This window comes from Phenylobacterium sp. T106, from assembly GCF_057219735.1.
Genome location: NZ_JBXVWA010000003.1, coordinates 331,409 through 385,138, shown reverse-complemented (window position 1 = coordinate 385,138; position 53,730 = coordinate 331,409). Strand labels below are relative to the sequence as shown.

Here is a 53,730-nt window from a genome sequence, read left to right as displayed (position 1 = left end):
AGCGCCAGCGTCTCGGCGGCCGCGTCCGCGATCGCCCGGACGTCCCGCTCGGCGGCCGGCCACCGGGCGATCAGGTCGATCATCGTCGTGGCGAGCCGGGGCGCCGTGCGCGAGATCGAGGCGACGCGGTCGCCCAGGACGACGCCCAGCTCGGGCGCGCCGCCCGCGGTGAAGGTGGCGAGTTTCATCTTGGCGCCTCCCCTATCGGCCCAGGGTCGCCGGCGGCGGCGGGCCCCACTGCACCGCCAGCAGGTCCTGCAGCGTCGCGGTGTTGGACCCGTCGGCCGCGATGAACAGGTCGCCGTCGGTCCAGTGCTCGAGCGTGTGACCCCACGGGTCGCGCCAGTAGTCGAAGACCTGGCTGCCCAGGACGTGCCGGCCGACGCCCCACTCCGGATGGCGGCCCGCGGCCTTCAGGCGGTCGTGCCCGGCCATCAGGTCGTCGAGGTCGGCGACCTCGTAGGCGGCGTGGTTGAACCCCGGCCCGGCCGGGCTCTGCAGCAGGAACAGCGTGTGGTGGTCGGTGGGCAGCTCGCCGCGGTCGCAGCGCAGGAAGGCGCCCAGGGCGAACTCGGGCGTTACCTGGATCTCGTCCGAGGTGATGAAGCCGAAGCGCGACTTGTACCAGGCCTCCGAGGCGCGGAAGTCCGAGACGTTCAGGACGCAGTGGCCCAGGCGGACGACGTGGGCGGCGCCGGCGCCCGTGCGCTTCACCGCCCGTTGCCGCGGCCGTCCGGCTGCCGAGTTCCACGGCGGCCGGCTGGGCAGATCCAGTTCCGCGACGGGGCCCTGCCCGGCCACGACCTCGACCGCGCGGCCGTCCGGATCCGAGAGCCGCACCACGCGCCCGCCGCCGGGGCCGTCCAGGGCCTCGACCGCGGCGCCTTCCGCGGCGGCGAGGGCTTCCAGGTCGGCCAGGCTCGACGCGCGGAAGCCGACCGCGGCGAAGCCCGCGTCCCCGGGCTCAGTCACATGCAGAAACGGCGCGGGCCCCGTCCCGCGGCCGTACAGCCGGCCGTCGCGCATCTCGGCCGCGATGCCGAAGTCGGCCAGGAACGCCGCCATCTCGGCCAGGTCCGGCGCCCGGAAGCGCACATAGGCGATGTCTTCGACCCGGATCATGAGCGCGCCTCCACATTGACCATTTGGTCATGTAGAAAGCCCAGCCGGCGGGGCGCTGTCAACGGCTAAGTTGACGAAATGGTCATTTCTCTTTCAGGCCGTGCTGGTGCATGCGCCACAGCAGGGTCTCGATGCGGTCCTGGCCGAAGAAGGGCTCGTCCTGGAACACGAAGGTGGGGACCCCCCAGTGGCCCACGCGTTCCAGCCGGTCGTGACTGGCCTGGATCGCCGCCTCCAGGCGCTCGCCCTCCGCGGCGACGGTGCGGTCCAGGTCCGCGAGGTCCAGGCCCGCCCGCGCGGCGGCCTCGGCCAGGTGGTCGCCCTTGTCCCAGCCGTCCACCTCGCCGCTCCAGATCAGGCGGCTCACCTCGCAGATGAACGGCAGGCCCTGGCCGCGCTCCACCGCCGCCTGCCCCAGGTGCGTGAGCCGGCGGATGTAGGGCTGGTCCTTCGGGATCTCCCGGGTCGCCATGTTCATGACGATGGGATCGGGCCGGGGCGGACCGAACGTCATGCCCAGCATCTGGGCCGTCCGGAAGCAGTCGCGCACCACGTACATGGGCCAGCGGGGGTCCTGCCGCTCGAAGAAGCCGTCGACGCGCACCGCCAGCGGGTACACCGGCCGGATCGACAGCTCGACGTCGTAGGTCCGCGCAATCTCGGCCAGCCGCGGCGTGGCGAGGTAGGAGTAGGGGCTGCGGAACGACCAGAAGACTTCGACCTTGAGCGTCATCGAACAGCGCCTCCCCACTTGCGTTTCTGACTGTCTAGTTCAATAGTGACGAACCAGTCAAGAAACGCAGGTTGTCGTTGAACGCCGTCCCGAAGCCCGACCGCCGCCGCGTACGGACACGCGCCGCGCTCCTGCGGGCGGGCCACGAGCTGTTCGCCGTGCGCGCGGTGGAAGCGGTCTCGATCGACGACATCGTGGCCGCCGCGGACGTCGCCAAGGGCAGCTTCTACAACCACTTCCCAGACAAGGAGGCGCTGGCGCGGGCGGTCGCCGACGAGGTGCGCCAGGGCGTGGAAGGGCTGGCCTCGCGCGTGGCGGCCGACGCCGCCGACCCCGCCGAGCGCATCGCCCGCGCGCTCTGCGGCTTCGTCCGGCAGGCGCTGGAGGACCCGTCGGCGGTGCGGGTCGGCCTGCAGCTCTTCCGCGGGGCGCATATCCCGGACTTCCCCAGCAACGCCGGCGTCCGCGCGGACGTCCGCGCCGGGCTCGCCTCGGGCCTGTTCAGCGGCGTCGGCGCCGAGGCCGCCGTGCTGATGGCCGTGGGCGTGGTGCAGATCGCCGTGGCGCGGGTGCTGGAGCCCGAGGGCGGCGAACCGGCGGCGCGGCGGCGCGCCGCCGCGCTCTCCCGCGACCTGGCCGCCGGCCTGCTGCGCGGCCTGGGCCTCGATCCGGCGCAGGCCAGAGCCGTCGCCGCCCGCGCGGCCGCCGACATCCTCGGGCCCGGCGCCGCCGGCTGAGTCTCAGAAGGAACCTCGTCCATGCCCATCACCCGGATCGTCGTCACGGCCTACGGGCTGCTGTTCGCCGCCCTCGGCGTCGGCCTGTGGATCGCGCCCGAGCCGCTGGCCGCGCGCCTGGCCATCGCGCCCATGGGCGTTCCGGGGCTCTCGGCGATCAGGGGCGACCTGGGCGGCATGTTCGTGGTCCTCTCGGCCCTCTGCCTGGTCGGCGTCTGGAGCCGTCGCCGGAGCCTGCTGGTGGTGGCGGCTCTGGCGCTGTGCGCGGTCGTCACGGGTCGCCTGATAAGCCTCGCGGCGACCGGCAGCCCGGCGGGCCTTGCCCTCGCGCTGCCCGTGGAGGTCGGCGCGATCGTCGCCCTGGCCCTGCACGCGCGCGGCATGGGCCGCCCCGCCGATCCGGCGCCGAAGTCCCTGCGCGCGGTGCTGGTCCTGTTCCTCCTCGTGGCCGTCCTCGTCGCGGCCGGGGCCGCGGCGCTGCGCGCGCCGCAGGTCCAGGACCGGCTCTTCGCCTGGGCCGCCCAGACGCTGGTGGCCCAGGACAACGCCGCGCTGCTGGGCGACGACGCGCTGCGGGTCGCCCTCTGCGGCACCTCCTCGCCGCTGCCCAGCAACCGCCGCGCCAAGGCGTGCGTGGCGGTGATGGCCGGCGGCAAGATGTACATCGTGGACTCCGGTCCTGAATCCACCGAGCGGCTGATGCAGTGGGGCGTGCCCCTGGACCGGGTCGCCGGCGTCTTCCTGACGCACTTCCACTCCGATCACATCGGCGACCTGCCCGAGCTGAACCTGCAGACCTGGGTCGCGGGGCGACCCGGGCCGCTCGCGGTCTACGGCGGGCCGGGCGTCGAGCAGGTGGTCGCGGGCTTCAACACGGCCCTCGCCCAGGACCAGGCCTACCGCACTGCCCACCACACCGCCCGGATGCTGCCGCCCCAGACGGCGCCGATGCAGGCGCGACCGGTCGCCATGACGGGACCCCAGCCTCACCGCGCGGTCGTCTACGACGACGGCGCCATGCGGATCACGGCGATCGAGACCAACCACGCGCCGGTCTCGCCGGCCTACGCCTACCGGTTCGACTACCGGGGCCGCTCCGTGGTGATCACCGGCGACACGACGGCCGACCCGCGCCTCGTGGAGGCCGCGCGGGGCGCCGACATCCTGTTCTCGGAGGCGCTCAACCGCGACATGGTCCGGGCGCTCGAAGGCGTCGCGCGCAAGAACGGCCGCGACCGCGTGGCCCACATCATGGCCGACATCCAGAGCTACCACATCTCGCCCGAGGAGGCGGCGGACACGGCCAACCGCGCCGGCGTGAAGCTGCTGGTGCTGTACCACCTGATCCCCGCGCCGGATAACTTCGTCCTGCGCGGGATCTTCACCCGCCGCATGAACGAGGCGCGCAAGGGGGACTGGCGCCTGTCGGACGACGGAAGCCTCTACACCCTGCCCGTGGGATCGAAGGCCTACGAGGCCGGGCGGGTGCCCCACCTCGCGCTCTGAGCGGCCGGAGACGGGGGCTCAGGCGTGATGCGGGCGCAGCGCGTGCGCCACGTGGAAGCTCCCCGAATGGCTCAGCACGATCCAGTCGCCGGCGTGGGCGACCACGGGCCCGTCGGGGGTTCGCACCTGGACGGCGGCGGCCTCGGCGACCGCCTGGGCGTCCTCTCCGAGCCATTGCCAGAGCACGGCCCAGTTCTTCCGATCATGCGCCGGGGGAACCCGAAGCGCCGCTCCGTGGTCGAACGGTTGATGCAACTGGATGACGCGCATGGCCTCGAGAATCACAACGCTCCTGGGCCCGCAGTTCCGCGGTGCTTCGGTTACCAAGACCTTGACCGAGGGCTTCGGGTCGCAAGGCGGCGGTCTGTGACCCGCAGGTTGAACGGGAATCCCCTGACGGCTGAAAAAGCTTTGCAGTTCCGGCACAAACGACCTTTAGTCGCAACTTGGGCTTGCGGTGTCGGACGGGGACACCGCTTCAGGGAGGGTTGAAGGTATGGCGGAGGTGTCTACCAAGGCGCCGGATCCGATGGACATCGCGCTCGGGGCCGCGGTGCGTATTCGTCGGCGGACGATCGGGATGTCGCAGGAGGCTCTGGCAGAGCAATGCGGCGTCAGCTTCCAGCAGATCCAGAAATACGAGAACGGCGCGAACCGGATCTCGTTCTCGCGCCTGGTGCAGATCTCGCGCGCGCTCCGCTGTCGCGTGACCGACCTGATGGATGTCTTCGACGGCGCCGACAAGGAAACCGCCGAGGATCTCGACCTGCTCACCCGCATGCGCACGCCGGGCGCGCTGGAGCTGCTCTCGGCCTACGAGAAGCTGGCGCCGGAAATCCGGGCGTCGCTGGTCAACCTGGTGCGGGCGCTCACGGTGCAGCAGGCGGCGCTCGCCGCCGCCGCCGCGGGCAAGCAGGCCCAGCCGGCCTGACGCCGAGCGCCCCGGCGCAACGGCCACACTTGCAGCCGAGGGGACGGCGGGCGGACGCGCCCGCCGCGCCTTCGCGCGTCAGCTCGCCGCCAGGACCTTGTCGATGAGCGCGCGCGGCTCGGCCGCCGACCAGTCCGCGTCGCCGGCCACCCGCGCGGCCTCGGCGCCGTCCTTGCCGTAGATGATCGTGGTCGGGAAGCCGGGCACGTTCGCCTTGAACGGAAGCTTCGCCGGGCCGTCATGGTAGAAGGCCAGCGGGGCGTTCTGGGCGATGAAGAGCTTCGCCTTCGCGGCCGCCTCGGGCGTGTCGATCGACACCACGACCACCTCGACCGGCTTGCCCTCGTAGGCCTTGGCCAGCTTCGCCAGCGTGGGCATCTCGACCTTGCAGGGGCCGCACCAGGTGGCCCAGATGTTGAGCACCACCACCTTGCCCTTGAAGTCGGCGATCTTCACCGGCTTCCCGGCCGCGTCGTTGAAGGCGTAGTCGGGCGCAGGGGTCGGTGATTCCGGCGTCGAGACCTTGCTCGCGAACGACGCCTCGCCGGGCTTTCCGGCCGTGGCGGACGCGCCGGCCGACGGCGCGCTCGGCGCCGTCTTGGTGGAAGCCTGAGCGATGATGTAGACAACCGCCGCAACGCCCGCGAGGGCGACGATCCATAGGGCCCAGGTCAGGAGCCCACCCTTGGGCTTCGAACCGGCTGGACTCTCGCTCATATGACCTCGTCTTCAAAAAGCCCGCCCGAGCGCCCCGCCCCCGAAGGGCAGGCCATGTGGGGCGGACGGTTCTCCGATAAGCCGGCCGAGCTGATGCAGGCGATCAACGTCTCCATCGGCTTCGACAAGCGTCTGGCGGCCCAGGACCTGGCCGGGTCCCGCGCGCACGCCGCGATGTTGCGCAAGGCGGGCGTGATTACAAGCGAGGACGAGGCCGCGATCCAGGGCGGCCTCGACGCCATCGCCGCCGAGATCGAGGCCGGGGACTTCCCCTTCCGGGAGGAGTTCGAGGACATCCACATGAACGTGGAGGCGCGGCTTCGGGAGCTGATCGGACCGGCGGCCGGGCGGCTGCACACCGCGCGGTCCCGCAACGACCAGGTGGCGCTCGACTTCCGCATGTGGGTTCGCGACGCCTGCGACCGCACCATCGGCCAGCTCCGGGCGCTGCAGACGGCCCTGCTCGCCAAGGCCGAGGCGCACGCCGACACCCTGATGCCCGGCTTCACCCACCTGCAGCCGGCCCAGCCCGTGACCTTCGGCCACCACCTCATGGCCTATGTGGAGATGTTCGGCCGCGACGCGGGCCGCTTCGCCGATGCGCGGGCGCGGATGAACGAGTGCCCGCTGGGCGCCGCGGCGCTCGCCGGCTCGCCCTTCCCCATCGACCGGGAGATGACGGCCCGGGCGCTGGGCTTCGACCGTCCCACGGCCAACTCGCTCGACAGCGTCTCGGACCGCGACTTCGCCCTCGAGGCGCTGGCCGCCGCGTCGCTCTGCGGCGTGCACCTGTCCCGCCTGGCCGAGGAGATCGTGGTCTGGACGACCCCGCAGTTCGGCTTCATCCGGCTGTCGGACGCCTTCACCACCGGCTCGTCGATCATGCCGCAGAAGAAGAACCCCGACGCCGCGGAGCTGGTGCGCGCCAAGGTGGGGCGGCTGCTCGGCTCGTTCACCCAGCTCACCGTGGTGATGAAGGGTCTGCCGCTCGCCTATTCGAAGGACATGCAGGAGGACAAGGTCCCCACCTTCGAGGCCTTCGACGCCCTGGAGCTGAGCCTGCGGGCGATGGCCGGCATGGTGGCCGACCTGGAGCCCGTGCCGCTGCGCATGGCGCAGGCCGCCGGCGCGGGGTTCTCCACGGCCACCGACCTCGCCGACTGGCTGGTGCGCACCCTCGACATGCCGTTCCGCGACGCCCACCACGTCACCGGCGCGGCCGTGAAGCGCGCCGAACAGCTGGGGTGCGACCTCGCGGACCTGCCACTGGACGAGCTGCAGGCGCTGTCCCAGGGCATCGGCCCCGACGTCTACGGGGTCCTCACGCCACAGGCATCCGCGGCCAGCCGGAAGAGTTATGGTGGGACTGCGCCGGACCAGGTCCGGGCGCAGATCAAGCGTTGGAAGGAAGCCCTGGCATGACCCGCGTATTGGCGCTGACGATCCTCCTGGCGGCCGGCCTCGCCGGCTGCGGCAAGGTAGGCCAGCTGGAGCGGCCGGGGCCCCTCTTCGGTTCGGAGCGAAACACCACGGCCGACGCCGACAACCGGCAGCGCCAGCAGGATCCCAGCCGGCCGGTCGACACCGTCGACCCGCGCGACCGCGACACCGATCCGGCGCCGCCGCGGACGCTTCCGATCCCGGGCACCAACCCGAGCCCCGGCGACGTCGCGCCGCCCACCGCCCTGCCCGATCCCTACGCCAACCCCCGCAGATGAACCACTTCGAGCTCGCCACGAGCGGCCCCGCGGCGGGCGAGCTCGCCTGTGAAGACGTTCCCCTCTCGCGCATCGCCGAAGAGGTCGGCACGCCGGTCTATGTGTACTCGTCGGCCACGCTGGAACGGCACTTCACCGTGCTGCGCGACGCCCTGATCGACGCGGGGCTCAAGGATCCGCTGATCGCCTTCGCCGTGAAGGCCAACTCCAACGTGGCGGTCCTGCGGACGCTCGCCCGGCTGGGCGCCGGCGCCGACGTCGTGTCCGAGGGCGAGATCCGCCGCGCCCTGGCGGCCGGGGTCCCGCCCGAGCGGATCGTCTTCTCGGGCGTCGGCAAGACCGAGCCGGAGATTTCCTTCGCCATCGAGACCGGGGTGGCCGAGATCAACCTGGAGTCCGAACCCGAGCTCCACCTGGTGAACCGGGTGGCCCAGCGCCTCGGCCGCCGGGTTCCGGTGGCCATCCGGGTCAATCCCGACGTCTCCGCGGGCGGTCACGCGAAGATCTCCACCGGCAAGGCGGAGAACAAGTTCGGCGTCAGCTTCTCCGAGGCCGAGCGGCTCTACGCCAACGCGTCCAACATGGCCGGCGTCCGGCCCGTCGGGGTCGCGTGCCACATCGGCAGCCAGATCACCGACCTCGCGCCGATGGAAGCCGCGTTCGCCAAGATGCGGGGCCTGGTCGAGCGCATCCGCGCCGAGGGCCTTCACCTGGAGCGCCTCGACCTGGGCGGCGGCCTCGGGGTCCCCTACTTCAACCAGCCCGAACCGCCCTCCCCGGCCGCCTATGCGCAGATGATCGCCCGCGCCACCCAGGGGCTGGACGTCCAGTTCGCCTTCGAACCCGGCCGCATGATCGCCGCCAACGCCGGGGTGCTGCTGGCCCGCGTGACCCACGTGCACGAGCGCCCCGAGGGCCGCCGCTTCCTGGTGCTGGACGCGGCCATGAACGACCTGCTGCGGCCGGCCATGTACGACGCCTTCCACGACATCCGGCCCGTGAAGCCGCGCCCGGGCGACGCCCTCGCGTACGACGTCGTGGGCCCGGTCTGCGAAACCGGCGACACCTTCACCCGCGATCGCATGCTGGCGCCGCTCGAAGCGGGCGACCTGGTGGCCTTCATGACCGCCGGGGCCTACGGCGCGGCCATGGCCAGCGAGTACAACTCCCGCCTGCTGGCGCCCGAGGTGCTGGTCCGGGGAGACCGCTACGCCGTGGTGCGGCCCCGCCCGACCTACGAGGACATGCTGGACCGCGAGCGGATGGCCCCCTGGCTCTGAGGCCGCAGGCCTGGCCGGTCAGAGGTCCAGGTGCATGAACTGGTTGAACGCGCTGGGCGCATAGCCGCCGAAGGCGTCCCCGCTCACGAACCCGCGTCGCCGATAGAGCGCCAGCGCCGGCTCGAACGACGGCCCGCTGCCGGTCTCCAGGCTCAGCCGGCGATATCCCCGCGCCCGGGCCTCGGCGATGATCCGCTCCAGGATCGCCGCGCCGGCGCCCTGCCGCAGGTGATCGGGGTGCGTGCGCATCGACTTCACCTCTCCCGTCCCGTCGCCCAGGGCCCTCAGCGCCCCGATCGCCGCGATCGCCTCGCCACGCCACGCGCTCCACACCGTGACGTCCGGGCTGGCCAGGCCGGAGTCGTCGAGGGCGAAGCAGTGGCCCGGCGGGGAGTTGGCGCTCATCCCCGCCAGATGCAGGGCGACGAGGTCGCGGGTCGGCTGGCCCGACAGGTCGTCCAGGCGGACGTTCAGGACTTCAGCGACGGGCAAGGGCGACGACATAGGAACAGGGCCTTTCCGACCGGTTGGCGATGACGACGGGGCCCGGCGGGCCGAAGCCCAGGCAATCGCCCGGACCGAGGGTGTGGCGCTCGCCGCCCTCGTCGATGGAGAGCTCGCCCGCCGTCACCCAGACGGCCTGGCGGATCATGGCGTAGGACGACGCGGGGAACTCCACGCGCTGGCCCGCGGGCAGTTCGACGGCGACGAGCTCGAGCGGGTGGTCGGGACGGCTGAAGACCTGCCGGCGGACGTAGCCCGTTTCAGGGTCCCGCCACGACGGCTGCTCCCCGGCGCGGCTGAGCCGGCCGCCGCCCTCGGCGCGGAGCAGAAGCCCGGCCAGGGTCAGGTCGAACGCCGCGGCGATCCTGACGAGGACGACCGCGGTCGGGCTCACCTCTTCGCGCTCGATCTTGCTGATGGCGGCCTTGGAGACCCCCGAGCGGTCGGCGAGGTCCGCCAGGGACCACCCCCGCGCGTCCCGCTCCATCCGGACCCGACGGGCGAGCCGGCCCTGCGCGTCGTCCACCAAAGTATCCATGCGTCTATGATACAGGACGACTCAGGCGCCTGCAAACCGGGTTTCCGGCAACGTGCAGATCCTCGCCTCCTGGGAGAGTCCGGTGGCCTTTCCCAGCACGCCTGCGACGGTGGCCGATCAAACGGGGAGATCGACGTGTCCACCAAGCTGCTTGCCGCCACCGCCGCCATCGCCCTCCTGGCCGGAGCCACCTCCGCGAATGCGGTCACGGTGAACTGGGCCGATTGGACGGCCCAGACGTCGTCGACGCACGTGGACGGCGTGATCACGGTCGGCAGCGACGTCATCGATGTCGACTACGATGGGGCCATCTGGTTCACCCAGACGGCCGGCGGGACCGACTACTGGGTGGACAACGGGTACACCCAAGGTGTCGTGAACCGGCCCAGCGGCTCCGACATCATCGCCCTGAACGCTGGCGGGCAGAAGACGATCACCTTCAGCCAGGCCGTGGTGAACCCCTACCTCGCCTTCACGAGCTGGAACGGCAACAACGTCACCTTCAGCTCGCCGCTCACCGTCGTCAGCCAAGGGTGCGGCTTCTGGGGCTGCGGCTCGTTCAGCGTCAACGGCACGAACACCGGCTTCTTCGGCTCGGGAGAGGTGCATGGGGTGCTGCAGTTCCAGGGCACGTTCACCTCGCTCAGCTTCACCGACTCCAGTGAGAACTGGCACGGCTTCACCGTGGGCGTCGGCGGCTTGGCCGGCGCCGTGCCCGAGCCCGGGACCTGGGCGCTGATGATCCTGGGCTTCGGCGGGGCTGGCGCTGCGCTGCGCAGCCGCCGGCGGGTGGCGGCGGCGGCCTAGTCCATCGCGCCGATGTAGGGCAGGCCGCGCATCTGGCCGGCCACGTCCATGCCGTAGCCGACGAGGAAACGGCCCGGCGCCTCCCAGGCGACGTAGTCGGGCTCGATCGCACGCGGGGTCGGCCAGGGCTTGCGGGCGAAGACCGCCGTCAGCACCTCGCTGGCGCCGGAATCGCGCACGAGCCGGGCCGCCTCGGACAGCGACAGCCCCGTGTCGAACACGTCGTCGACCACGAGGGCCTTGCGGCCGGCGATCGGGCGCTGCAGGTCGGCGCGCACTTCGCACCGGCCCGACGACTGGCGTTCGTCCTTGTAGGACGCCAGCCACATCGCATCGAACCGGACCAGCCGCCCGGCGCGCGCCAGCGCCCGGGTGAGGTCGGAGGCGAACCAGAGGCCGCCGGTCAGCAGGCAGACCACCACCGTTTCGTCGTCGATCCGCGGCGCGATCTCCTGCGCCAGCGCCTCGACGCGAGCCAGGACGTCGGTCTCGGAGATCAGGATGGTGGGCTCAGTCATGATGGTCCGCGTCGGGCTTGGGGGCCGGCGGCTGCAGGGCGTCCGGGCTGCCGGGCGGCAGCGGCTGGGCCTCGACCGGCGTCGCCGCGGCCGGCGGGGCGTGCTCCACCGGAGCCGACTGCGTCGCCCCGGCAGGGGCCGTCCGGCCGGCGCCCGGGTCGAAGGCGATCTCCAGTTCGTGCGCTCCGGCCGGCGGATCCGGCAGGTTGACGGCGAAGTAGCGCTTCGCGCCCGGCGGCACCTTGGCGTTGAGGGGCTCGGCCACCAGGCTCGCCAGCGGCTCCCCCGCCTTGTCGAGCAGGCTGATCCGGATCGGCGGCGCCATGGTGGGCGCGTCCGCGGTCGAGCGGATGGCGCCCGTCACCGCCAGCACCGGACGACCGGCGACGAACGTCTCCTTCGCCACCACGCCCTCGATGCCCAGTCCCAGCGTGTTCACGGGCAGTCCGATCGCCGCGAAGATCGGCGCCGTTCCCGGGATCATGCCGGCGACCTGCCCGCGCAGCAGCACCAGCGCGCCGCCGGCCACGATCAGGGCGGTCAGCACGCCCGCGGCGATCAGGGCGGCGGTGGGACGCTTCCTGGGGGCCGGCGGCGGCCTGCGGGCCCGCGTCCTGGCGGGGGCCGCCACGGCCTCGATGTCGTCATCGGTCCCAGCGGGTTCGGACGACGAGGTCGGCTGGGACTCGGACCCGCGCGCCGGCTCCGCCGCCGGGGCGGGCGGCGCCGCCGTCTCCGTCTCCTCGGTCTCGGGGAAGGCCCGCCAGCGCGCGGCGCAGCTGGTGCACTTCACGACCCGGCCTTCCCGCGGGATCTTGAGATCGTCCACGAAATAGCTGGTGGCGCACTCTGGACAGGTCAGTATCATTGGGCCGAATCGGACGCTCCAGCACCCTCCCGACCGAGGTCGCCGATTTCGGCCCACATGTCCAGAAACGCCAGCGCCGCCGCCGATGACCCGACGGCCGACGAAATCCTCCGTTTCGCCGGCGTTTCGATGCGCTATGGCCGCGGCCCGGAGGTGCTGAACGACGTCTCGCTGTCGCTGCCGCGGGGATCGTTCCACTTCGTCACCGGGCCGTCCGGGGCCGGCAAGAGCTCGCTGCTGAAGCTGATCTACCTGGCGGCCCGCCCGTCCTCGGGCTCGGTGCGGCTGTTCGGCGAGGACGTGACGGCGATGCCGGCGCGCGAGATGCCGCGGATCCGCCGGCGGATCGGCGTGGTGTTCCAGGACCTCCTGCTGCTCGACCACCTCTCGGCCTTCGACAACACGGCCCTGCCCCTCCGCATCGCCGGGCACAAGGCGGCGGAGTACCGGAACGACGTGGCCGAGCTCCTGACCTGGGTGGGGCTGGGACAGCGGATGGAGGCCCTGCCCCCGACCCTGGCCGGGGGCGAGAAGCAGCGGCTGGCCATCGCCCGCGCAGTGGTCAACCGGCCCGAGATCCTGCTGGCCGACGAGCCGACGGGGAACGTCGACCACGAGATGGCCCTGCGCATCTACAGGCTCTTCGTGGAGCTGAACCGGCTGGGCACGACGGTCATCATCGCGACCCACGACCAGGACCTCGTGGCCCGCTCCGGCCGTCCGGTCCTGCACCTGGAGCGGGGGCGGCTGCGCCCCATGCCGCCGATGGGGCCGGCCGAATGAGCGCCGCGTTCGACCCGCAGCGCTGGAAGCCTGCGTCCTTCCTGCCCGAAGCCGAGGCGCGCGACCCGGCGCTGATCTTCGTCGTGGCGGTCCTCTGCTTCCTGGCCTGCCTGACCGGCCTGATGGTGATCGCGGGAGACCGGGCCGCGCACGGCTGGCAGAACCAGCTGACCGGAGAGGCGACCGTCATCGTCCGCGCCCGCGGCGGCGAAACGCCCGACGCGGCGGCGGCCCGCGCCGCCGAGGCGCTCGCCGCGGTTCCCGGCGTGACCGAGGCCCGCGCGCTGGAGAAGGAGAAGGCCTACGAGCTGATCCGGCCCTGGCTGGGCGACGTGGCCGACCTCGAGGACCTGCCGGTGCCGCGCCTCGTGGCCGTGGGCCTCGACGACCGCAAGCCCGCGACGGCCGCCGTGCTCGACAAGGCGCTGAAGGCCCAGGGCATCGACGCCGTGGTCGACGACCACTCGGTCTGGATCGAGGACATCCGGGGCGCGGCGGGCGTCGTCCGTTGGACGGCGGCCTCGATCCTCGTGCTCATCGCGGGGGCCGCCGGAGCGGTGGTGGCGTTCGCCACCCGCGCCGGCATCGCCGCCCGGCGCGACGTGGTCGAGGTGCTCCATCTTGCGGGCGCCGAGGACGCCCAGATCGCCAACCTCTTCGAGCTGCGGTTCGCGCGCGTGGCCGCCGTCGCCGGCGCCATCGGGGCCGTCGCGGCCGGCGCACTCGGCGCCATGCTGCGCCTGATCGGCGGCGGCGAGGGGATCACGCCGGCGCTGCCGATCGCCTGGGCCGACCTGCTGGCGGTCCTGCCCTGCCCCGTCCTCGCCGCCCTGGTGGCCGCCGTCGCCGCGCGCATCACGGCGCGGCGGCTGATACAACGGCTCTGATGAAGTCGGTCGCCGTCTTCCTGGTCGTGGCGCTGATCTGGTTCTCGGGGCTCCTGGCGTTCGCCGCCCGCGTCCAGCAGTCGACGCCGCCCTGCGCGCCGACGCCGGCGCAAGGGGTCGTGGCCCTGACCGGCGCGAACTCGAACGACCGGCTCTCGGCCGCCATGGGGCTTCTCGAGGACGGCTACGGCCGGCGGATGCTGGTGTCCGGCGTCGACCGCAAGGCGACGCGCGAGGACATCCGCAACGTCAGCCGCGCGGTCCGGCGCCTGTACGACTGCTGCGTCGACCTCGGGTTCACCGCCGCCGACACCGTGGGCAACGCGCGCGAGACCCTCGCCTGGGCGAAGGCCATGCGCTACCGCGAGCTCATCGTCGTCACGGCGGACTTCCACATGCCCCGGGCCATGCTGGAGCTGAACGCCGTGCTGCGACCCGCCGGCATCGAGACCCAGGCCTACGCCGTGCCGACCCGGTCGCTGAAATCCCGCGACTGGTGGCGCCATCCCGGCGCCGCGCGCTTGATGGTCGTGGAGTACTGCAAGTATCTGGCGATCCTGGCGCGCGAGGCGGTCCTGGGGCTCGGTCCCCGCGATCCGCCCGCCGCGGCCGAAAAGGGGGCCCCAGCTTGAAGGCCAAGCCGTGATCGTCGTCCGCTCGCTGCTCTACGTGGCGCTGTTCTACCTCTGGACCGCGGTGATCGCGATCCTCGCCACCCCGGTGCTGCTGGGTCCGTGGCGCTGGACGCTCGCGCTGTTCCACTTCTGGGGCCGCGGCGTGACCGGCCTGCTCCGCATCTGCGGGATCAAGGTCGAGGTTCGCGGCCGGCAGTACATTCCGACGGGGCCCGCGCTCGTGGCGCCCAAGCACCACTGCATGTTCGACGTCTTCGCCCAGTTCACCTGGCTGCCCGCCTCGGCCTTCGTCATGAAGCAGGAACTGGCGTGGATCCCCTGGTTCGGCTGGTACGCCAAGAAGGCGGGCGCGATCATCATCGACCGGGACGGCGGCTCGAAGACCATGCGCCAGGTGATCCGCGAGGGGGGCGAGCGCTTCAAGCGCGGACAGCAGGTCGTGACCTTCCCGGAAGGCACCCGCAAGGCGCCCGGCGCCGAGCCCGACTACAAGCCCGGCATCGCCGCCCTCTACCGCGAGCTGAACGTGCCGGTCTATCCCGTGGCCACCAACGCCGGCGTGCACTGGCCGGCGCACGGCTTCATCCGCCGACCCGGGACCATCGTGTTCGAGTATCTCGAGCCGATCCCCCCCGGCCTCAAGCGGGCTGAATTCATGCGGATCCTGGAAGAGCGGATCGAGACCAGGTCGAACGAACTGCTCGCCCTCTAGGGACCTCCGCGCCGCGCAGGCCGGGGCGATCGCGCGGAGGCTAGGCCGCCAGCTCCCTCGCCTCGACCATGCCCAGCAGCCGCTCCATGGCCGCGTCGCGCACGTTCATCTCCCGAAGGTGCTCCACCAGGTCGCGCAGGTAGTCCACGTTGCGTCCGGACAGGCCCGTCGCCCCTGCGATCAGCTCGGCCTGCCGCTCCAGGCTGAGCGCGCCGGCCCACTGCGCGTGGCGGACGTCGGACAGGAAACACAGGCTCTCCACCCGCCGCCCGTCGTCCAGCCGGACGTGCCGCCGCGCCTCGACGTAGGTCTCGGTCGGCTGTTCGCGCTCCATCAGATAGTCGTAGACGCCCGGCCAGTCGTCCTCGGCGACGCGGTAGGCCGCGCCCCGGCAGGCGCCGCCGGGCGCCAGGCCCAGCACCAGCCCCGGCCGCGCGTAGGTTCCGCGGTGATGCACCGAATAGATGCAGAAAGCGCGCCGGCGCCCATGTAGCGTAGCGGTCCGGCGCTCTACATAGGGAAACCCCGGCCGCCACATCAGCGAACCGTAGCCGAAGACCCACCGTTCCGACGTCATCCCGCCCCGCAAGCCACGAAGACCATATCCCTGTGCCCGATCCGACCGCGCCCCGCAAACTCAGCCGCTGGCCCCTCTACATCGCCTTCGGGCTGGCCTTCCTCCTGGTGGTCGCGTGGAGCGGCTTCTGGCTGTGGGCCCGCGGACAGGCCGAATCCCGCCTCGAGGCCGGCGTGTCCCAGCTGAAGGCGGCGGGCTACGAGGTGGGCTGGAAATCGCAGGCGATCGGCGGCTACCCGTTCCGCCTCAACGTCACCCTCACCGACCCCCGCATCCGCGACCGGTCCGGCTGGGCGCTGGAGGCGCCGCGCCTCGAGGCGCAGGCGTTCCTGCATGCGCCGACCCACTGGCTCGTGGCGACGCCCGACGGCCTGACGTTCGTTCGCCCCCAGGGCGGTCCGGTGCGCGTGCAGGGCAAGCTGATCCGCGCCAGCCTCAGCCACCTGCAGAACACGCCGCCCAACCTTTCCTTCGAAGGCGTGGACCTGGTCTTCCAGCCGGCGGCCGGCGCCAATCCCTTCGCGCTGGAGCAGGCTCAGCGCGTCGAGTTCCACCTGCGCCAGGCGCCGAGCGCGCTCGACGAAGGCGGCGTGTGGCTGACGGTCAAGGACGGCAAGGCGCGGCTGTCCGGCCTCCTGGGCCGGATCGCGGGCGAGAAACCCATCTCCATCGAGTGGGACGGCCGCCTGACGAAGATGAGCGCCTTCCGCGGCGCCGATTGGCCGACCGCCGTCCGCAACTGGGACCGCGCCGGCGGCCGGATGAGCGTCAAGCGCGCCGGCCTGACCGCCGGCGACGCCCTCATCGGCGCCAACGCCGGCTCGCTGGGCGTCGACTCGGACGGGCGGCTGACGGGCAGCCTCGACGTCTCGCTTCGCCAGGCGCCCCGCGCCATCGGCGCCCTGGGCGACACCGGCACGATCCCGCGCGAGACGGCGGTGGCGGCCGCGGCCGTGGCCGGCGCGCGTGAAACCGGGGACCTCGCCCGAATGACCCTCTACTTCCAGGCCGGGCAGACCACCTTGGGCCCGGTGGCGATCGCCAGGGCGCCCAAGGTCTACGAGACGCGCTAAGCTGCGCCATGGCCTCGCTCTACGACCGCTTCGTCCTGCCCCGCCTGCTGAAGTGCGCCTGCTCGGCGCCGCCGATCGCGAAGCAGCGGCAGAAGGTGGTTCCCAAGGCGGAGGGCCGGGTTCTGGAGCTCGGCATCGGCATGGGCCTCAACCTCGCCTTCTACGATGGGGCGAAGGTGTCGAGCGTCACCGGGGTCGACCCGGCGCCGGAACTGCGCCGCATCGCCGAGGCCGCGCCGCGGGACCCCCGCATCGCCGTGGCGGTCGAGGACGGGACGGCCGAGGCCCTCCCCTTCGAGGACCGGTCGTTCGACTGTGTGGTGTGCACCTTCACCCTGTGCTCGGTCTGCACGCCGTCAGCCGCGCTGGCCGAGGCGCGGCGCGTGCTGAAGCCCGGCGGGCGCTTCCTCTACGCCGAGCACGGGCTTTCGCCCGACGCCGAGGTGGCGAAATGGCAGCGGCGGATCGAGCCCGTCTGGAAACGCATCGCGGGCGGCTGCCACCTGACGCGGCCGGTCACCAGCGCCATCCAGGCGGCGGGCTTCCGCGTCGAGCGTTCCGACAGCATGTACCTGCCGCGGGCGCCCCGGTTCGCCGGCTGGAGCGAGTGGGGCGAAGCGGTCCCCTGACGCGACCCTCAGGCCTCGCCGTGGAACGGCAGGGCGAACGCGCGGAAGCGGCTGGGCAGGCGCAGGGCCGCGCGCGTGGCGTCGCGGACCGTCGTGTAGTGCTGCGCCAGTTCCGACGCATCGGTCCACGCCACGGGAGCGGCGCGGAGAAGGTACTCAAGCCCGTCCGGCTTGGTGCGGGCCACGAGAACTGAAGACGCCATCGGCTTGTCTCCAAGGCCGGCGTGCCGTTTTGGCCCGCCTAACGCGTTACGCAACAATTCGCGTGCCAGACGCATCGCGTTCGCCTCCCAGGGAGAATCGCGGCCAAGCTTCCGCGTTCGGGAGCGGGGCGGCGGACGATGGCCGAGGTCGTGTACACGGTGGACCGGGTGGACGGGGTCTGGACCGTCGGCCTGGGCGAGAAGCGCTTCGGCCCCTACTCCAGCCTCGACACCGCCACCGCCGCCGCCACGGGGGCCGCCCGCAAGGCCGAGGCCGCGGGCCACGTCGCCTGCGTGGTGATCAAGGGCGCGGACGACGAGTCGCCGATCGGCGACGCGCAGTCGGATGCGGCGGCCTGAGAAACCACGTGGTGGAGCGTCGCTGGTAGCTGGGGGCGGGCTCGAACCGCCGACCTGTGGGTTATGAATCCACCGCTCTAACCAGCTGAGCTACCCAGCCACGAGCGACACCCCACCACGGGAGGCGCGGTTTATAGGGGCGATGCCGCCGCGCTTCAAGCGCTTGGGCGCGGACGGCAGGCGCGCTAGGCTCGATGCTGCGATGAGCGTCCTGCACCTCCTGGGAACGGCCGGCGAAGGCGGCGCGGAGACCTACTTCGTTGACCTCCTGAAGGCGCTGAAGCGGGCCGGCGTGGCGGAAGCGGCGGCGATCCGGCGCAATCCGCTGCGCGAGGCGCGCCTGCGCAAGGCCGGCATTCCGGTGAAGGTGCTCCACTTCGGCGGCCCGCTGGACATCATCACCCGGCCGGCCGTCGCAGGCTTCGCGGCGCTCAACGGAACCCGTGTCGCTCTCGCCTGGATGAACCGCGCCGCGCGTCACACGCCGCGGGGGCCCTGGGCCCGCATCGGCCGGCTCGGCGGCTACTACAGCCTGAAGTACTACCGCGGCTTCGATCACCTGGTCGCCAACACCGAGGACATCGCGGATTGGATCGTGGACCAGGGCTGGCCTGCGGGGCGGGTCACCTGCATCCCCAACTTCGCCGCCGCCGCCGCCGAGCGCGCGCCGGTGGATCGCGCGACCCTCGACACGCCCGCGGACGCGCCGCTGCTGCTGGCCATGGGCCGCCTGCACGAGAACAAGGCCCATGACGTCAGCCTGCAGGCCCTGACCCGGCTGCCGGACGCCTATCTGTGGATCGCCGGGGCGGGCCCCCAGGAAGCCAAGCTGAAGGGGCTCGCCGAGGCGCTGGGCGTCGCGCCGCGCGTCCGCTTCCTCGGCTGGCGGGCGGACGCCTCGGCGCTCTACCGGACCGCGGACGTCTGCGTGTTCCCCTCGCGCTACGAGCCGCTGGGCAATGTGGTCATCCAGGCCTGGGCCCACGGACTGCCCGTCGTCGCCGCCGAGAGCCAGGGGCCCAAGGCGCTGATCCAGCACGACCGCGACGGGCTCCTGGTCCCCATCGACGACGCCGAGGCCCTGGCGGCCGGGGTCACGCGCCTGCTGGACGACCCCGGCCTTCGCGCCCGCTTCGCCGCGGCGGGCGTCCAGCGCGTCGCCTCGCAGTTCTCGGAGAGCGCCGTCGTCGCCCAGTGGCAGGCCCTCTTCGCCGATCACGGAGCCGCCTGATGTGCGGCATCGCCGGGCAGCTCGGCGGGGACGACTCCCGCGCCGAGGCGATGATCCGCGCGATCGCCCACCGTGGGCCCGACGGCGTGCGGCTGGAGCAGCTCCCGGGCGCGGCGCTCGCCCACGCGCGGCTGTCGATCATCGACCTGGAAGGCGGATGGCAGCCCCTGCACGCCGCCGGCGGCGCGGTCGTCGGCAACGGCGAGATCTACAACTACGTCGAGCTGACGCGCGACCACCAGCTGGGCCCGCATCTGGCCACCGGGTCCGACTTCGAGCCGCTGCTGCACCTCTACGCGCGCGAGGGCCCCTCCGCCTTCGAGCGCCTGCGCGGCATGTACGCGCTCTGCCTGGTGGGACCCGACGGGCGGACGTTCCTGGCCCGCGATCCATTCGGCATCAAGCCGCTGTACCTGATGGAGCACGCCGGCGGCCTGGCCTTCGCCTCCGAGCCGCGCGCCTTCTTCGCCGCCGGCCTGATGCAGCGGGCGCTGGACGAAACCGCGGCGCGCGAGCTGCTGGAGCTGAACTACGTGCTCGGCGAGCGCACGCCCTTCCAGGGCCTGCGCCGCGTCGCGCCCGGCGAGGTCATCGAGGTTCGCGACGGCCGCATCGTGGCGAACCACCGCCGCGCGCCGCTCCCGCTGAACCCGCAGGTCGAGGCGCGCGCGGCGGATGACCCGATCGCCGCCCTCGACGCCGTGCTCGAGGACAGCGTGCGCGTGCACCAGCGTTCCGACGCGCCCTACGGCCTGTTCCTCTCGGGCGGCGTCGACTCGGCCGCCATCGCCACCCTGATGGCGCGGCTGAACACGCGCCCGGTCACGGCCTTCACCTGCGGCTTCGACGCCCCGGGCGCTGCGGACGAGCGCGCCGCGGCCGAGGCCGTCGCCCGGGCGCTGGACCTGGACTGGCGCGAGACCACCTTCGGCGAGGCGGACTTCTGGCGGATCCTTCCGCAGGTCGCCTGGGCCATGGACGACCCCACCGCCGACTATGCGACGCTGCCCACCTACAAGCTGGCCGAGGCCGCCAGGGACAGCCTCACCGTCGTCCTCACCGGCGAGGGCGGGGACGAGCTCTTCGCCGGATACGGCCGCTACCGGCGCGCGCTGCGGCCCCGGCTGCTCGGCGGGCGCCCCGCAGAACCGCGCGGGACGTCGCCTGAGGTCCTCGCAGCCTGGCGCGACGCGGCGCGCCCACCCCGGGGGCTGAGCGCGCTCCAGCAGGCCCAGTGGGCCGATGTCGTCACCTGGCTGCCCAACGACCTGCTGCTGAAGCTGGACCGTTGCCTGATGGCGCACGGGCTCGAGGGGCGCACACCCTTCCTCGACCCGGCGGTCGCCGCTTTCGCGTGGTCGCTCCCCGACCGGCTGAAGACGCATGGCGGCTACGGCAAGTGGATCCTGCGCAAGTGGCTCGAGCGCGCCTGCCCGGCCGCCCGGCCCTGGGCGAAGAAGCAGGGGTTCACGACGCCGGTGGAGGCCTGGATCGCGCCCCGCGCGGGCGACCTTGCGCCGCGCATCGCCCGGGTCGCCGCCGTCCGCCGGCTCGTCCCGGACGCCGAAGACCGCATGCGGCAGGGAACGGGCCGCTGGCCGCTGCTCTTCCTTGCCGTCTGGTCGCTCATACATCTGGAGGGCGCGCAACCCGACGACGCGCTTCGCACTGTGCTTCCGAGCTGACGGAGATCCCCTTGAAGACGCTGCTGACCGCCGCCTGCGCGACCGCCCTCCTTGCCGCCGCCTGCAACGCGGCCCCCGACCGCGCCCAGGCGCAGGGCGCCTCCGGGGCCCCTGTGGAAACCCGCGCGCCGAACGGGAAGGACCAGACGCCCGCCTTCGCCGGCCAGACCCGCGCGCCGGAGGTCAAGGCCGGCGTCGACTACCAGGTCACCGACCACGTGACCGGACTGGTCAAGCCGTGGGGCCTCGCCTTCACGCCCGACGGCGGCCTGCTGATCACCGAGAAGCCCGGGCGGCTGCGCCTGTTCAAGGACGGTCGCCTCTCCGAGCCGGTGGCCGGCGTCCCTGCCGTGGACGCACGCGACCAGGGCGGCCTGCAGGGGATCGCGCTGGACCCGCAGTTCGCCCGGAACGGCCTCGTCTACCTCCACTACGTGGAGCCCCCGAAGGACGGGAAGAACAACGGCGCCGTGGCCCGCGGCCGGCTGGTGACCACGGGCGGGACGCCGCGCCTCGAGGACGTCCGCGTGATCTATCGCCAGACGCCGTCGCTGGCGTCGACGAAGCACTACGGCGGGCGGCTGGTGTTCGGCCGCGACGGCACGCTCTTCGTGACCGGTGGCGAACGCTCCGTCCTCGAGGGCCGCATGCAGGCCCAGCGCATGGACGGAACCCTGGGCAAGGTGGTCCGCATCAACACCGACGGCTCGATCCCCAAGGACAATCCGTTCGTCGGACGGGCGGGCGCGCGGCCCGAGATCTTCTCGATCGGCCACCGCAACATCCTGGGCGCGGCGCTCCACCCGCGGACCGGCGAGCTCTGGGAGGTCGAGCACGGCGCCCGCGGCGGCGACGAACTGAACATCGTGCGCAAGGGCCGCGACTATGGCTGGCCCACGATCACCTACGGCATCGAGTACGCCGGCGGCCCGGTGGGCGAGGGGATCACCCGGAAGGCCGGCATGGAACAGCCGATCTACTACTGGGACCCGGTGCTCGCGCCCGGCGACATGGCGTTCTACGAGGCCGCCCAGGTCCCCGCCTGGAAGGGCAGCCTGTTCGTCACCGGCATGGGGCCGCGCTACCTCTCGCGCCTGACGCTGGACGGCGACAAGGTGGTGGGCGAGGAGCGCCTCCTGGCCGAGGTGAAGGAGCGCCTGCGCCCGATCGCGGTCGGTCCCGACGGCGCGCTCTACATCGGCGTCGACAGCGACGCCGGCCGCATCATCCGGGTGGCGCCGAAGTAGTCGGCGGCGCGGCCGCGACGCGGAGCGCCATCACGAACAGCACCGTCAGCACCGGCGCCCAGATGAGCCGCTCCATGGCGCTGGGCGTGATCAGGTTCAGCACGAGCCCGACCCCCAGGAACCCGACCACCAGCCAGGCGGGCCACCGGGGCGCCGGACCACGCCCGCGGATCAGCCCGGCGCGCCGCGCGACGATGTAGCCGATGCCCGCCAGCAGGCCGGCCTGCGCCAGGGCGGCGACCCGCATCTCCGGCGGGAAGACGCCGGGAAACGCGCCGCCCATGGCGTACTCGCCCCAGGGCGCGCCGGCCGCCAGCGCGAGCTGGAACAGGATCGCCACCGCCTGCAGGGCGAGGAAGATCCGGGCCGCGACGGCGGGTCCCGGGATCACGCCGGCGCGCCCGCCTTCCCGTACTGCGCGCCCAGGCGTGTCATCACCGCCTCGAACTCGGCGATGGTCTCGGAGATCACCTGCGCCACCGGCTTGACGCTGTCGATGCGGCCGGCGACCTGGCCGGTCAGCGCGATCGCCGCCTCCATGTCGCCGCCGAAATAGAGCTGCAGGGCGTTGGCCATCTCGGCCATGACGTTCGGCGGCGGCTCCAGCTCCAGGCGCGTGGTCTTCTCGGTGCGCAGCGCCCGCAGCGCCGGGCCCGGACCGTGGCGATTCAGGAAGACCGTGTCGGTCTCCTTGGCGTTCACGATCATGTCCTTCCAGTTCTGGTGCACCGGGCTCTCGGCGGCCGAGACCATGCGGGTGCCCATCTGCACGCCCTCGGCCCCCAGCGCGAAGGCTGCGGCCATCGAGCGGCCGTCGGTGATCCCCCCGGCGGCGATGATCGGCAGGTCGGTCTTCGACGCCACCAGCGGCAGGAGGACCATGGTCGCGACCTCGCGGCTGTTCTTGAAGCCGCCGCCCTCGCCGCCCTCGACCACCAGCCCGTCCACGCCGGCCGCGATCGCCTTCTCGGCCGCCGCCAGGGAGGGGACCACGTGGAACACGGTGAGCCCCCGGCCCTTCAGCGCGTCGCAGTAGCGGTTCGGGTCGCCGGCCGAGGTCGTCACGAACCGCACGCCCTGGTCGGCCACGAAGCTCACGATGTCGGGGTCGCGCACGAAGGCCTGGGCCACGTTGATCCCCCACGGCTTGTCCGTGAGGGTCTTCATCTTCTTCACCTCCTCGCGCACCTCGTCGAGGCGGCCGGACGAGGTCTCGATGATCCCGAAGGCGCCGGCGTTGGACACCGCGCTGGCCAGCTGCGCGCGGGCGATCCAGCCCATCGGGGCCTGCACGATCGGATGCGCGACGCCCAGCAGTTCCGTGATGCGGTTCTTCATGCCGTCCTCCCTGACGAAACTATGCGGAGGCCCGACAAAAACTCAAACCCTCCTGCCCTCCCCAGGCGGGGAGAGATTAGAGCCCCAGCCGCGCCGCCACCTCCTCGCCGATGGCCAGCGACGAGGTCAGGCCCGGGCTTTCGATCCCGAACAGCGCGACCAGTCCCGGCAGCCCGTGGACGTCCCGCGCGTCGAGCCGGAAGTCCGGCTGAGGCTCGCCCGGGCCATGGATCTTCGGCCGGATCCCGGCGTAGTCGGGGCTCAGCGCGCCGTCGGGCAACGACGGCCAGAACTTGCGGATGTAGCGGTAGAACCCGTCCGCCGCCGCGGGATCGACAGTGTAGTCCAGCTCGTCGACGAAGTTGAGATCCGGCCCGAAGACCCCCTGGCCGCCCAGGTCGCGGCGGTAGTGGGTCCCCAGAGCGCCCGGGATCGGCGGCGGATAGATCAGGCGCTGGAACGGCGCCTTGCCCGCCAGCCGGAAGTACATGCCCTTGCCGTAGTGGCCTTGCGGGATGAGGGCGGGCGGGAAGCCCTCGATCCGCGCCGCCGCCGCCTGGGCCGACAGGCCGGGCGCCGTCACCAGGTAGCGGCATGTCAGCGTCGTCGGCTCGGCGCCGCCGGCCGCCACGGAGAACCCGCCGCCCTCCAGCGGCGTCGCGGCCTCGAACGGCGTCGCCAGCACCACCGCCCCGCCGGCCGCCTCGATCTCGCCCTGCAGCGCCAGCATGTAGGCGTGGCTTTCGAAGACCCCGCTCTGCGGCGAGAGCAGCGCGCCCTCGCAGGCCAGCTCGGGCTCCATCGCCAGGGCCTGCGCCCGGCTCAGGCGCTCCATGCCTTCGACGTCATTGGCCTGGGCCTGGTCGTAGATCGCCTCCAGCCGCGCCACTTCGTCCGCCGTCGTCGCCACCACCAGCTTGCCGCAGCGGTCGTAGGCCACGTGGTGCGCGTCGCAGAAGGCGTAGAGCCGTCGCCGCCCTTCGACGCAGAGCCGCGCCTTGAGCGACCCGGTGGGATAGTAGAGGCCGCCGTGGATGACCTCGGAGTTGCGCGACGAGACGCCCTGGCCGATGGCGACGTCCTGCTCCAGCACCGCCACCGCCAGCCCGCGGCGGCTCAACGCGTGGCCGCACGCCAGCCCGACGGCGCCCGCGCCCACGACCACCGCGTCGAAATCGAAATCGGCCATGACGCGGGGTTAGCTGTCCGGGCCAGCCGTGTCACGCCCCGAGGAAACGGAGGCCCGCGGCCTCGCGAACATCAGGGTCTGACGTCCCCACGGTCACGGATTGTATAAGGGCCGCAAATCGAACGGCGACCCCGAGCGGGCCACAGGATCCGAGACATGACGGTGAAGGACCACTACGGCCTCGAGTACAGCGGAGCGAACGCGGCGGCGCTGGAGCTCTTCCAGGCCGCCCTGGACGCATACCACCGCTACGCCGGCGCTCCGTTCGACCAGGTGAAGGCGGTGCTGAAGCAGAACCCCGGCTTCGTCATGGCCCATGTGCTGAAGGCCTACATGACGGCGATCGGCAGCAACCCGGCGATCCGCGGCATGGCCGCCGCCGCGGTGTCCGCGGCCCGCGACCTGCCGATGAACGCCCGCGAGGCGGGGCACGTCGCCGCGGCGGAGGCGATGCTCGCAGGCGAGATCCGCAGGGCCGCGCGGATCCTCGAGGATGTCGCGATCGCGTGGCCGCACGACGTCCTGGCGCTCCAGGTGGGGCAGACCATGGACTTCCTGCTGGGCGATTCCCGCATGCTCCGCGACCGGATCGGCCGCGCGCGGGCCCGCTGGACCCCGGACATGCCGGGGTATCACGCCGTCCTCGGCCTGCACGCGTTCGGGCTGGAGGAGACGGCGCTCTACGACCGGGCGGAGGCGGCCGGCCGCGAGGCCTGCGCCCTCGAACCTCGCAACAACTGGGCGCGTCACGCCGTCGCCCATGTGCTGGAGATGCAGGACCGCCGCGCCGAGGGCGTGCGCTTCATGCGCGACGACGCCGCCGCCTGGACCCCCGAGAGCTTCTTCCTCGTGCACAACTGGTGGCACACGGCCCTCTTCCACCTCGGCCTCGACGAGATCGACGCCGTGCTCGAGCTCTACGACGGGCCGGTCTTCGGGGAGCCCTCGGGCCTCGCGTTCGACATGGTGGACGCCTCGGCCCTCCTGTGGCGCCTCCGGCTGCGCGGCGTCGACGTCGGCGGCCGCTGGCAGGCCCTGGCCGACGCCTGGTCGCAGCATCGCCTCGGCCACTACGCCTTCGAGGACGTCCACGCGGTGATGGCCCTGGTCGGCGCGGGCCGCGACGCCGAGGCCGAGGCGGCGGTGGCCGAGATCGCCCGGGCCGTCGAGGGCGCCGGCGACAACGCCGCGTTCTCGCGGGACGTGGGGCTGCCGGTCGCCGAGGCGATGCTCGCACACGGCCGGGGGCGGCATGGCCGCGCCGTCGAGCTGCTGCGCGATGTCCGCAACCGGGCCGGCCGCTTCGGCGGCAGCCATGCGCAGCGCGACCTCCTGGACCTGACCCTGATCGACGCGGCGCGCCGGGCGGGCGAGACGGCGTTGCACGAGGCGCTCGTCGCCGAGCGCCGGGCCGCGATGCCGCGAGCCGCCTAGCCCTCCTGCGCCGCAGCGACTAGGTTCCGCGCCGACACGGCGTGTGGGAGGGATTCCATGTTGCGATCCATCGGTTTGGCCCTGGCGGCCCTGGCGCTTGCCGCCTCCCCGGCCGCCGCGCAGAAGCCGAAGTCGGCCGACACGCCGATGATCCTGGCATGGCCCCCCGAACTCCAGAGCCGTGGCTACCGCGCCATGGAGGACCTGTTCGAGGCCAAGGTCATCGCGCGCGGCCCGAAGGTTCGCGCCTTGCCGGCGGCGGCGAAGACGATCGACGTCTCGTACACGCACGACGGCCGCACCTGGACGACGGCCGAGTACATGGAGGCCTTCAGGGTCTCGGGGGTGCTGGTCCTGAAGGACGGGAAGATCCTGATGGAGCGCTACGGCCTGGGCCGCCGGCCCGAGGACCGCTGGACCTCGTTCTCGGTCGCCAAGTCCGTCACCGCCACCCTTGTGGGCGCGGCCCTCCAGGACGGCAAGATCAAGAGCCTGAACTCGGTGGTCACGGACTACATCCCCGAGCTGAAGGGGTCGGGCCACGACGGCGTCACGGTGCGCCAGCTCCTGATGATGAGCTCGGGGGTGAAGTGGAACGAGGACTACGTCGACCCGAAGTCCGACGTGGCCACCGCCGGCTCGGTCATCGAGGACCCCAAGGTCAACCCCATCGTCAGCTACATGCGCAGGCTGCCGCGCGAGAACGCGCCGGGCTCGACGTTCCACTACAACACCGGCGAGACCGACCTGGTGGGCGTGCTGGTGTCCAACGCGGTCGGCAAGAGCCTCGCGGAGTACGCCTCCGAGAAGATCTGGAAGCCCTACGGCATGGAGCGCGACGGCATCTGGATGACGGATCTGGCCGGCCACGAGCGGGGCGGCTGCTGCATGTCCATGACCCTGCGCGACTACGGCCGCATCGGACAGTTCATGCTGGACGGCGGCAAGGCCGGCGGGAAGCAGATCCTGCCGCCCGGCTGGACCACCGAGGCGGCCTCGAAGCAGATCGACAATCCCACCGGCGGCTACGGCTACTTCTGGTGGATGCGCCGCGAGGGCGGCTACGAGGCGCGCGGCATCTTCGGCCAGCAGATCCTCATCGTGCCCGAGGAGCGCCTCGTGGTGGTGGTCAACTCCGCGTGGCCCCGGGCGACCGGGCGCGACCTGTCCGCCGCGCGCACGGCGTTCGTGGAAGCGGTGCGCGCCGCGGCGCGCACCGTCCCGTAAGCCTCAGGCCGCCTTCGGCAGGCGCCAGCGGAAGGGCTCCAGCGAGGTCAGCCACCGCGTCGCTCCGCGCTCGTCGTCGAGCCAGGCCTTGGACCCGGCGAAGCCGACCACCCGCCAGATCGGCATCCCTCCGGCTTCGGCGGACACCGCGTCGCCGATCTCGACCGGCCTGTCAGCCCCGTGGTCCAGGAGCTCCCAATGGATGGCGGAACCCGCCATGATGTCACCTCGTGCGCTCCGCGGAATTCGCGGATCGTCCCAAGGATAGGGGCGCGGCGCTGAGCTGCGGCTGAGAGCGGCGTTCAACGGCCGTTCACCGGGCGGCGATGGGACTGGACTTCGCGGCCGTTCCTGCGTTCCTGGCGCGATGCGAAACCGGGCGCGCGCGATCGGAACACTGGGGCTCTCGGCGATCGCCCTCGCGGTCACGGCGGCGGCGCAGGACAGCGCGCCCGTGGCGGCCATGGAGCAGGCCGGCTGGACCCTGGTCACCGCCAGCGAAGACACCTTCGTGTACATGCGGCCGCAGGCGGTCGCCGTGGACGGCGTCCGCCGCGTCTGGACGGCCTACGACTCCGACAAGGTCCACCACCGGGACGGCCTGACCTTCCAGTCCGTGGAGAGCCTGGGCGAGTTCGACTGTCCGCGGCAGCTCTCGCGGGTGGTGGACGAGCTCTACTACGAGGCGCCCGGCCTCAAGGGCCGCGGCCGGCGCTCCCCGGCGTTCAAGGTCACGCCCTGGGCCGCGCCCGGGAAGGGCTCGGTCGGCGAGGTGCGCATGACCTTCGCCTGCGGCGGTCCTCCGCCACCCTGACGGGCGGCGGCCGCCGGGCTACCCCGCGGCGGCCTGCAGTTCGGGCCAGGCCCGGTAGAGGGTCGCGATGTCGAAGTACTCGCGCCAGAACACGATCTTGCCATCGCGCACCTCGTAGACCCCGGTCACGGGCAGCTCGACCCAGCGGTCGGGGAGGCGGTGGCGGTCCAGCCGCTCGATGAAGACGATCGGCCCGTTGGTCGCCTGGCGGAGCACCTGAAACTCGTTCTCGACGATGGGCGCGAAGAAGGGCTCGAGCACGGCGCGCACGCCCGCCGGCCCCTTGGCGACGCCCATCGGCATGTTTTCGTAATGGCAGTCGTCCGCGACGTGGACCACGCCGGCGTCGTAGTCCTTCTGCTCCATCGCCTTCATGAAGGCGGTCACGACGTCGATCGGGCTCTGGGCGGTCATGGCGGGCTCCTGTTGTCGCCCGCACACCATCATGCCCGGGGCCGCCCCGCGATTACCTGCGAGGTTATGGCCGCGCCTCGCGTCAGGCGCTCTGCGTCGTATCCGGCAGGCCCAGGATCCGCTTCGAGACGATGTTGAACTGGACCTCCTGGCTGCCGCCGTAGATCGACATGGCCTTGCCCCAGAGCCAGCTGCGGACGGCCTCGATCTCGTGCTCGTTGAAGGCGTCGCCTTCCCAGCCCAGGCCCTGCGAGCCCATCAGTTCCAGCGTCAGCTCGGCGCGGGTCTGGGCGACCCAGGTGGCCGAGTTCTTCAGCACCGACGGCGCGTTGCCGGGGCTGTTGTTGCCCTTGGCCTCGGCCGCCGCGCGCGCCAGCGTCAGCGCATGGGCCTTGGCGTCCATCTCGTGTTTCACCAGCCGCGAGCGGAAGTCGACGTCGGCCAGCCGGCCCTTGTCGTCGGTCCCGAGGTACTTCTTGGCGATGGTGTTCAGCGCCGCCGGCGGGCGGCCGCCCATCGAGGCGCCGGTCTGGCTGGCGCGCTCGTGCTGCAGCAGGCGCTTGCCCACCGTCCAGCCGACGTTGAGCTGGCCCAGCAGCGCCTCCTTCGGCGCCACCGCGTCGGTGAAGAAGGTCTCGCAGAACGGCGAGGCGCCCGAGATCAGGCCGATCGGCCGGGTCTCGATGCCCGGCTGCTTCATGTTCACGAGCAGGAAGCTGATGCCCTCGTGCTTCTTGGCCTGCGGGTCGGTCCGCACCAGGAGGCCGCACCAGTCCGAGTACTGGGCTCCGCTCGTCCAGGTCTTCTGGCCGTTGATCACCCAGTGGTCGCCGGCGTCCACCGCCCGCGTCTGCAGCGACGCCAGGTCGGAGCCGGCGTTCGGCTCGGAGTAGCCCACGCACCACTGGACCTCGCCGCGCACGATCCGCGGCAGGTGCTCGGCCTTCTGCGCCTCGGTGCCGTAGTCCAGGATCGTCGGGCCGATCATGGTCACGCCCATGCCGAACATCAGCGGGTTGAACGCCCCGATCCGGCTCATCTCCTGGCCCAGCACGCGGGCCTGCGCGACCGAGAGGCCGCCGCCGCCGTACTGCGCCGGCCAGGTGGGGGTGCCCCAGCCCTTCTCGCCGATCGCCTTGCGCCACTTCACCAGGTCGGGCTCGTTCGAGCGCACCTCGGCCGACGCCAGCGCGCCCTTGCCCTTCAGCGAGGCGGGGAAGTTGGCTTCCAGCCAGCTGCGCGCCTCGGCGCGGAAGGCTTCCAGTTCGGTGTCGCCGCCGAAATCGGCCATGGACAAGCTCCTCGAATTCCGCGCGGAGCCGCGACCCCGCGAATATGCGACGCACCCTAGGCGGATGACGCAACGAAAGCGAAGAGGCGTTTCGCGGGCGCGGGCCGAGTGGGGGCGCGGTTTGACCCCGTCGCCCATCGTCCTAGGGTGACCCGCGAACGTCGGGGGACCACCACATGAGCCTAACCGCAGCGCGCCGGGGGCGCAGCATGGCCGACCTGCAGGCGCTCTCGTCCAAGGTGTTCTCGCCCCAGGAGATCGGCGCGGCGATCGCCGCCTGGAAGCCACGTCCGACCGATGTGGTCATCGCCCCCTACGGCAAGTGCGGCACCACCTGGCTGCAGCAGATCTTCCACACGCTGCGGACCGGCGGCGATATGGACTTTCCGGACATCTCGGCGGTCGTGCCGTGGATCGAGACCGCCACCGGCCTCGGGATCGACATCAACGCCGAGCAGCGCGCGAACCCGCGCGGTTTCAAGAGCCACATGGCCCATGACGAGCTGCCGCCCGGCGCCAAGGCCCTTGTCAGCCTGCGCGATCCCAAGGATGCGCTCGTCTCGTTCTACCACTTCATGAGCGGCTGGTTCCTGGAACCAGGCGCGGTGACCCTCGACGAGTTTGCCGGCGCCTACCTGGAGCGCACCATCATCGGCTCGTACTGGGGCCACCTCCTGTCGTGGTGGAAGGTCCGCCACGCGCCGAACGTGCTGCTGCTGTCGTACGAGCACATGCTGGCCGAGCCCGAGTCCGCGATCCGCCGGGTTGCGGCCTTCGCCGGGATCCCGCTCACCGACGAGCTTCTGGCGCTCACCCTGGAGCGCTCGTCCATCCAATACATGCTCGAACACAAGGACCGCTTCGACGACGCCCTCATGCGGCAGCTGTCCGAGACGCGCTGCAACCTGCCCCCCGGCAGCGACTCCGCCAAGGTGCGCAAGGGCGGCGCGGGCGGCCACGTGCACGAAATGTCGCCCGCCGTCTCCGCGGCCATGGACGCCCGCTGGCGCGAACTCGTCACGCCGGTCACGGGCCATCCCGACTACGCCGCCCTCGAGGCGGATCTCCGGGCGGGGCGTTGAAGGGCGCCAGGACCTGCGGCCCGTGCACCCAGTGCTGCCGCGTCATGGCGGTCGAGGCGCTGGACAAGCCGGCCGGCGTGACCTGCGCCCACGTCCGGCAGGGAAAGGGCTGCGGGATCTATGACCGGCGCCCGCACGCCTGCCGCACGTTCGAGTGCGTCTGGCTGATGGACGAGGAGATGCCGCACCGCTTCCGGCCGGACCAGACCAAGGTGGTGCTCGACCAGGACGCCGAAGGCCAATGGCTGATCGCGCGCTGCGACCCGGGCAATCCCCAGGCCTGGCGGCGCGCCCCGATGTATGCGGCGCTGAAGGGCCGGGCGCGGGACACCTGGGGGTCGGGGAAGATCGTGGTGGCCACGGCCGGCCGCCGCGCCTGGCTGATCACGCCGGGCGAGGACATCGACCTCGGCGAGATCGACCTCTCCGCCGGGCTCAGGGTGACGGAGCGAGCGGATGGCTCGGTCGCCGTGGAGACCGGGCGTGGCTGAGATCGAGACCGAGCGCCTTGTCCTCGACCGCTTCACGACGACCGATGCGCCCGACGTGTTCGCGGCCATCACGCCCGCCGTCACGCGATGGATGACCTGGGAGCCGCCGACCTGGGCGGAGTTCGAAGCGCACGCCGCCCGGCTGGCCGCAGCCGACCCGCGGGCCGGGGCGAACTTCGTGATCCGCCTGCGGGACACCAGGCGCTGCCTGGGAATCACGGCCGCCGAGCGGCTGGCCGACGACCTGCCCGAGCTCGGCATCTGGCTGCGGGTCGACGCCCATGGGCAGGGCTTCGGCCTGGAAGCGGCGAGGGCCCTGCTGCGCTGGGCCTCGGCCGCGAGCGGGGCCGCGGGGTTCGTGTGGCCCGTCGCCGTCGAGAACGCCGCCAGCCGCCGCATCGCCGAACGGCTCGGCGGCGAGATCGTCGCCGAGCGCCCGGGCGCGAAGTACGACGCCGTGATCTACCGCATTCCGGCCGCTCAGGGACCGTAGCTCACCGCCATGCCCGCGCGCACGTCCTGCTGCACCCCGTACTGCGGGAACGGGTAGCGGAAGCCGTTCTTCGCGAGCGCCTTCATCCCCGCGATCGCCTTCACGAGGTATTCGCCGGGCGTGGCCATCAGCATCTCGTCGTCGAGGACGCCGCCGTAGCGCCGCTCGGCGAAGCAGGGGATCGAGAGGCTGGGCTCGCGCTTGGTCAGCGCCCGGCCCCAGCTGTCGGCGCAGGCGCTCTCGCCCACCACGCCCCAGTCGAACTTCTTGTAGCCCGACCACTGCAGCCCGTTGATGAAGTAGATCATCGCCCCGGGCGTCGCATAGAACAGCGCAATGTCGAAGTCGGCGATCTTGCCCGCGCCCAGGGGGCCGATCGCGAGCGCCTCGTAGCGGCCGTCCGGCACGCAGTCCATGGCCGCCTGGTGGGCGCTGGCGTCCTCCACCGTCTCGAACCACACGCCGGTCATGTGCCGGCCGGACATCCACTCCGGCGTCTTGGCCCCGCCAAGTCCCACCACCGCGCGGCACTGGGCGCCCACCAGGTCATCGGCCGTGACGCCCACCGTCCAGCCCAGCCGCGCCGCCTGGCCCACCAGCTGGTCCAGGGTGTGGACGTGCTGCGGCCGCCGGATGCGCGGCACGGCTTCCATGTCGGCGCGGTTCTCGTAGAGCTTCATCCCGAACGGGATCGACCGCAGCTTCAGGAGCTGTTCCAGCTCGGCGGTGATGGCGGGCCAGTCCATGGGCGTCCTCCGGTCGCGTTTGGCCCACGCTGGAACGCTATCCCGCCCTTGTCATCCCGGTTTCGGCGCACGGCGCGGACCGGGCCCTACAGACTCCGGGATGGCGGTCAGCCCGCCCAGGCCTTCCACAGACGCCTGGCCTCGGCCTTCGCGGGCCCGAGGCTGGCCTCCTTCACGTGGCCGAAGCCGCGGATCTGCTGGGGAACGCGGGCGATCTGGACCGCCAGATGGTGGTTTTCCGCCGTCAGCCCGGCGGCCAGCCTGTCGACGTCCGCCTCGAACTCGGCGATCAGGCCGCGCTCCATCTTCCGCTCGCCGGTCCTGCCGAACACGTCGAGCGGCCCGCCCCGCAGGCCCTTCATCTTCGCGAGCGTCGGGAACACGAGGTCCAGCATCCAGGGGTCGAAGGCCATCTTCTTCGGCTTGCCGTCAGGCCCCGCGCGCGCCAGCAGCGGCGGCGCGAGCCAGACCTTCGCCTTGCCGCCCTTGAAGGTCTCGGCGCGGTAGGCGGCGAAGCGGCCGTCGGAATAGAGCCGGGCCACCTCGTACTCGTCCTTGTAGGCCATCAGCTTGTGGAGGCTGACCGCCACGGCGCGGGTCAGGTCTGTGGAGCCCAGGGCCGCCTCGGCCGCGCGCACCTTCTCCACGCGGGCGAGGTAGCGGTCGGCGTACGCCTTGTTCTGGTAGGCCGTCAGCTCCCGCGCGCGGTGGGCGATCAGCTCGTCCAGCGGCAGGGTCTCGGGCGTGGGGACGTCATCCTCGCGCGGGCCGCGGGCCTGCGGGTCGAAGGCCGCCTTCCGGCCCAGCTCGAAGGCCTGCAGGTTGGCCTCGGCCTCGACGCCGTTCAGCCGGATCGCCCGGTAGAGCGCGCGGCTGGACACCGGGATCACGCCCTTCTGCCAGGCGAAGCCCAGCATGATCATGTTGGCGTAGATGGCGTCGCCCAGGTTCGTCTCGGCCAGGTGGCTCGCCGGCGCCGCGTCGTAGCTCTTCGCCGCCGCAGCGATCCGGCGGCCCTGCTCGTCGGCGTCGAAGCGCACGTCGCGGTCGGTGACGAAGTCGGCGGTCGGGGCGAAGTCGGCGTTGCCCACCGCCACCGTGCGGTCCTTGGCGTAGAGCGCCAGGGCGTCGGGGCCGGCGGCCGAGAGCAGGTCGCAGGCGATCAGCACGTTGGCGCTGGCCGCCGGCACCCGGCCGCCGATCACCGTGGTCTCGGTCTCGCCGATGCGGACGTGGCTGAACACCGCCCCGCCCTTCTGCGCCAGGCCCGTCATGTCGACCACCGAGGCCGAGCGCCCGTCCACATGCGCCGCCATGGCGAGGATGGAGGCCACGGTCGTGACGCCGGTGCCGCCCACGCCGGTGAAGACGATGTTCTGGACGCCCTTCAGCTCCTGGAAGGTCGGCAACGGGGTCGCATCGGCGGTCAGGGCCGGCATCGCCTCGCGGTGGGCGTTCTCGGCGCCCTCCAGCGTCACGAAGCTGGGGCAGAAGCCGTCGAGGCAGGAATAGTCCTGGTTGCAGGTCGACTGGTTGATCTTCCGCTTGCGGCCGAACTCGGTGTTCAGCGGCTCGACCGACACGCAGTGCGACTTGGCCGAGCAGTCGCCGCAGCCCTCGCAGACCAGCGGATTGATCATCACCCGCATCGGCGCGGCGGCCATCTTGCCGCGCTTGCGGCGGCGGCGCTTCTCGGTGGCGCAGACCTGGTCGTAGATCAGCACCGTCGTGCCGGGCGTGTCGCGCAGGCTGCGCTGCACCTTCATCAACTCGGCGCGGGGGAAGACCTCGACGCCGGGCGCGAGGCCCGTCACCTGCTGGTACCGCTCGGGCTCGGCGGCCACGACGACGATCTTCTCGACGCCCTCGGAGGCGAGTTGGCGGGTGATCTGCGGCACCGTGAAGCCGCTCTCGGCCTGCTGACCGCCGGTCATGGCGACCGCGTCGTTGAACAGCAGCTTGTAGGTGACGTTCGACTTCGCCGCGACGGACGCCCGGATCGCCAGCGAGCCCGAGTGGTTGTAGGTGCCGTCGCCCAGATTGACGAAGACGTGCTTCTCGTCGGTGAACGGCGCCGCGCCCACCCACGAAAGCCCCTCACCGCCCATGTGGCTGTTCAGGTCGGTGGACGGGTCGTTGAAGCTCGCCATGTAGTGGCAGCCGATGCCCGCCAGCGCGCGCGAGCCCTCGGGCAGGCGCGTGGACGAATTGTGCGGGCAGCCCGAGCAGAAGAACGGCTTGCGCTGCTGGTCGCTGGACAGGGTCACCGCGGCCATCGAGGCGGCCGAGACGCGGTTCAGGTAGTCGTAGACCCGGTCCATGTGCGGGCCGGGCGGCAGGCGGTCGGCGATCGCCAGCGCGATCTCCGCAACGCTGAGCGAGGTGAGCTCCGAGAGCAGCGGCGCGCCCGCCTCGTCGGTCTTGCCGATGATCCGCGGCCGCGCGTGGGCCGGCAGGTCGTAGAGCGCCGCGCGCGCCTGGGTCTCGATCAGGGGCCGCTTGTGCTCGATCACCATCAGCGTCTCGAGGCCGGCGGCGAAGCTGCGGATGCCCGTGGGCTCCAGCGGCCACGGCATGCCGACCTTGTAGATCGCGACGCCCAGCGCGGCGGCCTCCGGCGGGCTGACGCCCATGGCGGCGAAGGCCTCGATCACGTCCTTGTAGGCCTGGCCCTGGCAGACGATCCCCAGCCGGGGCCGGGCCGCGCCCAGCATCACGCGGTCGATGCGATTGGCCCGCGCGAACGCCAGGGCCGCCGGGATCTTCTGCGTGCGGAGCCGGCGCTCCTTGTCGAGCGGCTGGTCCTTGAGCCGGATGCCCAGCCCGCCCGCGGGGACGCGGAAGCCCTCGGGCGTGGTGAACTGGTGCCGCGAAAGCGAGACGTCGATGGTGGCGCCCGAGTCCATGGTGTCGGCCAGCGCGATCATGCCGACCCACAGGCCCGAGAAACGGCTGAGCGCATAGCCCATCAGGCCGTAGTCGAGCACCTCCTGCACGTCCGCCGGGGACAGCACGGGCATCTCGAAATCCTGGAAGGCGTACTCGGACTGCGAGGGGAGCGTGGAGGACTTGCAGGTGTGGTCGTCGCCGGCCACCGCCAGCACGCCGCCCTTGGGCCAGACGCCGGCGAAGTTCGCGTGCTTGAAGGCGTCGCCCGTCCGGTCGACCCCCGGCGCCTTGCCGTACCACATGCCGTAGACGCCGTCGTAGCGGGCGCCCGGGAACAGGTTGGCCTGCTGGCTGCCCCAGACGGCGGTGGCCGCGAGGTCCTCGTTCAGCCCCTCCTTGAAGACGACGTTCGCCGCCTCGAGGTGCCTGGCCGCCCGCGCGGCCTGCTGGTCGAGGCCGCCCAGCGGCGAGCCGCGATACCCCGACACGAAGCCGGCCGTGTTGAGCCCCGCCGCGGCGTCCAGGCGGCGCTGGTCCATGAGCACGCGGAGCAGCGTCTGCACCCCGGTGATGAAGACCCGGCCGTCCGTGAGCAGAAATTTGTCGTCGAGCGTCACTTCCTGGTGGCGCATCGCAATTTTCTTCCTTTCGGGCCTCCCCACGTGAACTGCAAGATCATATAAGTGCGCCGCAATTGCTTGCCAAAAGCATGCCCCCGGCCCTCGGTTCCGGGGCAAGAACCATATGCTCTCGTGGCGTCAACAGGAGGAAAAGTTGTCCGAGGCCCTCGACGCGGTCGATGCCAAGATCCTCGATCTGATCCAGCACGACGCAGGTTTGTCCGTCGCCGAAATCGCCGAGCGGGTCGGATTGTCGTCGAGCCCGTGCTGGCGGCGCATCAAGCGGCTGGAGGACGCGGGCGTCATCCAGCGTCGGGTCACGATCCTCGACCGGGAGCGGCTGGGCCTGGGCTTCGAAGTCTACTGCACGGTGAAGCTCAGCCTGCCTACCAAGGACAACCTGGACGCCTTCGAGACCGCCATCGGCAAGCTGGCCGAGGTGGTCCAGTGCGCGACCGTCACGGGCGCCGCCGACTACGAGCTGCGCATCGTCACCCGCGACATGCACGCGTTCGACGACTTCCTGCGCGACAAGATCCTGTCCCTGGGGCTCGTGTCGAACATCGAGAGCCGCATAGTGATCCGCTCGGTGAAGAACACCACCGCGGCGCCGCTGGGACTGGTCAGCCCCTACGTTAGCGCCCAGGGGTAGCGTCTCCGGCCCGGCGGTCCGTGGACGGGCCCGGCTGCGGCCGGCGGCGCGGAACGCCGACGATCCTCCGGCCACGGTTGCACTCGTGCGTCCGCCGGAGCAACGCTGGGGGCCCCAGACCCGGAGCCCCCCCATGATCGACCTCGTCATCGACCAGCGACGCAAGGACCTCGGCGGGTTCGAGGTCGGACGCGTCCTGCCCTACGCCAAACGACGGATGGTCGGTCCCTTCGTCTTCTTCGACCACATGGGGCCCGTGGACTTCCAGGCCGGCTTCCCGCGCACCGTCGACGTCCGGCCGCACCCGCACATCGGCCTGTCCACCGTGACGTACCTCTTCGAGGGCGAAATCACCCACCGCGACTCGACGGGCGTGACCCAGGCCATTCATCCGGGCGAGGTGAACTGGATGGTCGCGGGCCGCGGCATCACTCACTCCGAGCGCTTCGAGACCCTGCGGCGGAACGGCGGCGCGATGCACGGCATCCAGGCCTGGGTCGCGCTGCCGGCGGAGCTGGAGGAAACCGATCCCGCCTTCGCCAACCACGGACCGGACGACCTGCCGACCTACGAGGGCGGCGGCATGTGGGCCCGCCTGATCGCCGGACGCGCCTTCGGCGCCGAGGCCAAGGTGAAGACCCAGTCGCCGCTGTTCTATGTGCACTGGCGGCTCGACGCCGGGTCGAAGGCGCAACTGCCCGCCGAGTATCCCGAACGCGCCGCCTACGTCGCCGAGGGCTCGGTGGAGGTCGACGGCCGGACGTTCCAGGCGGGCCAGATGCTGGTGTTCCTGCCGGGCCAGCCGGTGACGTTCACCGCGCAGACGCCGGCGATCGTCATGCTGCTCGGCGGGGAGCCGGTGGGGTCGCGCTTCGTCGAATGGAACTTCGTCTCGTCCTCGAAGGAGCGCCTGGAGCAGGCCAAGGCCGACTGGCGCGCCGGCCGCATGAAGCTGCCCGACGCGGACGACCAGGAGTTCATCCCGCTCCCCGAGCCCGCTCCGCCGCCGAACCCGATGAGCTGATCTGTTCTTTTTTTGTTCTTGACGCGCTTAAGCTTCCGGGGTACGGCCCCGTTGAACGCGTCGTGCGGGGTGCGCCAGCGCCGGCGAAGGTCATGACCGTCACCACGCCGGCCGGCGCGGCGAGATCGTATGAGGCGGGTCAACGTAGGCGATGAAGCACGACGACGAGTGTCATCGCTGGGCTGGCAGCGCTGTCGCGATTGCGCGCATGCCGGCTTGATCCATGGGCGAGAGCGACCCTGGCTTGTGGATCGGGTTAAGCCTCCTGGCAGTGATACTTGCCACCGCCTGGCTTGTCGGCGTGCTTCGCCAGCGCTCGCGGCGGGGCCGATCGTACGACTATCCGGCCACATACCGCCTTCGATCACGCCTGCGCCGGATGGCGCGTCCCACCCTGCTCCTCTTTCCCGCGAAGTCGCCCGGCTTTTCGAAGCTGGGCGGCTTACCGGAGTTGCCTGCCGACACCGCCTGGCCCGAGTTCGAGGGGCGGCCGCCAGCGTTTGTCGCGCAGCTCGACCTCGGGGCGTTCGCGGCGCACGCCGGCATGCCCTGGCTGCCGCATGAAGGCCGCCTGTACTTTTTCTTCGATGAAGCGCGAAACGGCGCCTTGGACTGCTGCGTGGCGATCTACAGTCTGGAGCCGCCCGGGCGTCCGGTTGCCTTTCCGGAGCGTCTGGCGGCGAGCCAGCGCTTTGCAGAACTTCGCGTCGGCTTCATGCGGTTCACATCGCTGCCAAGTTGGGACTGGCTCGGCGAAGACGAGCCGGGCCCCGAGATCGATTGGGAGGGGTTCGACCTCTTGGACGACGCCGACCTCGGCGACGAGATCGAGCACCGTGTCGGCGGATACCCGAGTGAAATCCAGGGCGGCCAGATGGGCGTCCATTGCGAATATCTCTGGCGCGGTCTCGCCTGGGACCCCGACGGGCCTGTGCCCGACGACATTCGACGCGCGGGACGGCAGTGGCGGTTGCTTCTGCAGATCGACTCCGACCCCGCGCTCGGCATGAAATGGTGGGATGGCGGGCGCATCTATGTCTTCGTCCGGGCACGCGACGCGAGGCGCGGCGACTTCCGCAAGACCGTCACCCTCACGCAGACCCATTGAGCCATGTCCGCCTCCTTCTCCACGGCGCGCCCGCGGGTGGAATGCGCTCAGCCCCCGACCCAACCCCATGGCGACGGCGCCTTGAACGGACCGCGGGAGGCGTCCACAGAGCGCGGAATGCACGTCAGCGTCTTCGACCTGTTCAAGCTGGGTGTCGGGCCCTCGAGCTCGCACACCATGGGGCCGATGACGGCCGCGGCGCGCTTCCTGTCGTGGCTGGGGGCGGACATCGTGCGGGTGGTGCGGGTCGAGACCACCCTCTACGCCTCGCTGGCGCTGACGGGCCGGGGCCACGCCACGGACCGGGCCGTAATCCTGGGTCTCGCCGGGCTCGAGCCGCGCAACCTCGACCCGGACGCGGCCGACCGGCTGGTCGCAGCGGTGCGCGAGAGCGGCCGCCTCGCCCTCGGCGGCCGGCGCGACATCGGCTTCGATGAGGCCCGCGACATCGTCTGGGCCGGCCGCGAGCGACTGCCGCAGCACCCGAACGCGCTGCAGTTCGTCGCCTTCGACGCCGCGGGTGACCGGCTGGCCGAGCGCCGCTACTTCTCCATCGGCGGCGGCTTCGTCCGCGACGAGGACGAGATCGCCCGCAACGAGCCGCCGGCGCGGGCGCTGCCGGTCCCCTACCCCTTCGCCTCGGGCGCAGAGCTCCTCGAGCAGGCGCGCGCCTCGGAGCTCACGATCGCCGGGCTGATGGCCGCCAACGAACTCTCGGTCCGCAGCGAGGCCGAGATCGAGGCCGGCCTCGATGAGATCGCCGCGGCCATGTACGCCTGCATCGAGCGGGGCATGAAGACCGAGGGCATGCTCCCCGGCGCGCTGAAGGTGCAGCGCCGCGCCCACGCCATCTGGCGGAACCTGATCGAGAATGCCGACCGGCAGATCGCCGACCCGCTCTCGGCGCTGGACTGGGTGAACCTCTGGGCGCTGGCGGTGAACGAGGAGAACGCGGCCGGCGGCCGGGTGGTCACGGCGCCCACCAACGGCGCCGCGGGCCTGCTGCCGGCGGTCCTGCGCTACTACGACCGCTTCCACAACGGATCGCCCGGAGGCCGGCGCACCTTCCTGCTCACCGCCGCGGCGATCGGCGCGCTCTACAAGCGCAACGCCTCCATCTCGGGTGCGGAGGTCGGCTGCCAGGGCGAGGTGGGCGTCGCGTGCTCCATGGCCGCCGCCGGGCTCGCGGCGGCGCTGGGCGCGTCCAACGCCCAGGTGGAGAACGCCGCCGAGATCGGGATGGAGCACAACCTGGGCCTCACCTGCGATCCCATCGGCGGGCTGGTCCAGATCCCCTGCATCGAGCGCAACGCCATGGGCGCGGTGAAGGCGATCGACGCCGCCCGCCTGGCGATGCTGGGCACGGGCGAGCATTCCGTCAGCCTCGACAAGGTGATCGCCACCATGAAGCGGACCGGCGAGGACATGAGCCACGTCTACAAGGAAACCAGCCTGGGCGGGCTCGCGGTCAATCTCGCCGAATGCTGACGGCGGCCTCCGTCAGGTCGAGAGCGCCTTGCGGGTCTGTTCCCAGTACTGGATCCCGGTGATCAGGGTCACCAGCGCGGCGATCCAGAACAGCGTGTGCGCGGCGAACTCGAAGCCGGTGCGGAAGGCTCCGCCGTCCGGGAGGCTGAAGGCGCCCCAGGCGGCGACCACAAGCTCCATGGTCAGCGCGACCAGCTGGAGAGTGGTCTTCCACTTCGCGAGCAGCGTGACGGGGAGCTTCACGCCCTTGCCCGCGCCGACTTCCCGCAGCGCGCTGACCGTGAACTCCCGGAACAGGATGAGGCCGGCCGGCAGCACGACCATCGGCTGGGGCCCCAGCGACATCAGCCCCAGGATCGCGCCGCAGACGAGCACCTTGTCGCCGATGGGGTCGAGGATCGCGCCCCAGACGCTCTCGGCGTTGAGCTTGCGCGCCAGCCAGCCGTCGAAGAAGTCCGTCACCGCTGCCAGCACGAAGGCGTAGACGGCCCAGCGCTGCAGGGCGAACTGAAGCTCGGGTTCGAGGCGCTGCGCGAGGTACGGCACGGCGCCCGCAGCCGCGGCGAAGGCCACGAACATGAAGAGGGCCATGACCAGCCGGGACGCCGTAAGGATGTTCGGGAGGGACTTCATGTGGGGAATCGAGCGTCCAGGGCGAAGCTTCGTTCCCACTATGCGTCCACGGGCATCGTTTCAGGAAGCCCGGACCTCATTCGCCGACGTCTGAGGCGTCAGGTCAGGCCGTAGCCCGTCGCCAGCAGCGCCATCGACAACAGCGCGAACGCGCCGGAGGCGAGCAGCAACGCGATCGCCCAGGCCGAGGGGCGGTCGGCGGGCGGCGCGGATCGGGCGGAGGAGGCGCGTCTCGACATGCGCCCAGGTTGCGAACCGCGCCTTGAACCGTCCATGAACGGCGCTGTCAGAGTGATTGACGAGCGGTGAGCCGCCGCGCTGCGGGGGCAGGTGAGGTTCTCCGGGACACCGCCTCGACGACCGGGCCATGGCTCTTGTGGCTGACGGCCGGCGGTCCCCGACAAACGCCGCTTGACGTTTCGTTATTTCTAGAAATATAGAAGAACAACATCCCTGCGGAGATCGAACCATGAAGCGCCTGCACCTGCACGTGAGCGTCCCCGACCTCGACCAGTCCATCCGGTTCTACGCCACGCTGTTCGGCGCCCAGCCGACGGTGGTGAAGGACGACTACGCGAAGTGGATGCTCGACGACCCCCGCGTGAACTTCGCCATCTCGACGCATCGCGAGGCGGGGCTCGATCACGTGGGCATCCAGGTGGACAGCGCCGCCGAGCTGTCCGAGCTCGCCACGCGGCTGAAGGCGGCCGGGGCGCAGACCTTCGACGAGGCGGCCACCACCTGCTGCTACGCCCAGTCCGACAAGAGCTGGGTGGGCGATCCGGCGGGCCTGCGCTGGGAGACCTTCTACACCTTCGGCGACGCCACGACGTACGGCGCGAGCGCCGCGCTGACCGAGCTCGAGCAGTCCCAGGCCAAGCCGGCCGGCGCATGCTGCGGGCCGGCGGCGGCGCCGGCGCCCGTCCCCGCCGAGCCTGCAAGGACCTCGGCGGGCTGCTGCTGACACAAAGCTTCGCTTGGCGGAACGGTGAACTTCCGGCATTCCAGAACAATGGAAGTGCAAGCCGCCACGGCGGCCCTGGGCGCGCTGGCGCACCAGGGTCGCCTCGAAGTGTTCCGCCTGCTGGTGCGGGCCGGCCCGGACGGCCTGCCCGCCGGCGAGATCGCCCGCGCCACCGGCAGCCTCCCGAACACCCTTTCGACCAACCTGAACATCCTCGCCGCGGCCGGCCTGGTGGCGTCGCGCCGCGACGGCCGGTCGATCATCTACACCGCGGGCTACGGCGCCATGCGCGAGCTGCTGGCCTTCCTGATGGAGGACTGCTGCGCCGGCGCCCCCGAGATCTGCGGCGCGCTGGGTCCGGTCGCCCGGACCGCCTGCGCGGCCGAGCCGACCCCCTGCTGAGGAGACCACGGGTGAGCGACCGGCCCTACAACGTCCTATTCCTCTGCACCGGCAACTCCTGCCGCTCGATCCTCGCCGAGGCGATCATGAACCGCGAAGGCGCCGGCCGCTTCCGCGCCTATTCGGCCGGCTCCTTCCCGACCGGCCAGGTCAATCCCAACGCCCTGGCGCTGCTGCAGCGGCTGGATCACGACACGGAAGGCTTCCGCTCCAAGTCGTGGGACGAGTTCTCCCGTGACACCAACCCGGAGGCGCCGGAGCTCGATTTCATCTTCACGGTCTGCGACGACGCGGCCGGGGAGGTCTGCCCGTACTGGCCGGGCCAGCCCGTGACGGCGCACTGGGGCCTGCCGGACCCTGCGAAGGCCACCGGCAGCGACGCCGAGATCGCCCTCGCCTTCGCCGAGACCTACCGGATGCTCGCCAACCGGATCTCCCTCTTCCTCGATCTGCCGATGGCCAGGCTCGACCGGCTGTCCCTCCAGGCGCGGCTGAACGAGATCGGCGCGTCCTCGACCCAGCCGGCCTGACGCCTTGACGACGGAAGCCAGTCTCGAGCCCCCGCTCCGCCCCTACTCGGTCGGACGCCGGCTCGCGGCCGAGGCGCTGGGCGCCGCGCTGCTCCTCGCCGTGGTGGTCGGCTCCGGCATCATGGGCGAGCGCCTGTCGGGCGGGAACGACGCGATCGCCCTCCTGGGCAACACGCTCTCCACAGGCGCCGGCCTCGTGGTCCTGATCACCATCTTCGGCCCCATCTCCGGGGCGCACTTCAACCCGGCGGTGACGCTGGTCTTCGCGCTGCGCCGCGAGATCGGCGCGCGGCTCGCCCTGGCCTACACGGTGGTCCAGGCCGCCGGCGGGGTCCTGGGGGTCTGGGCGGCGCACGCCATGTTCGCCGAGCCCATCCTGCAGGTCTCGTCCAAGCTGAGGGACGGTCCGCCGCAAGCCTGGTCCGAAGGCGTCGCGACGTTCGGGCTCATCGCGACGATCCTCGGAACCCTGCGCTTCCGGCCCGAGGCGACGCCCTTCGCGGTCGGCCTCTACATCACCTCCGCCTACTGGTTCACGGCGTCGACCTCCTTCGCCAACCCCGCGGTGACGGTGGCCCGGTCGCTCACCGACACCTTCGCCGGCATCGCGCCCGCCTCGGCGCCCGCCTTCATCGCGGCCCAGGTCGTCGGCGCCGTCGCGGCGCTCGCCGCCATGGGCTGGATGCTGAAGCCCTCGGCCGACTAGCGGCCCGCCACCGCCACCGAGCCCGCCACCGAGCCCGTCTGCGTGCGCGGCAGCGGCCGCGCGCCGTCGCCGACCAGGGTGAACGGCGCCCAGAAGTAGGGATGGGCGGTGGCCTCCTGCTCGAGCAGCGCCTGCTGCGAGCGGCGCAGCGCGCCCGCCAGCGTCGGCTGGTCCGATGCGAAGACGCCGGTCATGAGCCGCACCACCGATTCCGAATCCACCGACCAGTGCGACACGACCAGGGTCCGCGAGCCGGCGTAGATCATGGCCCGGGTCAGCCCGCCCAGCGCCTCGCCGCCGCCCGTGAGGCCCGTGCGGTCGGCGCCCGCGCCCGCGCCACCGGTGTCGCAGGCCGCCAGGACCACCAGATCGGCGTCCAGGCGCAGGTTGAGGATCTCGCCTGTGTCCAGCAGGGCGTCGCTCTCGCCGCCCGGACCGAGCGACGTCACGAGCGCGGGCTCGGGCAGGCACGAATCCGGCTGCGGCAGCAGGCCGTGCGTGGCGAAGTACAGCACCCTGTATCCAGACAGGTCCCGCCGTGCGATCAGCGCCTCGTCGTTGAAGTCGGCGCCCACCACCACATTGTTCGCCGCCCCGAGGCTGGCCCCGACCGCGCGCACCTCCTGCGCGGTCTCCGGCAGGGATTCGATGCCCAGCAGCGCCTCGCGCGTGCGGCCGCACACCTCGTCCAGCCGCGCCGAGCGGCGTCCGAACGAGCGCGACAGGTTGTAGGCGCGCGAACCCGCGCCCGGCCGCGCCAGGGCCGGGTCGCCGAAGCCGAGGTAGGGCTGCGACGCCCGCGAGGGCGCGAACGCCCGGGACTGCAGGAAGCTGGCGCCCGACGTCACCAGCGACGTGTCGAGCCTGGCGCCCAGCCAGGCCGTCCGCCGGTAGTCCTGCTCAGCCCCGGCGGCCGGACGTTCGGCGACGAGCACGCCCACCGGCAGCGAGACGAGCAGTCCGGTCGGCTCGTAGATCAGGTGGCGCGCGGCCAGCACCTCGGCCTTGGCGGGCCCGGCCAGCCGCTCGAACAGGTCGGCGGCGCGGGCGACGTCGAACGCCACGAGGCTCTCGCCGGGTTCGAGCGCCACCCGCAGACGGCGGACGTCCTCGTCGATCTGGGCCCGGGTGAGCGGGATCGCGTACGGCTTGACCGCCTCGGGCGTGACGACCACGCCATAGCTCTTGGCGCCAAGCGGCAGCACCTTGAGGTAGGCTTCGCCGGGGCGCAGCGCCTTCCGGATGTCGGCGGCGGTGGCGCCGGTGGCGATCAGCTGGTTGTACCGCGGGTCCGCGGCGAACAGCCGGGCCTCCAGGTCGTTCGCCTCGGCCTGGCGGGCGGCGAGCTGCGCCGCCAGCTCCCGGCGCAGCGCTTCCTGTCCTGCGCCCTCGGCCTGGACGGCCGCGATGGCGCTCTCGGTGGCGCGCACCCTCCGGCGGGCGTCCTCGAAGGCCCTGGCGAGGCCCGCGGTGGCGGCGTCGCCGGCCGCCACCCGGGCCGCCAGCCGGTTCACCGTCTCGGCCGTCGCGCTCGGCACGATGATCTGGGCGGCCTCGAAGAAGCGCGCGGCCAGGGTCCCATCCGCATCCTCGCCACGCGCGATCCGCGCCAGGAGGAGGTCGAAGTACGGCGCCGTGGCGTCCGCCGATCCGCCGAGGCCGCCCCGCTGATTGCGGAACACCTCGATGGCGCGCTGGAACGTCGCCAGGGCTTCGCCCTCGCGCCCGGCGACCGCCTGAGCGCGGCCCAGGTCGAGCAGCAAGGCGCCCTCGGCGGCGCTCCCCGCATGGCGGGTGCGCAGCGTGGCGACGGCGTCCGCATAGCCGCGCGCAGCGTCCTCGGCGCGGCCGTCGCGCAGGTCGAGGGCCGCGATGTCGGCGTCGATCCGCGCCCGAAGCCAGGCCGTCACCCGGCCGACAGCCCCCGCGCGGACCAGGAGCGTCCGCGCCTGCGTCAGCGAGGCGCGGGCGGCGGCCCGGTCGCCCAGCTGGGCCTGCGACGTGCCGATGATCTGCAGCGCCTGGGCGTCCTGCGCCGCAAGCTGGTCCTCGACGCTGATGCGCGGCGCCTCCAGCTGGCCCTGCGCCGCCGACGGCGCGTTCAGCCGGCCGGCGAGGCCCGCATCGATGACCAGCCCCGCGGCCGGGCGCGCCACGGCGCCTTCCGCGCTGCGGGCCGGCGCCGCGGCGCGCAGGCGCATGGCGGCCTGGGCCGACGTGATCGCGGCCGCGAAGCCGCCGCGGTTGCGCTCATGCAGCGCGCGATAGGTCTGGGCGCGGGCCCGCAGCAGCAGGTCGTCGCGCGGAACCAGGTCCTCGGCCTCGGCGAAGTAGACGTCGGCTTCCCCGAACCGCCCGGCGTTGGAGACATTGATGGCGAGGTTGAGAAGCGCGTCGGCCCGCAGCGCCGCGGGCGTCGACTCCGGCGTGGCCGCGTTCACGATCGCCCGGAAGGCCTGCTCGGCCTCGTCGAAGCGCCATTCGTTGTTCTGGACATAGCCGCGCGCCAGCAGGCGCTGTGGATCCACGGCCGCCGCCGCCTCGGCCGCCGCCAGGCCCTGCATGTTCGGGAAGTCGGCGGCGATCTCGGCCTGCGCCGCCGAGGTCTGGACGGCCGCCACGGCCGGCGGCCTGCCCCCGCCCACGACCCTCAGCCCGGCCTCGAGCACGTCGGCGAGCGGCGCAAGCCCCTCGGCGACGAGGGTCGCGCGTGATCCTGGCGCGGTGAACACCACGTAGGGCGAGGCGCCGTCGCCGGTGCGGCAGGCCGTGCGCTCGCCGCCCCGCGCCGCCGGTTTCGGGGGCTGGCACGTCGCCCGGTCCTGGAGCGCCCGCCGCCAGGCGTCCACCCGGCCCGGGGGCAGCTGGTAGAGCCGCCCCAGCGTTGCGCCAAATCCTCGGCAGCGGACCCGCCAGGCCTTCGCGCCGCTCCCCTGCGCCACGGCATCCTGGTAGTCGCGGACGGCGTCGCACACCGCGCCGCTCTCGGCGCTCTGGCCGAGGGGGAAGGTCTCCGGGGCCGGAGCCGCCTGGACAGCCCCGCCTGCGGCGGCCGCCGCCAGGGCCAGCACCACGCGCTGCAGGAAGCGGGTCATTGCGGGTCCTTCCGCCAGATCTCTTCGTTGCCCGAGCCGGTGATGACCGGTTCGGTCTCGCGCTCGTCCTCGTCCACCCTGGGCAGGGTGGGGATCATCAGCGGCGGGTCGACCGGAGCGGCCGTGGCGGCGGGCTGGAACTGTTCGACCCGGAACTGGGCCGCAGGCGTCGAGACCGAGCAGCCGACGCCCAGCGGGCAGCCGTTGACGCGCACGGCGCCGGAGATGGCCGCGCCGGCGCCGTCGACGACCAGCCGGCGCGAGAACGCCGCCTGCTTGCCCGAGACCAGACCGGTCTCGCCGGCGAGCGAGCCGAAGACGTCGACGGTTTCCGGCGAGCCCGCGATCGCCAGCAGCGGCGCGGTCGCCGAAACGCCGGAGCCGGAGAGGTAGAAGCCGCCCTCCTGGCCCAGCGGACCGGTGTTCTGCTGCAGGATGCGGTCGCCGGCGCTCATCCTGGCGCTGCCCGCCACCAGGAACAGCCGGCCGATTTCCGAGCCCTGCGCCTCGACGCCCGACGGCAGGCCACGAGCGATGTCGATGGTCTCGGGCGGCGCATCGTCGACCAGGTCGATGAAGCGGCTGGAGCCGATGAGGATGTCGCTGGTCGCGTTCAGCTCGACCGACTGGAAGCCACGGACATTGGTGAAGCCCGCGGTGGCGTCGCCGCCGGCTGTCCCCAGCGCGCCCGAGAGCAGGATCCGCGTCGGCCGCCAGGCCTCGTTGGCGGGATCGCCGATGCGCAGGCTGCCGCCCGCGCCCGTCACGTCCAGCGTCCCGGTGATGTTCACCGCCCGGCCGGAATGGGCGAAGAGGTTGAGGTTCGGGATGCGGCTGGTGTCGACGGTGGCGTTCAGCACCGTGAAGTCGCCGTAGGCGGGGTTGGGGTTGCCGGGGGTGGGCACGCTCTGGCCGGCGTAGAGGTTGAGCGCGCCGGTGACCCGGATGCGCTGCAGTTCGTCGTTGGTCAGGCCGGTCGGGCCGTCGCCGCCGAGACGGAACGAACCGGCCGAGCCCTCGATGCTGAGGTTGGCCGCCGTGAAGCTGCCGGTGAGGTTGAACTCGGGCGCGCGGATCAGCGCGTCGCCCGAGACGGCGACATTGCCCAGCCGGACCACGAGCGAGGTGGCGGTCAGGGTCGGCGTGGTCACCGCGCCAAGGTCGATGCCCGTGGCGGACCCGAGGGTCGCCGAGGTGGATCCGGTGAGGGCTGCGATGTTGATCGGGCCGCCGGCGGAGAGGGTCACCGCCCCGCCCGAGAGGTTGGCCACGTTGATCGAACCGGCGGCCGAGATCGACAGATTGCCGACGCTGGACAGCAGGTTCCCCGTGAGCGCCTGGTTGTTCAGGATCGAGAGGTTCCCGCCGCTGGTGGCGCGGTCGAACGTGGTCGCGCCCGCCCGGCTGCCGAAGAAGAGGTCGCCGGCCGCGGTGATCGTGGGGATCAACAGGTCCCGCCCGGCCACGATGTTGGCCCCGCGGGCGTTCACGCCGGCGTCGCCCGAGCTGACGCCGCCCGGGATGCTGACCCTGGACCCGCCGATGACCAGCCCCTGGCCCGCGCGGACCCGCGTCGCCGTCAGGTCGCCCTGGGGCGCCATATCGTAGTTCACCCCGGTCAGGATGATGTTCACGTTGCCGTCGGCGTTGACCTCGCCGATCCGGGCCGAGCCGGTGGTGAGGCCGGGCACATGGTGGACGACCGGCGCGTTGTCGCCCGGTCCCGGCTGGCCCAGGATGACGTTCCGCCCCGTGGTGATGGTGACCTGGCCGTACGCGGCGATGGACGATCGGGCCGTGAGCAGCCCGGGCGCGTTGATCATCTCGCTGGCGACGGCGGCGCGGCTGTAGGCGGCGAGGTAGATGGTGCCCGAGGTGGTCTGGCCGGCGATGGTCATCGCGTTGGTGATCGGCGTGCCCGCGGCGCGGTTCGGGATGATGAAGGTGAAGAGCGTCAGGTCGTTGTTGAAGGTCGGGAAGAACTGCAGCTCGAAGCTGTCTGCAGCGAGGTAGAGCGCCGAGCCCTGGTCCGAGACGGTGACCGTGGATCCGGCGGCCGTCGTCACCCGCGGCGCGGCGAAGGCGATGGTGCCGGTGGCGTTGAACTGGGCGCCCGCGGCGACCGTGACCGGCCCGCCGCTCCCCGAGCCGGTGTAGTGGATGTTGATGTTCGACGGGTTGAGGAACTCGCCCACGTTGGGCGCGGCGCTGGTCGCGAGCAGGCCGCCCACGTCGACGCGGGCGTTGCCGCCGAACGCGACGCCCAGCGGGGAATAGAACCAGACGTGGCCACCGGCCGGCCCTCCGACGACCTGGCTCGCCGCGACCCGCCCGTCGATGCTGATGGCCGAGCCGGTGACGCGGTTGAGGACGAACCAGTTGCGCTGGTCGAACAGGAACTCGGCGCGCTCGGCCGAGGTGAGGTTGAAGCTCGTCCAATCGATGATCGTGCGTGGAGCATTGAGGTCGACGCGGACGGTGGTGGCGTTGGGGTTGGTGATCGTGGGTTGCGCCCCGCCGGCGCTCACCTGCGGCGGCGGCGAGCCCAGCACGGGCAGAGCGGCGGCGCTGGCGGCCGACAGCAGGGCGACGGCGGCGGTTCCCAGGAGGAGCGGACGGCGGGACGTTGGGTTACGCATGCCTGGCCTCAGAAGAACCGGGTGGTGAGGTTGAGGGTGAGCCGGGGCGAGGGCCTGGCCCGGTCGCCCTCGCGCCGATCCAGCGGATAGGCCCAGGTGATGTCGGCCACGCCGCGCGGCCCCACCGGGACCTGCACGCCGACGCCGGCCGAGGTCAGCGTCTGGGCGAGGCCGCCGATATCGCGATCCCAGGTCCGCGCAGCGTCGACGAAGGCGAACGGCAGGACCAGGAGCCCGGCCCTGGGCTGGAACGGTCCGGCGCGCAGCTCCAGGCTGCCGGCCAGGGCGCTGTCGCCGGAGGTGAAGGCGGGGTCGTAGCCGCGGCCGATGGTGAGCGCGCCAACGGTGTACTCCTCGTAGGCCACGAGCGGCTTCTTCGAGTACTGGCCCTCGAGCCGTCCCACGAAGACGAGCCGCGGCGAGAGGCCGGCGTAGACCTCGGCGTGGCCGTAGGCGACGAGCGCGCCGGGGTCCGCCTCGAAGCGCGACAGAAGGGGGTCGCCGTCGCCGCGTCCGCCCAGGCCCTCGATGCCGAGACGCAGGCCCAGCGCCGCTTGGCCGACGATCGGTCGGCCCTGGAGGTAGTGGGTGCGGTCGGCGCGGACCTCGGCCCAGGCCACGCGGATCTCGTCGTCGATCAGGGTCCCGGCGCCCGAGATGCGGGTCTCCTGGTCGATCAGCTCGAGGCCGCCGGCGATCCACAGGTTCTCGCGCCGCTTGCGCACGATCAGGTAGGCGAGCTCGGCGTTCACCACCAGGCTCTCGGAGCGGAGCTGAAGCGGCTTCAGCACGTCGCCTGGGCGGCCCTTGCCGTAGGCGATCGAGGCGCGGCCGGTCAGCCCTTCGCCGCCGAAGCGCGCCTCCTCCACGAGCTGCAGCACCCACTGCTCGTTCTGGATCGTGCGGTAGGCGACCAGCGAGGTCTTCTCGCCGAACGCGGTGTGGGTGTGGAAGTCCGCCTGGGCCAGCACGCCCCAGCGGCCGGTCGCCTTGGCCTGCAGGTTCTGGACGTTGACGATCACGTCCTGCGGATCGCGCTGGACATTGAGGTCGAGGTCGACGGCGCCGCGCTCGCCGCCGGGGCTGGGCCGCACCGCCGCCTGGACGCGCAGACCCGGAAGGTCCGAAGCCAGCAGCACGTAGCGCTGGACCCGGTTGATGTCGAACGGCGTCATCCCCCGAAGCTTGGCGGCGTAGCGTTCCAGCATCGGCGCGGCCGGGCCGGCGTCGCCGCGGACGGTGACGTTGACGATGCGGGCCTCGATGACCTCGATGACGGCCACGCCGTCGGTCCCGATGGTCTGGGCCGGGATCTCGACGCGGGCGAGGACGCCACGGTCGAACAGCGCGTCGCTCACAGCGTCCCGAATCAGGCAGAGGTCGGCCGCGTCGCCGCCCGCGCGGTTCAGATAGGGCGCATAGGCCGGCGCCAGCGCCTCCGCGGGCACGCTCTCCAGGCCGTTCAGCCGCACGGCGGTCACGGTCAGGGGCGCGGGGTTCTCCGCGAGCGGGCATGGCCCGGCTTCGGGCGACGAGAAGAGGTCGGGCGCCGGGCCCGGCCGGGCCGGGGCCCGCTGCGCACGATCCAACTCCTGGCGCGACGGCGCGGGGGCAGGCTGGCCGTGAGCGACAATCGGCGCCGCGCAGGCGCCCAGCGCAAGCGTCGTCGCCAGCAGGCGCGCTCCAAAACTTAATCGCACGCGACTCCCCCCGCAGGCCGCAACGAACCGCCGCCCCGCCAATCCTTCGGCTGAACGCCGCCGTGCCTCGGCGTCCGCCCCTGTCATGGCATTGAGACCGACGTTCGACGCGCGCGCAAGGTCGATCGAGAGCTTGCCGCCCCGTGACTCACCACCCAGCTCTCCCTTCGTGTCCCGCGGCCAGGTCGACCGCAAAGGAAGCCCAAAGGGACAGGCGCCGCGGCGCGGCCCCAGAGGTCAGGCGCCCGAGATTTTTCACGCGGGCCGGAACCGGGCGGACGTCCGGGCCTTGCGGGATGGTCAGGCTGCCGCGGAGCGACCCATGGGCGAACAGAACCGAAGAGCCGTCGAGATGGAGGCTTCGCCGGGCGATGCGGCGAAGCCACGGTCCCCGGAGCGCCCCGCGCCGTTGGGCCACGTCGACCCTGCCGAGGGCCGCGCCCTGGGCGTGGAGGCGGACGAACGGCAGACCGAGCGGCAGGCTCCGTCCCGCGCCGCGCCGGGCGAAGGCGCCGAGGACGACACCATCGGCTAGGGCGCGTTCCGAGGGCCGCGTCGTCAGCCCTTGCGGAAGAAGCCGTAGATCCGGTCCGCGAGCGCCTGGCTGACGCCCTCCACCTTGGCCAGGTCCTCGACACTCGCGCGGCTGACCCCCCGGGCCGAGCCGAAGGCGTGCAGCAGCGCCCGTTTGCGTCCCGGACCCACCCCCTCGATCTCGTCCAGGGGATTCTTCTTCATGTCTATGGCGCGCCGCGTCCGGTGGCTGCCGATCGCGAAGCGGTGCGCCTCGTCCCGCAGCCGCTGGAGGTAGTAGAGGACCGGACTCTTGGGCTCGAGCATGAAGTAGGGCTTGCCGGGGATGTAGAACCGCTCCAGCCCCGCGTCGCGGTCAGGCCCCTTGGCCACGCCGACCACCGGGATGTCGTCGACGCCGAGGTCGGCCATGATCTCCATGACCGCGTTCACCTGGCCCATGCCGCCGTCGATGAGCACCAGGTCGGGGCGGACCACGTCGGCGATCCCCTCCTCTTCCTCCTTCACGAGGCGCCCGAACCGGCGACGCAGCACCTCCTTCATCATGCCGAAGTCGTCGCCGGGCGTGAGGTCGGCGCCGCGGATGTTGAACTTGCGGTACTGGCTCTTCTGGAAGCCTTCCGGGCCGGCGACGATCATCCCGCCCACGGCGTTCGTGCCCATGATGTGGCTGTTGTCGTACACCTCGATCCGCTCGGGCGGGGCCTCCAGGCCGAACGCCTCGCAGACCTGGGCCAGCAGCTTCGACTGCGCCGAGCTCTCCGCCATCTTCCGCCCCAGCGCCTCGCGCGCGTTGGTGTGGGCGTGCTGCACGAGCTGGCGCTTCTCGCCCCGGGCCGGCCGGACGATCTCCACCTTGCGCCCGCCCTTCTGGCAGAAGGCGTCGGCGAGCAGCTCCTTCTCGGCAGGGTCCACGTTCACCAGGATCAGCCGGGGGATCGGCTTGTCGTCATAGAACTGGCCCAGGAACGCCCCCATGACGTCGGCGTCCTCGTCGCTCTTGTCGACGCGCGGGAAGTAGGCGCGGTTGCCCCAGTTCTGGCCCGCGCGGAAGAAGAACACCTGCACGCAGGCCTGCCCGCCCTCGGCGTGCAGCGCGAACACGTCGGCCTCGTCCACCGTCTCCGGGTTGATCTGGGTTTCCTGGGCCACCGAGGCCAGGGCGCGGATCCGGTCGCGCAGGCGGGCGGCGCGCTCGAACTCCATCTCCTCGGCGGCGGCGCTCATCTGCTCGGCCATGCGGGCCATCACGGCGCGCGACTTGCCGCGCAGGAAGTCGCCCGCCTGCTCCACGAGGCCGTTGTAGTCCTCGAGGCTGATCAGGCCGGTGCAGGGGGCGGCGCAGCGCTTGATCTGGTGCAGCATGCATGGCCGGGTGCGCGTCTCGTAGACGCTGTCCGAGCATGACCGCAGCAGGAACGCCTTCTGCAGGGTGTTGAGGGTCTTGTTGACCGAATAGGCCGAGGCGAAGGGCCCGAAGTAGTCGCCCTTGATGGTGTGCGCGCCGCGGTGCTTGCGCAGCTGCGCCGCGGGGTGCTCGCGGCGGATCACGATCTCGGGGAAGCTCTTGTCGTCGCGCAGCAGCACGTTGAAGCGCGGTTTCAGCTGCTTGATCAGGTTGATCTCGAGCAGCAGCGCATCGGTTTCGGTGCGCGTGGTCACGAACTCCATCGACCGGGTCTGGTCGACCATGTGGGCGATGCGCTGGGTGTGGAACCGCCCCTGGGCATATTGAAGCACCCGCTTCTTCAGCGAGCGCGCCTTGCCCACGTAGAGTACGTCACCGTCCTCTCCGATCATCCGGTACACGCCGGGCCGGTCGGGCAGGCGCTTGCACTCATCCTTGATGAGCGCGGCGCCCTTCAGGGGCGCGGCGGCAGGCGTTTCGGACATGGGGCGAATATAGGCGAGTCCGGTCTCGGCCACAGGGGCCTGCAGCATCCGGGAACAACCTTCGCCGTGGCGCGTTCCAACCCACTGGGGAGCAGTTTTCGTTCATGCATAGCGTAACCGGAGACCTGCCGCGTTCGGGCGAGCCTTCGCCTGCGCCCGACATGTCCGCGCTCTTCCTGAGTCTCCCCAGCCCGCACATGATCCTGGACCGCGAGTTCCGGTACGTGGCGGTGAACGACGCCTACTGCGCCGTGGTCGAACGGGCGCGGGAGGACCTGGTCGGCCGGAACCTGTTCGACGTGTTTCCCAATCCGGGCGCCGGGGGCCGGCGCC

At 71.9% G+C, this 53,730-nt stretch carries 58 protein-coding genes and 1 tRNA gene (2 of these 59 only partly in view); 33 read left to right on the top strand and 26 right to left on the bottom strand.

Annotated elements, in window-relative coordinates; all coding sequences use genetic code 11:
- The 3 genes from AC2D8W_RS09540 to AC2D8W_RS09530 form a co-directional block, all read right to left on the bottom strand.
- A protein-coding gene (locus AC2D8W_RS09540; RefSeq protein ID WP_484671338.1) for a fumarylacetoacetate hydrolase family protein crosses the window boundary here: on the bottom strand, positions 1-188 show its 5' portion. Its footprint begins 673 nt before the window's first position; the window shows 188 of its 861 coding nt (coding positions 1-188); the start codon lies at positions 186-188; its stop codon lies off the left edge, out of view.
- A gap of 13 nt (positions 189-201) precedes the next feature.
- A complete protein-coding gene (locus tag AC2D8W_RS09535; RefSeq protein ID WP_484671337.1) occupies positions 202-1,122 on the bottom strand; it encodes a VOC family protein in 921 nt (306 codons plus the stop codon).
- Positions 1,123-1,204: 82 nt separating this feature from the next.
- Complete coding sequence (locus AC2D8W_RS09530; RefSeq protein WP_484671336.1) at positions 1,205-1,855, bottom strand: DsbA family protein; 651 nt, start codon at positions 1,853-1,855, stop codon at positions 1,205-1,207.
- 71 nt (positions 1,856-1,926) lie between these two features.
- On the opposite strand from AC2D8W_RS09530, the gene AC2D8W_RS09525 reads away from it, so the two are divergent.
- Positions 1,927-2,592, top strand: a complete 666-nt coding sequence (locus AC2D8W_RS09525) for a TetR/AcrR family transcriptional regulator (protein WP_484671335.1) — start codon at positions 1,927-1,929, stop codon at positions 2,590-2,592.
- Between the two features lie 21 nt (positions 2,593-2,613).
- Complete coding sequence (locus tag AC2D8W_RS09520; RefSeq protein ID WP_484671334.1) at positions 2,614-4,098, top strand: MBL fold metallo-hydrolase; 1,485 nt, start codon at positions 2,614-2,616, stop codon at positions 4,096-4,098.
- An 18-nt stretch (positions 4,099-4,116) separates the two neighbouring features.
- Here AC2D8W_RS09520 and AC2D8W_RS09515 read toward each other — a convergent pair whose 3' ends face one another.
- Complete coding sequence (locus AC2D8W_RS09515; protein ID WP_293484489.1) at positions 4,117-4,368, bottom strand: hypothetical protein; 252 nt, start codon at positions 4,366-4,368, stop codon at positions 4,117-4,119.
- Between the two features lie 259 nt (positions 4,369-4,627).
- Here AC2D8W_RS09515 and AC2D8W_RS09510 point away from each other — a divergent pair, with 259 nt between their 5' ends.
- Positions 4,628-5,029 carry a helix-turn-helix domain-containing protein gene (locus AC2D8W_RS09510; RefSeq protein ID WP_293484488.1) on the top strand — a complete coding sequence of 134 codons (402 nt, stop codon included), beginning with the start codon at positions 4,628-4,630 and terminating at the stop codon, positions 5,027-5,029.
- Positions 5,030-5,107: 78 nt separating this feature from the next.
- Here AC2D8W_RS09510 and AC2D8W_RS09505 read toward each other — a convergent pair whose 3' ends face one another.
- Positions 5,108-5,746, bottom strand: coding sequence for a TlpA family protein disulfide reductase (locus tag AC2D8W_RS09505; protein WP_484671333.1), 639 nt, complete (start codon positions 5,744-5,746; stop codon positions 5,108-5,110).
- Here AC2D8W_RS09505 and argH point away from each other — a divergent pair, their 5' ends adjacent.
- Genes argH through lysA form a run of 3 tightly spaced genes read left to right on the top strand, consistent with a single transcriptional unit; the run spans position 5,747 to position 8,744 of the window.
- Positions 5,747-7,168 (top strand): argininosuccinate lyase, encoded by a 1,422-nt coding sequence (gene argH, locus AC2D8W_RS09500; RefSeq protein WP_484671332.1) that lies wholly within the window; start codon positions 5,747-5,749, stop codon positions 7,166-7,168.
- Positions 7,165-7,464, top strand: coding sequence for a hypothetical protein (locus AC2D8W_RS09495; protein WP_293484482.1), 300 nt, complete (start codon positions 7,165-7,167; stop codon positions 7,462-7,464). Before argH ends, AC2D8W_RS09495 begins: the two co-directional genes overlap by 4 nt.
- Positions 7,461-8,744: a diaminopimelate decarboxylase gene (lysA, locus tag AC2D8W_RS09490; protein WP_484671331.1), complete on the top strand. Its 1,284-nt coding sequence runs from the start codon at positions 7,461-7,463 to the stop codon at positions 8,742-8,744. Before AC2D8W_RS09495 ends, lysA begins: the two co-directional genes overlap by 4 nt.
- Positions 8,745-8,762: 18 nt before the next feature.
- On the opposite strand, the gene AC2D8W_RS09485 is transcribed toward lysA, so the two are convergent.
- Together AC2D8W_RS09485 and AC2D8W_RS09480 are read right to left on the bottom strand one after the other, a co-directional pair.
- Positions 8,763-9,236: a GNAT family N-acetyltransferase gene (locus AC2D8W_RS09485; RefSeq protein WP_484671330.1), complete on the bottom strand. Its 474-nt coding sequence runs from the start codon at positions 9,234-9,236 to the stop codon at positions 8,763-8,765.
- Complete coding sequence (locus AC2D8W_RS09480; protein WP_484671329.1) at positions 9,223-9,786, bottom strand: helix-turn-helix domain-containing protein; 564 nt, start codon at positions 9,784-9,786, stop codon at positions 9,223-9,225. Before AC2D8W_RS09480 ends, AC2D8W_RS09485 begins: the two co-directional genes overlap by 14 nt.
- A 135-nt stretch (positions 9,787-9,921) precedes the next feature.
- Between AC2D8W_RS09480 and AC2D8W_RS09475 the strand changes: the two genes are divergently transcribed.
- Positions 9,922-10,593, top strand: a complete 672-nt coding sequence (locus tag AC2D8W_RS09475) for a PEPxxWA-CTERM sorting domain-containing protein (protein WP_484671328.1) — start codon at positions 9,922-9,924, stop codon at positions 10,591-10,593.
- Here the strand turns inward: AC2D8W_RS09475 and AC2D8W_RS09470 are convergent.
- Together AC2D8W_RS09470 and AC2D8W_RS09465 are read right to left on the bottom strand one after the other, a co-directional pair.
- Positions 10,590-11,111 (bottom strand): phosphoribosyltransferase, encoded by a 522-nt coding sequence (locus AC2D8W_RS09470; RefSeq protein ID WP_484671327.1) that lies wholly within the window; start codon positions 11,109-11,111, stop codon positions 10,590-10,592. The genes AC2D8W_RS09475 and AC2D8W_RS09470 overlap by 4 nt on opposite strands.
- Positions 11,104-11,979, bottom strand: coding sequence for a DUF3426 domain-containing protein (locus AC2D8W_RS09465; protein ID WP_484671326.1), 876 nt, complete (start codon positions 11,977-11,979; stop codon positions 11,104-11,106). Before AC2D8W_RS09465 ends, AC2D8W_RS09470 begins: the two co-directional genes overlap by 8 nt.
- Before the next feature lie 57 nt (positions 11,980-12,036).
- Here AC2D8W_RS09465 and ftsE point away from each other — a divergent pair, with 57 nt between their 5' ends.
- Genes ftsE through AC2D8W_RS09445 form a run of 4 tightly spaced genes read left to right on the top strand, consistent with a single transcriptional unit; the run spans position 12,037 to position 14,996 of the window.
- Positions 12,037-12,762, top strand: coding sequence for a cell division ATP-binding protein FtsE (gene ftsE / locus AC2D8W_RS09460; RefSeq protein WP_293484468.1), 726 nt, complete (start codon positions 12,037-12,039; stop codon positions 12,760-12,762).
- A complete protein-coding gene (locus AC2D8W_RS09455; protein WP_484671325.1) occupies positions 12,759-13,649 on the top strand; it encodes a cell division protein FtsX in 891 nt (296 codons plus the stop codon). Before ftsE ends, AC2D8W_RS09455 begins: the two co-directional genes overlap by 4 nt.
- Complete coding sequence (locus AC2D8W_RS09450; RefSeq protein ID WP_484671324.1) at positions 13,649-14,281, top strand: YdcF family protein; 633 nt, start codon at positions 13,649-13,651, stop codon at positions 14,279-14,281. Before AC2D8W_RS09455 ends, AC2D8W_RS09450 begins: the two co-directional genes overlap by 1 nt.
- Before the next feature lie 10 nt (positions 14,282-14,291).
- The gene (locus AC2D8W_RS09445; RefSeq protein ID WP_484671323.1) at positions 14,292-14,996 is read left to right on the top strand and encodes a lysophospholipid acyltransferase family protein; all 705 of its coding nucleotides are present in this window, start codon (positions 14,292-14,294) and stop codon (positions 14,994-14,996) included.
- A gap of 40 nt (positions 14,997-15,036) precedes the next feature.
- Here AC2D8W_RS09445 and AC2D8W_RS09440 read toward each other — a convergent pair whose 3' ends face one another.
- Entirely contained in the window at positions 15,037-15,573 is a 537-nt protein-coding gene (locus AC2D8W_RS09440; protein WP_293484460.1) for a gamma-glutamylcyclotransferase, read from the bottom strand.
- A 32-nt stretch (positions 15,574-15,605) separates the two neighbouring features.
- On the opposite strand from AC2D8W_RS09440, the gene AC2D8W_RS09435 reads away from it, so the two are divergent.
- The gene (locus tag AC2D8W_RS09435) at positions 15,606-16,646 is read left to right on the top strand and encodes a DUF2125 domain-containing protein (protein ID WP_484671322.1); all 1,041 of its coding nucleotides are present in this window, start codon (positions 15,606-15,608) and stop codon (positions 16,644-16,646) included.
- 8 nt (positions 16,647-16,654) lie between these two features.
- On the top strand, positions 16,655-17,275 hold the full coding sequence (locus AC2D8W_RS09430; protein ID WP_484671321.1) for a class I SAM-dependent methyltransferase: 621 nt from the start codon (positions 16,655-16,657) through the stop codon (positions 17,273-17,275).
- An 8-nt stretch (positions 17,276-17,283) separates the two neighbouring features.
- Here AC2D8W_RS09430 and AC2D8W_RS09425 read toward each other — a convergent pair whose 3' ends face one another.
- The gene (locus tag AC2D8W_RS09425; protein WP_293484455.1) at positions 17,284-17,478 is read right to left on the bottom strand and encodes a hypothetical protein; all 195 of its coding nucleotides are present in this window, start codon (positions 17,476-17,478) and stop codon (positions 17,284-17,286) included.
- Positions 17,479-17,616: 138 nt separating this feature from the next.
- Between AC2D8W_RS09425 and AC2D8W_RS09420 the strand changes: the two genes are divergently transcribed.
- Positions 17,617-17,838 (top strand): hypothetical protein, encoded by a 222-nt coding sequence (locus AC2D8W_RS09420; protein WP_484671320.1) that lies wholly within the window; start codon positions 17,617-17,619, stop codon positions 17,836-17,838.
- A gap of 23 nt (positions 17,839-17,861) precedes the next feature.
- On the opposite strand, the gene AC2D8W_RS09415 is transcribed toward AC2D8W_RS09420, so the two are convergent.
- Positions 17,862-17,938: transfer RNA gene (locus AC2D8W_RS09415), tRNA-Met, on the bottom strand.
- Between the two features lie 102 nt (positions 17,939-18,040).
- Here AC2D8W_RS09415 and AC2D8W_RS09410 point away from each other — a divergent pair.
- The 3 genes from AC2D8W_RS09410 to AC2D8W_RS09400 are packed head-to-tail and all read left to right on the top strand — an operon-like array spanning position 18,041 to position 22,001.
- On the top strand, positions 18,041-19,069 hold the full coding sequence (locus AC2D8W_RS09410; RefSeq protein WP_293485440.1) for a glycosyltransferase: 1,029 nt from the start codon (positions 18,041-18,043) through the stop codon (positions 19,067-19,069).
- A complete protein-coding gene (asnB, locus tag AC2D8W_RS09405) occupies positions 19,069-20,754 on the top strand; it encodes an asparagine synthase (glutamine-hydrolyzing) (protein WP_484671319.1) in 1,686 nt (561 codons plus the stop codon). The genes AC2D8W_RS09410 and asnB overlap by 1 nt, the downstream gene beginning before the upstream one ends.
- Before the next feature lie 11 nt (positions 20,755-20,765).
- A complete protein-coding gene (locus tag AC2D8W_RS09400) occupies positions 20,766-22,001 on the top strand; it encodes a PQQ-dependent sugar dehydrogenase (protein WP_484671318.1) in 1,236 nt (411 codons plus the stop codon).
- Here the strand turns inward: AC2D8W_RS09400 and AC2D8W_RS09395 are convergent.
- The 3 genes from AC2D8W_RS09395 to AC2D8W_RS09385 all read right to left on the bottom strand — a co-directional run bounded on the left by AC2D8W_RS09395 (position 21,979) and on the right by AC2D8W_RS09385 (position 24,528).
- Complete coding sequence (locus tag AC2D8W_RS09395) at positions 21,979-22,392, bottom strand: hypothetical protein (protein WP_484671317.1); 414 nt, start codon at positions 22,390-22,392, stop codon at positions 21,979-21,981. The two genes, AC2D8W_RS09400 and AC2D8W_RS09395, sit on opposite strands and share 23 nt — an antisense overlap.
- Entirely contained in the window at positions 22,389-23,339 is a 951-nt protein-coding gene (locus AC2D8W_RS09390; protein ID WP_293485447.1) for an NAD(P)H-dependent flavin oxidoreductase, read from the bottom strand. Before AC2D8W_RS09390 ends, AC2D8W_RS09395 begins: the two co-directional genes overlap by 4 nt.
- 76 nt (positions 23,340-23,415) lie before the next feature.
- A complete protein-coding gene (locus tag AC2D8W_RS09385; protein WP_484671316.1) occupies positions 23,416-24,528 on the bottom strand; it encodes an NAD(P)/FAD-dependent oxidoreductase in 1,113 nt (370 codons plus the stop codon).
- A 156-nt stretch (positions 24,529-24,684) separates the two neighbouring features.
- On the opposite strand from AC2D8W_RS09385, the gene AC2D8W_RS09380 reads away from it, so the two are divergent.
- Positions 24,685-25,962 (top strand): tetratricopeptide repeat protein, encoded by a 1,278-nt coding sequence (locus tag AC2D8W_RS09380; RefSeq protein ID WP_484671315.1) that lies wholly within the window; start codon positions 24,685-24,687, stop codon positions 25,960-25,962.
- A 57-nt stretch (positions 25,963-26,019) separates the two neighbouring features.
- Positions 26,020-27,189: a serine hydrolase domain-containing protein gene (locus AC2D8W_RS09375; protein WP_484671314.1), complete on the top strand. Its 1,170-nt coding sequence runs from the start codon at positions 26,020-26,022 to the stop codon at positions 27,187-27,189.
- Positions 27,190-27,192: 3 nt separating this feature from the next.
- Here the strand turns inward: AC2D8W_RS09375 and AC2D8W_RS09370 are convergent, their stop codons facing one another.
- Positions 27,193-27,408, bottom strand: a complete 216-nt coding sequence (locus AC2D8W_RS09370; protein ID WP_293485455.1) for a hypothetical protein — start codon at positions 27,406-27,408, stop codon at positions 27,193-27,195.
- Positions 27,409-27,556: 148 nt separating this feature from the next.
- On the opposite strand from AC2D8W_RS09370, the gene AC2D8W_RS09365 reads away from it, so the two are divergent.
- Positions 27,557-28,003, top strand: a complete 447-nt coding sequence (locus tag AC2D8W_RS09365; RefSeq protein ID WP_293485457.1) for a surface-adhesin E family protein — start codon at positions 27,557-27,559, stop codon at positions 28,001-28,003.
- Positions 28,004-28,021: 18 nt separating this feature from the next.
- Here the strand turns inward: AC2D8W_RS09365 and AC2D8W_RS09360 are convergent, their stop codons facing one another.
- Positions 28,022-28,417: a limonene-1,2-epoxide hydrolase family protein gene (locus tag AC2D8W_RS09360; protein WP_293485459.1), complete on the bottom strand. Its 396-nt coding sequence runs from the start codon at positions 28,415-28,417 to the stop codon at positions 28,022-28,024.
- An 82-nt stretch (positions 28,418-28,499) separates the two neighbouring features.
- Complete coding sequence (locus AC2D8W_RS09355; RefSeq protein ID WP_484671313.1) at positions 28,500-29,708, bottom strand: acyl-CoA dehydrogenase family protein; 1,209 nt, start codon at positions 29,706-29,708, stop codon at positions 28,500-28,502.
- 176 nt (positions 29,709-29,884) lie between these two features.
- Between AC2D8W_RS09355 and AC2D8W_RS09350 the strand changes: the two genes are divergently transcribed.
- Genes AC2D8W_RS09350 through AC2D8W_RS09340 form a run of 3 tightly spaced genes read left to right on the top strand, consistent with a single transcriptional unit; the run spans position 29,885 to position 31,774 of the window.
- Positions 29,885-30,790: a sulfotransferase domain-containing protein gene (locus AC2D8W_RS09350; protein ID WP_484671312.1), complete on the top strand. Its 906-nt coding sequence runs from the start codon at positions 29,885-29,887 to the stop codon at positions 30,788-30,790.
- A gap of 44 nt (positions 30,791-30,834) precedes the next feature.
- Positions 30,835-31,281: a YkgJ family cysteine cluster protein gene (locus tag AC2D8W_RS09345; RefSeq protein ID WP_484671311.1), complete on the top strand. Its 447-nt coding sequence runs from the start codon at positions 30,835-30,837 to the stop codon at positions 31,279-31,281.
- The gene (locus tag AC2D8W_RS09340; RefSeq protein ID WP_484671310.1) at positions 31,274-31,774 is read left to right on the top strand and encodes a GNAT family N-acetyltransferase; all 501 of its coding nucleotides are present in this window, start codon (positions 31,274-31,276) and stop codon (positions 31,772-31,774) included. Before AC2D8W_RS09345 ends, AC2D8W_RS09340 begins: the two co-directional genes overlap by 8 nt.
- On the opposite strand, the gene AC2D8W_RS09335 is transcribed toward AC2D8W_RS09340, so the two are convergent.
- Positions 31,762-32,520, bottom strand: coding sequence for a DUF169 domain-containing protein (locus AC2D8W_RS09335; protein WP_484671309.1), 759 nt, complete (start codon positions 32,518-32,520; stop codon positions 31,762-31,764). The genes AC2D8W_RS09340 and AC2D8W_RS09335 overlap by 13 nt on opposite strands.
- Before the next feature lie 107 nt (positions 32,521-32,627).
- Positions 32,628-36,041: an indolepyruvate ferredoxin oxidoreductase family protein gene (locus AC2D8W_RS09330; RefSeq protein ID WP_484671308.1), complete on the bottom strand. Its 3,414-nt coding sequence runs from the start codon at positions 36,039-36,041 to the stop codon at positions 32,628-32,630.
- Between the two features lie 142 nt (positions 36,042-36,183).
- Between AC2D8W_RS09330 and AC2D8W_RS09325 the strand changes: the two genes are divergently transcribed.
- From AC2D8W_RS09325 to AC2D8W_RS09310, 4 genes are all read left to right on the top strand, one after another.
- On the top strand, positions 36,184-36,681 hold the full coding sequence (locus AC2D8W_RS09325) for an Lrp/AsnC family transcriptional regulator (RefSeq protein ID WP_293485473.1): 498 nt from the start codon (positions 36,184-36,186) through the stop codon (positions 36,679-36,681).
- A 133-nt stretch (positions 36,682-36,814) separates the two neighbouring features.
- Positions 36,815-37,705 carry a pirin family protein gene (locus AC2D8W_RS09320; RefSeq protein ID WP_484671307.1) on the top strand — a complete coding sequence of 297 codons (891 nt, stop codon included), beginning with the start codon at positions 36,815-36,817 and terminating at the stop codon, positions 37,703-37,705.
- Between the two features lie 379 nt (positions 37,706-38,084).
- The gene (locus tag AC2D8W_RS09315; RefSeq protein ID WP_484671306.1) at positions 38,085-38,813 is read left to right on the top strand and encodes a DUF1963 domain-containing protein; all 729 of its coding nucleotides are present in this window, start codon (positions 38,085-38,087) and stop codon (positions 38,811-38,813) included.
- Between the two features lie 117 nt (positions 38,814-38,930).
- Positions 38,931-40,301 (top strand): L-serine ammonia-lyase, encoded by a 1,371-nt coding sequence (locus AC2D8W_RS09310; RefSeq protein WP_484671305.1) that lies wholly within the window; start codon positions 38,931-38,933, stop codon positions 40,299-40,301.
- Between the two features lie 12 nt (positions 40,302-40,313).
- On the opposite strand, the gene pgsA is transcribed toward AC2D8W_RS09310, so the two are convergent.
- Together pgsA and AC2D8W_RS09300 are read right to left on the bottom strand one after the other, a co-directional pair.
- Positions 40,314-40,934, bottom strand: a complete 621-nt coding sequence (pgsA, locus tag AC2D8W_RS09305; RefSeq protein ID WP_293485481.1) for a CDP-diacylglycerol--glycerol-3-phosphate 3-phosphatidyltransferase — start codon at positions 40,932-40,934, stop codon at positions 40,314-40,316.
- A gap of 98 nt (positions 40,935-41,032) precedes the next feature.
- Positions 41,033-41,173: a hypothetical protein gene (locus tag AC2D8W_RS09300; RefSeq protein ID WP_293485483.1), complete on the bottom strand. Its 141-nt coding sequence runs from the start codon at positions 41,171-41,173 to the stop codon at positions 41,033-41,035.
- A 230-nt stretch (positions 41,174-41,403) separates the two neighbouring features.
- Here AC2D8W_RS09300 and AC2D8W_RS09295 point away from each other — a divergent pair, with 230 nt between their 5' ends.
- Genes AC2D8W_RS09295 through AC2D8W_RS09280 form a run of 4 tightly spaced genes read left to right on the top strand, consistent with a single transcriptional unit; the run spans position 41,404 to position 43,536 of the window.
- Positions 41,404-41,898 carry an ArsI/CadI family heavy metal resistance metalloenzyme gene (locus tag AC2D8W_RS09295; RefSeq protein ID WP_293485486.1) on the top strand — a complete coding sequence of 165 codons (495 nt, stop codon included), beginning with the start codon at positions 41,404-41,406 and terminating at the stop codon, positions 41,896-41,898.
- Between the two features lie 48 nt (positions 41,899-41,946).
- Positions 41,947-42,300 carry an ArsR/SmtB family transcription factor gene (locus tag AC2D8W_RS09290; protein WP_484671304.1) on the top strand — a complete coding sequence of 118 codons (354 nt, stop codon included), beginning with the start codon at positions 41,947-41,949 and terminating at the stop codon, positions 42,298-42,300.
- 11 nt (positions 42,301-42,311) lie between these two features.
- A complete protein-coding gene (locus AC2D8W_RS09285; RefSeq protein ID WP_484671303.1) occupies positions 42,312-42,830 on the top strand; it encodes an arsenate reductase ArsC in 519 nt (172 codons plus the stop codon).
- Between the two features lie 4 nt (positions 42,831-42,834).
- Positions 42,835-43,536, top strand: coding sequence for an aquaporin (locus AC2D8W_RS09280; RefSeq protein WP_484671302.1), 702 nt, complete (start codon positions 42,835-42,837; stop codon positions 43,534-43,536).
- On the opposite strand, the gene AC2D8W_RS09275 is transcribed toward AC2D8W_RS09280, so the two are convergent.
- The 3 genes from AC2D8W_RS09275 to AC2D8W_RS09265 are packed head-to-tail and all read right to left on the bottom strand — an operon-like array spanning position 43,533 to position 50,859.
- Entirely contained in the window at positions 43,533-46,631 is a 3,099-nt protein-coding gene (locus tag AC2D8W_RS09275; RefSeq protein WP_484671301.1) for a CHAT domain-containing protein, read from the bottom strand. The two genes, AC2D8W_RS09280 and AC2D8W_RS09275, sit on opposite strands and share 4 nt — an antisense overlap.
- Positions 46,628-49,270 (bottom strand): two-partner secretion domain-containing protein, encoded by a 2,643-nt coding sequence (locus tag AC2D8W_RS09270; RefSeq protein ID WP_484671300.1) that lies wholly within the window; start codon positions 49,268-49,270, stop codon positions 46,628-46,630. The genes AC2D8W_RS09275 and AC2D8W_RS09270 overlap by 4 nt, the downstream gene beginning before the upstream one ends.
- An 8-nt stretch (positions 49,271-49,278) precedes the next feature.
- Entirely contained in the window at positions 49,279-50,859 is a 1,581-nt protein-coding gene (locus tag AC2D8W_RS09265) for a ShlB/FhaC/HecB family hemolysin secretion/activation protein (protein ID WP_484671299.1), read from the bottom strand.
- 433 nt (positions 50,860-51,292) lie between these two features.
- Between AC2D8W_RS09265 and AC2D8W_RS09260 the strand changes: the two genes are divergently transcribed.
- Positions 51,293-51,505: a hypothetical protein gene (locus tag AC2D8W_RS09260; protein WP_484671298.1), complete on the top strand. Its 213-nt coding sequence runs from the start codon at positions 51,293-51,295 to the stop codon at positions 51,503-51,505.
- 23 nt (positions 51,506-51,528) lie between these two features.
- On the opposite strand, the gene uvrC is transcribed toward AC2D8W_RS09260, so the two are convergent.
- Positions 51,529-53,397 carry an excinuclease ABC subunit UvrC gene (uvrC, locus tag AC2D8W_RS09255; RefSeq protein WP_484671297.1) on the bottom strand — a complete coding sequence of 623 codons (1,869 nt, stop codon included), beginning with the start codon at positions 53,395-53,397 and terminating at the stop codon, positions 51,529-51,531.
- A 104-nt stretch (positions 53,398-53,501) separates the two neighbouring features.
- Between uvrC and AC2D8W_RS09250 the strand changes: the two genes are divergently transcribed.
- Positions 53,502-53,730: the 5' portion of a sensor histidine kinase gene (locus tag AC2D8W_RS09250; RefSeq protein WP_484671296.1), read on the top strand. Its footprint extends 1,286 nt past the window's final position; 229 of the gene's 1,515 nt are visible here — the first part of the coding sequence; its start codon is at positions 53,502-53,504; the stop codon falls past the right edge of the window.

Coding starts and splice junctions, on each gene's coding strand:
- AC2D8W_RS09535 (WP_484671337.1), bottom strand. CDS start 1,122: ATGATCCGGGTCGAAGACATCGCCTATGTGCGCTTCCGGGCGCCGGAC.
- AC2D8W_RS09530 (WP_484671336.1), bottom strand. CDS start 1,855: ATGACGCTCAAGGTCGAAGTCTTCTGGTCGTTCCGCAGCCCCTACTCC.
- AC2D8W_RS09520 (WP_484671334.1), top strand. CDS start 2,614: ATGCCCATCACCCGGATCGTCGTCACGGCCTACGGGCTGCTGTTCGCC.
- AC2D8W_RS09515 (WP_293484489.1), bottom strand. CDS start 4,368: ATGCGCGTCATCCAGTTGCATCAACCGTTCGACCACGGAGCGGCGCTT.
- AC2D8W_RS09510 (WP_293484488.1), top strand. CDS start 4,628: ATGGACATCGCGCTCGGGGCCGCGGTGCGTATTCGTCGGCGGACGATC.
- AC2D8W_RS09505 (WP_484671333.1), bottom strand. CDS start 5,746: ATGAGCGAGAGTCCAGCCGGTTCGAAGCCCAAGGGTGGGCTCCTGACC.
- argH (WP_484671332.1), top strand. CDS start 5,747: ATGACCTCGTCTTCAAAAAGCCCGCCCGAGCGCCCCGCCCCCGAAGGG.
- AC2D8W_RS09495 (WP_293484482.1), top strand. CDS start 7,165: ATGACCCGCGTATTGGCGCTGACGATCCTCCTGGCGGCCGGCCTCGCC.
- lysA (WP_484671331.1), top strand. CDS start 7,461: ATGAACCACTTCGAGCTCGCCACGAGCGGCCCCGCGGCGGGCGAGCTC.
- AC2D8W_RS09480 (WP_484671329.1), bottom strand. CDS start 9,786: ATGGATACTTTGGTGGACGACGCGCAGGGCCGGCTCGCCCGTCGGGTC.
- AC2D8W_RS09470 (WP_484671327.1), bottom strand. CDS start 11,111: ATGACTGAGCCCACCATCCTGATCTCCGAGACCGACGTCCTGGCTCGC.
- AC2D8W_RS09465 (WP_484671326.1), bottom strand. CDS start 11,979: ATGATACTGACCTGTCCAGAGTGCGCCACCAGCTATTTCGTGGACGAT.
- ftsE (WP_293484468.1), top strand. CDS start 12,037: ATGTCCAGAAACGCCAGCGCCGCCGCCGATGACCCGACGGCCGACGAA.
- AC2D8W_RS09455 (WP_484671325.1), top strand. CDS start 12,759: ATGAGCGCCGCGTTCGACCCGCAGCGCTGGAAGCCTGCGTCCTTCCTG.
- AC2D8W_RS09450 (WP_484671324.1), top strand. CDS start 13,649: ATGAAGTCGGTCGCCGTCTTCCTGGTCGTGGCGCTGATCTGGTTCTCG.
- AC2D8W_RS09440 (WP_293484460.1), bottom strand. CDS start 15,573: ATGACGTCGGAACGGTGGGTCTTCGGCTACGGTTCGCTGATGTGGCGG.
- AC2D8W_RS09430 (WP_484671321.1), top strand. CDS start 16,655: ATGGCCTCGCTCTACGACCGCTTCGTCCTGCCCCGCCTGCTGAAGTGC.
- AC2D8W_RS09425 (WP_293484455.1), bottom strand. CDS start 17,478: ATGGCGTCTTCAGTTCTCGTGGCCCGCACCAAGCCGGACGGGCTTGAG.
- AC2D8W_RS09420 (WP_484671320.1), top strand. CDS start 17,617: ATGGCCGAGGTCGTGTACACGGTGGACCGGGTGGACGGGGTCTGGACC.
- AC2D8W_RS09410 (WP_293485440.1), top strand. CDS start 18,041: ATGAGCGTCCTGCACCTCCTGGGAACGGCCGGCGAAGGCGGCGCGGAG.
- asnB (WP_484671319.1), top strand. CDS start 19,069: ATGTGCGGCATCGCCGGGCAGCTCGGCGGGGACGACTCCCGCGCCGAG.
- AC2D8W_RS09390 (WP_293485447.1), bottom strand. CDS start 23,339: ATGAAGAACCGCATCACGGAACTGCTGGGCGTCGCGCATCCGATCGTG.
- AC2D8W_RS09385 (WP_484671316.1), bottom strand. CDS start 24,528: ATGGCCGATTTCGATTTCGACGCGGTGGTCGTGGGCGCGGGCGCCGTC.
- AC2D8W_RS09380 (WP_484671315.1), top strand. CDS start 24,685: ATGACGGTGAAGGACCACTACGGCCTCGAGTACAGCGGAGCGAACGCG.
- AC2D8W_RS09375 (WP_484671314.1), top strand. CDS start 26,020: ATGTTGCGATCCATCGGTTTGGCCCTGGCGGCCCTGGCGCTTGCCGCC.
- AC2D8W_RS09370 (WP_293485455.1), bottom strand. CDS start 27,408: ATGGCGGGTTCCGCCATCCATTGGGAGCTCCTGGACCACGGGGCTGAC.
- AC2D8W_RS09365 (WP_293485457.1), top strand. CDS start 27,557: ATGCGAAACCGGGCGCGCGCGATCGGAACACTGGGGCTCTCGGCGATC.
- AC2D8W_RS09360 (WP_293485459.1), bottom strand. CDS start 28,417: ATGACCGCCCAGAGCCCGATCGACGTCGTGACCGCCTTCATGAAGGCG.
- AC2D8W_RS09355 (WP_484671313.1), bottom strand. CDS start 29,708: ATGGCCGATTTCGGCGGCGACACCGAACTGGAAGCCTTCCGCGCCGAG.
- AC2D8W_RS09350 (WP_484671312.1), top strand. CDS start 29,885: ATGAGCCTAACCGCAGCGCGCCGGGGGCGCAGCATGGCCGACCTGCAG.
- AC2D8W_RS09345 (WP_484671311.1), top strand. CDS start 30,835: ATGGCGGTCGAGGCGCTGGACAAGCCGGCCGGCGTGACCTGCGCCCAC.
- AC2D8W_RS09335 (WP_484671309.1), bottom strand. CDS start 32,520: ATGGACTGGCCCGCCATCACCGCCGAGCTGGAACAGCTCCTGAAGCTG.
- AC2D8W_RS09330 (WP_484671308.1), bottom strand. CDS start 36,041: ATGCGCCACCAGGAAGTGACGCTCGACGACAAATTTCTGCTCACGGAC.
- AC2D8W_RS09320 (WP_484671307.1), top strand. CDS start 36,815: ATGATCGACCTCGTCATCGACCAGCGACGCAAGGACCTCGGCGGGTTC.
- AC2D8W_RS09315 (WP_484671306.1), top strand. CDS start 38,085: ATGGCGCGTCCCACCCTGCTCCTCTTTCCCGCGAAGTCGCCCGGCTTT.
- AC2D8W_RS09310 (WP_484671305.1), top strand. CDS start 38,931: ATGCACGTCAGCGTCTTCGACCTGTTCAAGCTGGGTGTCGGGCCCTCG.
- pgsA (WP_293485481.1), bottom strand. CDS start 40,934: ATGAAGTCCCTCCCGAACATCCTTACGGCGTCCCGGCTGGTCATGGCC.
- AC2D8W_RS09300 (WP_293485483.1), bottom strand. CDS start 41,173: ATGTCGAGACGCGCCTCCTCCGCCCGATCCGCGCCGCCCGCCGACCGC.
- AC2D8W_RS09295 (WP_293485486.1), top strand. CDS start 41,404: ATGAAGCGCCTGCACCTGCACGTGAGCGTCCCCGACCTCGACCAGTCC.
- AC2D8W_RS09290 (WP_484671304.1), top strand. CDS start 41,947: ATGGAAGTGCAAGCCGCCACGGCGGCCCTGGGCGCGCTGGCGCACCAG.
- AC2D8W_RS09275 (WP_484671301.1), bottom strand. CDS start 46,631: ATGACCCGCTTCCTGCAGCGCGTGGTGCTGGCCCTGGCGGCGGCCGCC.
- AC2D8W_RS09270 (WP_484671300.1), bottom strand. CDS start 49,270: ATGCGTAACCCAACGTCCCGCCGTCCGCTCCTCCTGGGAACCGCCGCC.
- AC2D8W_RS09260 (WP_484671298.1), top strand. CDS start 51,293: ATGGGCGAACAGAACCGAAGAGCCGTCGAGATGGAGGCTTCGCCGGGC.
- uvrC (WP_484671297.1), bottom strand. CDS start 53,397: ATGTCCGAAACGCCTGCCGCCGCGCCCCTGAAGGGCGCCGCGCTCATC.